Genomic DNA, 57,671 nt, shown 5'->3' with positions numbered 1-57,671 from the left:
TCTTCTTTCACTTGGAAGGCGTAGTTATAGCCTTTCATATTCACCTCTTTATTGAGGGAGATTACATCGAGCGGACACGCTACTACACATAGGTTGCACCCTTTGCAACGCTCTGTATCGACTACGATTGCTCCTTTGATTTTTGCCATATTCTTTAACTTTATTACGTTACCTTTATTTCGATTATTGATTGTACATATCTTTGTGATAGAAGTTCAGGATATCTATCGCCATCTTTCGAGCTTGTACGGCAGGACTGTCGGGGTTAAGATCGATGGCGTGTTGGTAGTTATCCAAAGCCTGTTTCCAATCTCCCTTTTTTCGGTAGGCATTTCCCAGTAAATAGTAAAGAGCGTCTTTCTTTGGTTCGACAGAAATATCTTGGAGGAGTTGATTCAATTGCTCTATTGCTTTATCCACATCTCCCCGATTAATAAGCTCTTTTAGAATATCTATTTGCTCCATTTTTTTCTTATTTCGGGATTCTGAATCGCAAAGATAGCTTTTATTTGAATAAAGATGGCAAATAAACCCGGAAATTTGCACCCTTTTGTTTTTATTGGAATAAAAATGCAGCATAAGCAAACGAATGCTTATGCTGCACAACTTAAACTATGAAATAAGAATAATGCTTATTTCAACTCTTTAATACGGATATTTCTAAATTTAACCGGAGAACCATGTCCTAAGAAACCGATATGTCCTTTTTTGTTGAATAATCCCGGATGATTCTTATGATCGGCTGTACCGTTCTTGGTGGCTTCGCGAATATTACCTTCTGTGATAACAACACCATTCACTGTTACACGAATATTGTCACCGTTTGCTACAATTTCTTCCACATTCCATTCGCCGACGGGTTTGAATATACCATGATGGTCAGGCTTTGCCGGAATAATACCATATACAGAGCCATGATGTTGTAAAGGAGTGATGTCCTTATAGATAGGATGTTCGCAATCCAGTATCTGAATTTCCATTCCCACATAAGCGGCATCTCCTTTCATTGGGGTACGTATACCGACACCATTGTTTGCACCGGGAGTCAATTGGAATTCGAAGCGGAAGACAAAGTTGTCATATTCATCCTTTGTATACAGGTTACCACCGAAGCTTTTGCTTGGATTCAGAGAAATACAATTATCTTCCAATGTATAGTCTACTGTATTTCCGGTCCATTCATGCATATTGGTACCGTCGAATAATATCTTGAAACCTTCTTTCACTTCCTCTGCGGAAAGTTTGAATGGTTCTTTACGTTCCAACTCTTTTATATAAATGTTTCGGTAATATACCTTGCTACCATGTGCTTGTAATTCAATTTGTTCTATTGGGAAAATTGGGGATTTGCGATCCCAGTAGTTTTCGAGGATTACATCGTCTACTACCTTTTCTCCATTTAGAATCACTGTTACACGATCGCCTACCATCTTAATATAGAAACTGTTCCATTCACCCAATTTATTGTCTGCAACTTTTAACGGTTTACTCTTGTTCACCTGGTTGTTATATAAGCCACCGGAACCTACTTGTGCACCTACATTCGTACGGGCGGTATCCCATATTTGTACTTGAGGAGTGCCACGCAAATAGATGCCGGCATCTGCTTCGGGACCTGCCGGATCAAGCATCCAGTCTACATACATTTCAAAGTCACCGTATTGTTTTTCCGTACACAGATTATCAAAGCCATTGCCTACAAATGCTAATAGCCCGTTTTCTACTTTCCAGTCTCTGCGCATAGCTTCATCAGCTTTTTTCTGGGCTTGTGCCAATTGTGCAGGTTTCATTTTAGCCCGGACAATTGGATTTTCTACCAATCCTTTCCAACCGGTCAGATCTTTGCCATTGAAGATAGATACGAAACCTTCGCCTTGAGGCATTTCAGCTAAATGCTTCTTGATGGCCTCTTTTTGATAACGTGCATCCGGATTGTCCAATACTTCCAATACTTTATTTAGTAAATCGCGGACATTGGTTCCTATATATTCTTTGTTACCTAAAGCGATGTTCATGACAGCATTGGCTGCTGCTTGCTGTACAGGTTTCTGGTCGAGGAATTCGCCGGCATATAGCATTCCAAGGAATGTATCAGTCTTTTCGATCTGTTGCAGAATTGCTTTTTTCTGTGCATCTGTTTGAGCAATTTCCATTGCCTTGCGTAGGCTTAACAAACGTCTTTCGCCTGTGAATGCAGGATTAGATACTAATTTTATGTAAGTGTTAAGTCCCGGTTCGAAGAATTTGGAAGATGGATTCTGCTTACAGATATTATACAATTCATCAGCTACTTGGTTGTCTTTCCAGTTCAAAAGAGCTTCAAAAGCAGCGTCCTGTTTAACTCCTGTGTTAGAGTGGAAACCTTTCACAATGGTTGCCAATACCTCCGGCTGGCCGGTAGAAGATAGTACCAGATAGTAAAGATATTGTTTACCACCAGCTTGTGACATACGGCCATTCACAATCTTAACCTGTTCCTTTGCCGGTAATGAAGAAATTGCAGAAATTACAGCACGCTGCATAGCAGGAACTGTTTGTGTATCGGCACTTTCCAACATTTTACACATGGTGTCAATGTCTTTGTTACTTACCACATCTTTCAGTGCGGCATAAGCTACTTTCTTAACTTCGGGAGAGCCGGACTGTATTTGTTCTAATACTGTGTTTAAGTTATTGCTAGCCTTACGCATAGACAATAATTCAATTCCGGCAATCTTACCAGCGTCAGTGGAAGAGGGGATAACTTCTGCTACTGCGTCATTAATATTTCCTGGGAAAGCAACTAAAGCATCTTGTCCTAATAATACAATTTGCTTGTCGTTATCCTTCAATAATGCTGCAATAGAAGGAATACTTGCAGGATCACCGATTTTAACTAATGCCCATACGACAGCTTGTTTAACATCAAAGTTTGTATTGGCTATTTGTTTCAGTAATACCTGTTGGAGAGGAAGCCCGGAACGAATTTCCAGATTCTGGATGATATCATGCTTGGATGTTTTTTTTGCTTCACGTCCTATCCAGCTCAGAATATCTACTTTCACTTCAGGCTTCGCCTTTTCCATTGCTTTTGCCAGACCGATATATAAATCCTTATCTGCGTAGTGGGAAGCGTAATTTAAAGCAGCATTCCGATAACTCCTGCTCGGACTCTTCATTGCAGTTAGAATTAACTTGGTAGCACTTGCATTGTTGCCCTGTCCTTTGGCCAATTCGGCGTGTAGGAGAGTCTGTAGTGCTGCTTCGCTTGTTTGTTCCTTTCCTGCTTTAGCTGCATCTTTTTGTAGTTTTTGGGCAGCTTTTGTTACCTCTTTCGGATGTCCTTGCTCGATCAGACGGTTCAATAATATAATATAAGCCTCGTTAGCTCCTTCTTTAGTCATTGTATATCCATCTTTGGCTGCGGCGTTTGCCAATGCATCCAATGATTTCAGACTTCCTATCTGGCTTAATGCATACAATAATTCAGTTTGTATTTCCGGGTTGGAAGTTTTTAACAATGTAAGTAGAAGATCTTCTGCCTCTGTTACCTGCACATCTCCAATTGCCTGGATAATATTCTTTTGCGTTTTTGGTGAACCGCTACGACTTTTTAAAGCAGCAGTCAGAATTGCTCCTGCTTTAGGACTGCCAATAGAAGCTAGTGCACATGCGGCAGGACTGCTTAATGATTCATCATTGAGATAAGTGGCAAGAACATCCACACATTCATCTTTTCCTAAAATTTGAAGTTGGCGAATGATGAAAGCTTTTGTCTCACGTTCACTTGCTTTATCCAAGGCTTTCAGATAAGCATTAGCGATGGTCAGACGTGCGTTTTCTTCCCCTTTTGCCATAACATAATGGCTCAAACCACTTAAGGCGTAATCCACATTCGAGTTGCTACCTTTGCCCGGCGGATTGATTCTGTCTATTAACATCAAAACGCCCTCTTCACCAGTAGAACTCAGTTCTTTAATTAGTTTATTGTACTCTGCTTGTTTAGCTGCTGGCATTTGAACCAACACATCGGCTACGGTAGTTTTTGCCGTACGATTGGCTGGCGATTGGGCCATTAGCATGCTTCCGCATAATAACAAAGTTGTTATTGATATATATACTTTCTTCATGTGTTTTCAATTTTTTGAATGAACTAAATATTCCACGGTGCTCTCGACGGTTGATCCAACAAACGGTTAGCTGCTTCGTCATCTACAAACTCAAGTTTTACAGGATCAAAGTTTAACGTTCTGTTTAAACGAAGAGCAGCAGCTCCCATATTGACTATTGTTGCTGAACGGAATCCGTTTCGTTCGTTCAATGCAAACGGCTGACGGGTTTTAACACTTTCAAGGAAAGTTGAAATCTGTGGTTCGGGTTCTGGATAATCGGCCAATTTCTTTTCCCAATCAGGTATGTCGCATACAAAATTCTTATATACATTACCTTTAGGACCTGCAATATAAGGAGTATTCGGATCACCAAAGTCTCCACCCCAAAGTACAATCTGACAGCCATCGTCATAAGTATAAGTAATAGAACGCCAAACTCCAACTGCATCCGGATGTTGTTGAGGAGCATCTACTTCTACTTTCACCGGGCTGGTGTCATCTTTACCTAATATATATTGTACAGGGTCGATATAGTGTTGTCCCATATCACCCAAACCACCACTATCATAATCCCAATATCCGCGGAAATTCTGATGAACGCGGTGAGCGTTGTAAGGCTTATAAGGAGCCGGGCCCAGCCACATGTCATAATCCAGTTCAGCTGGTATCTGTTGTGGTTCAAGATATTCTTTACCTACCCAGTAGAATTTCCAGTCAAAACCTGTATGCTTGCTGATTGTCACTTTCAATGGCCATCCTAACATGCCGCTCTGTACTAATTTCTTTAAAGGCTTCACTGGTGTTCCCAAGCCGTAGAAAGGATCTTTAAAACGGAACCAAGTATTTAGGCGGAACATACGCCCGTATTGTTCTACTGCTTCCATCACACGTTTACCTTCACCGATCGTACGTGTCATCGGTTTCTCACACCAAATATCTTTTCCGGCTTTTGCTGCTTCTACTGACATGATTCCATGCCAATGAGGTGGAGTTGCAATGTGAACAATGTCCACATTCGGATCTAAGATCAAATCACGAAAATCATGATAAGCAGCAATCTGATCTTTTACTAATTTTTTACCTAGCTCAAGATGCTTTTTATCAACATCACATACGGCAACCAAGCGTGTACCTTCATAGTTTACATGACCTCTGCCCATGCCTCCAACACCAATAATACCTTTGGTCAATTGATCACTTGGAGCAATATAACCGTGTCCCAATACGTGACGTGGCACAATTGTGAAAAGAGCTAGTCCTCCGACAGTTTTTAAGAAGTTTCTTCTGTCCATTCCCATAGTAATAAAATTTATATGATTATTTATCTAATAGTTCTTGCAAATATTTACGAGTCTTGATTACATAATCTCGATTGCTATCCCCTAACTCACACTCAATGGTTAAAGATCCCTGGAAGTTTTGTTTCTTCAATTCTTCAATTACAGCTGGAAAATTGACATCTCCTTCGGGTATGTTTACTTCTTTACCTAATACATAAGGATTATTCGGATCAGGATATTTTCCGTCTTTTGCATGAAATTCTTTAATCAAACTACCGAATAATTTTACAGCGTCAAGTGAATTTGCTTTTCCGTACATTAATAGATTAGCCAGGTCGCAATTGATAAAAAGATTTCCTGTACCTATATCTTTAATCGCACGGATCAATGTGATTGGGGTTTCCTGTCCTGTTTCAAAATAGATCATGACATTACGTTCTTTTGCGTAATTTGCCAATCCTTTCATTACTTCAATAAAACTTTTGTATTGCTCAGAAGCTAAATCTTCCGGGATAAAACCAAAATGAGAGTGCATGGCTGGTATGTCTGCCATTACGCAAAAATCAATCATTTTACGATAAACTGCTAGTTTCTCTTCACGCCCATTTTCAGGGACTAAGCCGATTGTTGAGGGACCTTCCTTGAAATTCCAAACACAATGTCCGGGAACCGAAACTACTGTTGTTACTTTTATCTGATGTTTTTTAGAGGCAGCCTTCAGTTTTTCAGCGAAGTTTTTATCCATTTTCTGGCTGTATTGGAGTTGGCAAGATCCAAATCCGGAATCATGTAGCTCTTTGAAACTTTTATCAATATCACTCCAATCATATTGAATAACACCTATAGTGATTTTATTCTCTGCTTTTATTCCGCAAAGGGGAATTAGGATGGCTAACAATAATAAGTTAAATCTTTTATTCATTGTGTAAATGTTAAAATTGGCTAACATAGGTATGATTTTAAGATTAGGATAATAATATGTGTTATCCATAATACCGACGAAGGAGTAGAATAAAGTTTTCACTCAATCCTTCTAATAGCTGCTAAAAAATTAAGGTCCTTTCTTTTTCATTGTATTAGTGTTTCGTTTCTGGTAGATATGGTTGTTTTTCTATTTTGCAAAGATATTCTTTTTTTTCTAATAGTATATAATGTTTGAGATAAAATAAATGAAAAAGTGAATGTAATATCGATTTTTTTTGAAGACATTTTTATTTCAACCTAATTTTATGTAGTGCTCGTTATAAATATGCTTTTTCGTATCTTTGATGCAAATTTATATTTTTAGTATATAAGGAAATGGAAATAAGAGAACGTATACAGTTATTATTGGTTGAAATGAACCGAGGGGTCTACGAAAAGGAAACAGAAATAAACTTGTCCTTGTTGGCTGCATTAGCTGGTGAAAGTATTTTGTTGTTGGGGCCTCCGGGAGTGGCTAAATCAATGGTAGCACGACGGTTGAAAAGAGCTTTTGTCAATGCGAAAGCTTTTGAGTATTTGATGTCTCGCTTTTCTACTCCTGATGAAATCTTTGGTCCGGTAAGTATTAGCCGGTTAAAAGAGTCGGATAAGTATGAACGTATTGTCGAAGGATATTTGCCTGTGGCTGATGTGGTATTTCTGGATGAAATATGGAAGGCCGGTCCCGCTATTCAAAATACTTTATTGACAGTAATCAATGAAAAGTTGTTTAGGAATGGAGATTCAGAATTAAAGTTGCCTTTAAAATTATTGGTTGCCGCCAGTAATGAATTACCTTCGAAAGGCGAAGGTTTGGAGGCTTTGTGGGATCGTTTTTTGCTTCGTGTGATTTGTACCTGTGTAAAGCAGGAAGATACATTTTATAAGATGTTGTTGGATGATAATGTCGGATTAGAAGATTCGGAATGTCAATGGCAGATTTCGGACGAGGAATATGCGGAGTGGCAAAGAGAAATACGGCAGATAACTGTTCCTATTGAGGTTTTGTCCTGTATTACTGAGATTCGTAAATGTTTAGGTAAAGTTGAAATAGAAGCTTCCGGAATTCACCGTAATGTGTATATAAGTGATCGTCGTTGGAAGAATATTGTTCGTTTGTTAAAGACCTCCGCTTTTATACATGGATGTTCCGAAGTTCGTACGACTGATATTTTACCTATTTATCATTGTTTGTGGAATGAGCCGGACGAGTATACAAATATCCGTCAAATTGTGATTCGTGCATTGTTTGTCCCTTATATGAAGGAACTTTCATCTATTACTTTATCTCTTAAATCAGATTTGAAGGTAAGTCGTGTACATGAAGCATTAGAGAAGGCCAGGCAAAAAGGAGATCGTCGGGATGACGATTTGTTGATCATAGATCATTTTTATTATCAGGTGGAAAATCATGGTACAGGTAATACCTATATTTTTATTGTGGATTATAAAAATATGAAAGAGTATAGTACAAAAGATACGCCAATGGTAGGAGTGATGTACACTGATCCCTTAAATCCGAAACGAACAATTATCCGTGCTTTTTCGGGTGTTCCTGATGAACAAAATGCTGAGCGGGTTTCGCTGTTCAGAGATAGTAGACATCTGTATATTAATGGCGTACGTTTTCCCATGAAGAGACTTAATAGAGGGGAGCAACAACAGTTGTGGCTGGGAAATCTGTCTGTAACAGATAGAGATTATGAAACAGAACTGGAGATCGTTAATAAAAAAATAGATAAGCAAGTGAAAGGTTTGCGGGAAAATATATTTGTGACAGAAGAAGATAAAAAAGAAATCGATCAATACATAGCCACTATCCGTAAAGAAATTGCATGGGCACGTGTGGATGTACGTAAATTGCGGTATGGAGATGAATAGATATACTTCGGCTTTTTATATCCAGGCATTGGATAAGTATATGAAAACTGGAGAGTGTGCAGAAACAGACTCGGAACCGTTGTATGCCTATTTATTGTCTGTTATGAATGATCCGATTATAAAAATACAGGTTTTGAACAATGATATCTGTGCTTGTATTTTTTATGATACAATGGTTCAATTTATTAAGTTGAATTTAGAGAAGGAGAGATATAATTTGCAGAAGAGTCAGTCGGAGCAGGAGGGAATGGAACTTGTGTTGGAGTGGTCGATAGAACGACGCAGGCATGGTTGGCAGGCACTGCTTAAACAATTAGATGATGTATATCAGGAATTTGGATTTGATCATCGTTTCTACAGAGGACAGTTTGGGCAGGAAGGAAAGTATGCTGACGACAAGATATGGGAGAAAATGGTGGATGATTGGAAAGAAGCTTTTCGTCAGAAAAATCAGAAACAAAAGGAGGAAGAAATAGAACTGCGTAAGGATAATCTGGAACAGAGGATGCGCTCTAACTTTAAAAATATTCCGGAGTATCTGGATAAGAATAAAGTAGAGAAGGATGAATTTTTTCAATCATGGGGATTGATGAATGGCATTTGGAATACAATTGATTTTGAGCGGATACGAAAGATCGTACGTATTCAGAGAGAATTTCCGGAGATACTGAAAGTAGCAAATAAAATGGGGCGTATTGCTGATGATGACGGTCAAGATCAGTTATCTGTGGCAGAAGGAGATATTTATAGAATGGAACATGCTTCTAAGTGTGATATACTGGGTATTACAATCGGAAATGATTTAAACTCATTGTTGCCTACAGAATTGGTTCATTGTGCCGATGCTGAGCTAGAAGATTTATTTGTTTATAAATACCTTACCCATAAGCTTCAAAACTTCCGTTATAAATCTGAGATTATGCAACCTGCCAGAAAATTGGAAGTGAAGCCGGCGGTATTGAAAGGACCGATGATCGTTTGCCTGGATACTTCCGGAAGTATGGTCGGGAAACCGGAAAAGATAGCTTACTCATTGATGGTGAAACTACTGGAGATAGCTGATAGACAGAAACGTGATTGTTTTCTAATTGCTTTTTCTGTGTCTATCACTCCAATTGATATTCGAAAAGAACGGGTGAGGCTGCTTGAATTCTTTTCTACTACAGCTTGTGGAGACACAGATGCAACACGAATGTTGAAAGCTATGTTTCAATTGCTTCAATCAAATAAAATATATATGAATGCAGATGTATTGTGGATCAGTGATTTTAAAATTCCCCTTTCTTCACCCGAACTGACCCGACAAATTCAAGAATACCGGAATGCTAATACACATTTTTATGGTTTGCAGATTGGCATTGCTGAGAATGAGTGGATTCCTTTTTTTGATCGTATTTATCAGATTAATTATACTCCGATAAGGCGTTATTGATATTATTTTGTTTATATAATAAATAGGAAATGAAATGATAGATGTCATTCTTATTATATTAGGTGCTGTATGTATGATTACAGGCTTGATAGGTTGCATCATTCCGATGCTTCCCGGACTTCCGATAGCTTATGTCGGTTTGTTATTACTTCATGCAACAGATAAGGTTCAATATACTACTACCCAATTGTTGGTATGGTTGTTGATTGTTGGCGTTCTGTTGGTCTTGGATTATTTCACTCCGATGCTGGGTAGTAAATATGGCGGAGGTAGTAAGTGGGGAAGTTGGGGCTGTATTATCGGAACCCTTGTTGGATTGCTTTTTCTTCCGTCGGGAATCATTATTGGACCATTTCTGGGAGCTGTGATCGGAGAATTGTTGGGAGATCGAGAATTTCACCAAGCAATAAGATCCGGTATAGGCTCGTTAATCGGTTTCCTGTTTGGAACAGTCTTGAAACTAATTGTATGCGGATATTTTTGTTATCAGTTTATTGTTGGGGTATTCCATATGTAGAGTTTTATTAAGGCATTATTCATTATTATAGCAGATAATGCCTAAATTCCTCTTTCTTATTCAATGATAAAAGCCTATGTTAGTCTTGGACTTTACAAGGATTTTCTAATGTTAAGTATCCAGGGATTTTCGTATGTCTCAATATTCTTTTTTTTGATAAGTGAAGCCATTGTTTTACCCATTAACTTGAAATCAGTGGATAGGGTTGTTATTCCACCTGCAAGAATTTCTTTCAAAGGAGTATCATTATAAGATATAATGCCAAATTCCTGACCGGGAGTTAAATCCTGCTTTTTTGCCTGCTTTAGCACGTCTACTAAATCTCTGTCATTCACAAGTATAAAAAGATCTCCATTCTTAATCTTTTTACCTGTTACATTATTCAGATATTTATGCTCGAAACCATACTCCTTGCTGAATCTTTGTAAACCGTCATACCGCTCATAAGGTTCTTTAGCTTCACTTTGCACCATAAAAATCCGCTTGTATTTCTCTATATGTTTTAATTCAAACTTTAATGCTTCGTAAGTGTCTTTCTCGAAATTTTGTGTAACAGACGAATATTTCCCTTTGAGTTCGTTATGACAATGATCCAATAGAAATACTTTTCCGGATAAAGATTGCAATAATGGATCTAATCCCTGGAATTTCCCTGGCATTAATATATAAGAAGTATATTTACCATTTGCATCATTAACGAGGGTTTCGAATACTTTCCGATTATAATTGTGGAAATAAATTTCTACGGTAGTAGTTTTATCTATGTTTTCAATAAAGGAATTATAAAGTTCTTCTTTAAACTCATTGAACTCATTGAATAAAAGTAGAATCCGATGTTTTAAAGTTAGTTTTGTACTTGCGATATAATATCCTACTCCGGGAGTAGAATCGATGATTCCTCTGGATTTTAATTCACTGATTCCGGCAAAAACAGTATCTCGTGATAAATTATATTTTTTTCTAAACTCGTTGATGGAAGGAATCCAGTCTCCTTTTCGGAAATGTCCTTCATTTATTCCTTCAATCACATAGTTTACTACTTGTTTATATTTAGATTCATTGAGTTTCATTGATTCTATAATTTGTTTCCGGCACAAAGGTAGCTTTTTTAGTAATTGACTGGTATGAACTGGTCTGTGTTTTATAACATAAATATAATCGTACCAGTTCGTACCAGTATTTGTTTTTTTATCCATATCTTTGCAGCGTCTTTCAGTAGGACAATAATCGCATCTTATGGAAATTGGAGTGAACCTATATTGTGTTATTATCTGGAAATTAGAAAGGAAAGTTATCTTACGGAAGAAGGAAATATGTAATTTGTATGGGACAATAATATAACTACTAAATAAAATATAGGATGGAAAATAAGCTTTGGTGTTTTGTTTCAATGGCATTAATTGCTGCAGGAAGTGTTACAACATCTTATGCAAAAGATGATGGTAAAACTCCTATTCAGTTTATTCCGGTTAAGGATGTGCAGATTAATGATGCGTTTTGGACTCCGAAATTTGACCGATGGAATAATGTTACAGTCTCTGATGTTTTCGATAAGTTTGAAGGAAAACATTTAAAGACTGCTGAAGAGCAAAATAATAACAATATTTTTATAGATTTCGATGAGGTTGCTGCCGGGAAAAAGGGCACAGGACATAGTGCCGGTCTTCCTTGGTTCAACGGGTTGGTTTATGAAACGATTCGAGGTGTATCTGATTTGCTGATACAACATCCTGATGAAAAGCTGGAAGAAAGAATTGATAAATATATAACCCGGATAGAAGCAGCTCAAAAGGTTGATTCCAACGGTTTTATAGATACTTATACGGACCTTGTGCAACCGGAATATAGATGGGGAGAGAATGGAGGTTTTTTGCGCTGGCAACATAATGTATATAATGCCGGTATGCTAATTGAAGCAGGTGTTCATTACTATGAAGCTACGGGAAAAGTGAAATTACTGGAAGTAGCAGTACGGCTGGCGAATTATATGTGTGATTTGATGGGACCTGCTCCAAAAAAGAACATTATTCCTTCACATTCCGGACCTGAAGAGGCCGTTATTAAATTATATTGGTTATTCAAACGAAATCCTGATATTAAGAAGCAAATTAACCTTCCGGTAGATGAGACTGCTTACTGGAAATTGGTTACTTTCTGGATGGAGAACAGAGGAAAACATTGTGGCTATCCATTGTGGGCCAAGTGGGGAAATGAGAAATCAGAGCAATGGATTCGGGAACAAAAATATAAAGATCCTCAGTTTGGGGACAATGCTCGTCCTTCATGGGGAGATTATGCTCAAGATTCTATTACTATTTTTGAACAGAAAACTATTGAGGGACATGCAGTGCGTGCTACTTTGTTAGCTACGGGGGTTGCCGCTGCTGCTTTGGAAAATCATTCTCCGAAATATATTCAGACAGCTACTGATTGGTGGGATAATATGGTAGGCCGACGTATGTTTATAACCGGTGGTGTGGGTGCTATTCATTTTGATGAGAAATTCGGAGCAGATTATTTCCTTCCTACTGATGCTTATTTGGAAACTTGTGCTGCGGTAGGAGCAGGCTTTTTCAGCCAACGGATGAATGAACTGACCGGTGAAGGAAAATATATGGATGAGTTTGAACGGGTATTATATAATAATGTATTAACGGGGATTTCTCTTTCCGGTGATAAATATACTTATCAGAATCCGTTGAATTCGCATAATCATTCTCGTTGGGAATGGCATTCTTGTCCGTGTTGTCCTCCGATGTTCTTGAAAATTGTATCGGCAATGCCCGGATTTATTTATGCAAAACAAGCTGATCAAGTGATAGTTAATCTGTTTATTAGCAGCCAAGCTACGATAGAACTGGATCATAATACGGTCCATGTTCAGCAAGAGACCGGATATCCTTGGACAGGAAAAATTAACGTAACTCTTCAGCCGGAAAAGAAAGGTAAGTTTTCTGTGAAAATAAGAGTTCCGGGATGGGCACAGGGAGTTGAGAATCCTTATGGACTTTATCAATCAAATCTGATTTCGCAGATAACTTTGGCTATCAATGGAAAATCGGAAAAGGTGAAAGTAGTCGATGGTTATGTCGAGATCAATCGTAACTGGGGGAAAGCGGACCGAATAGAATTGAATTTACCTATGCAACCCCGTATCATTACTGCCTGTGAGCAGGTTAAGCATCTTAAAGGAAAGATGGCTCTGGCTTCAGGTCCTGTGATATATTGTCTGGAGGAAATAGACAATGCAGGGTTGGATCATTTGAGAATTGATACTAATTGTTCTATGGAATTAGTACCTGAAAAAGGTCTTTTGGAAGGAGTTAATGTGATAAAAGGAGTAGCTGTTGATGATAAGAAACAGCAGATTAACTTTACTGCAATTCCTTATTATGCGATGGGAAATCGTAAACAAGGAGCTTATGAAGTTTGGATTCCTATAAATAAAGATGAACTCATTGAGGTAGATGCATCAAAAATAGAGAATACCATTCCTGCTTATCTTTATGGATCTTGTATAGAAGACGTGAATCATGAAATATACGGGGGAATTTATAACCAACGTATTTTCGGTGAAAGTTTTGAAGAACCTGCTCCCGGAGTTACTTTTGATGATTTTTCAATATATGAAGGTAATTGGACAACATCTCATGGAGAACTTCATGCAACAAAAGCAGCAGGGTCTAAATTTATCTACAATCCTATCGAATTTAAAAATGGTGTTGTAGAAGCCGAGATTAAATTCGATGGCACATCAGGAGATAATGCAGGATTAATTACGCGAGTTTCTAAAGAAGCAAAAGGCGCTGATTCTTTTAATGGATATGAAATAAGTCTTGCAGCCAACGGGAAGAAAGTGGTGATTGGAAAACATGAAAATAATTTTAGTCATATTCGTGATATAGAGGTAGATTGTAATCCTGCTGAATGGAACCGGTTGAAGGTTGTTATGAATGACGGAAGAATGGAAGTCTTTTTAAATGATAAAAGCCTTTTTGTGCATAATGAAAATAATCCTATTCTTGCTACTGGTAGAATTGGATTGCGTTCATGGAATTCTGATGTGAAATTCCGTAATCTCAGAATGAAGACTGAGGATATGGATAAGATATTGAAATTCAATACAATTCCTCAACCGGAGGTTAGTCTTCATTGGACACCTATTCAGACCGGAAATGCGAAAGCTGTCTTTATGCATGATAATAAAAATGCCTATAACACAACTTGGTCGCAGTTGATCAGTAAAAATGGTGGCTCAGGTAAAGTGGGAGTAGCCAATATGGGGCTCAATGGATGGGGGATTGCTGTAAAGGAAGGGCAGAAATTTGAGGGACGTCTTTATTTGAAAGGTTCCTATAAAGGAGTGGTGAAAGTGGCACTACAGAGTGCAGATGGAAATAAAGAGTATGCAGTTCAAGAGTTGAAAGGAGTGACAGATAAGTGGCAAAAGTTCCCATTTGAGTTAACTTCAAATGTTACAGATACCAATTCACGTCTGGCTGTTTATATAGAGAATAATGGTAAAGTCTGGATGGACCAGGTGGTCTTGATGGGTACTGGGGATGACCTGTTTCATAATTTGCCATTACGCAATGATATTGCTAAGACTATGGTTAATCAAGGTTTGACCTTCTTACGTTATGGGGGGACTATGGTCAATGCCCCTGATTACAAGTTCAAGAATATGATTGGTGACAGGGATAAACGGCCACAATATAGAGGTCATTGGTATCCTTATTCAACCAATGGATTCGGTATTGAAGAATTTCTCCAGCTTTGTGAAGCGGCAGATTTTGAGCCTTGTTTTGCGGTGAATGTAGGAGAATCTGCACAGGATATGGCGGATATGATTGAGTACTTGAACGGACCGGTAACTTCCGAATGGGGAAAGAAGCGGGCAGATGCCGGACATCCTGAACCCTACAATGTGAAGTATATAGAGGTTGGAAATGAAGAAGTGATATGGGGAGATATTCGTAAAGATTATGAGAAATATATTCAGGATTTTAATCGTATCTATGATGCTATTAAATCAAAAGACCCGAACATAGAATTTGTATCTGCAGCTTGGTGGCGTCCGGATTCACCGGAAAACATGAAAATGGTATTTGATGCACTCAATGGAAAAGCTGCTTATTGGGATTATCATCCGTGGGCTGATGATAATATTCTGGGATCTCAGGTAGAGGGAGAACTGAAGCAGATGAAAGATTATTTTCAGAAATGGGATCCGAATACCAAAATGAAATGTGCCCTGTTTGAGGAAAACGGAGTAACACATGATATGCGGCGTGCATTAGGTCATGTGACGATTCAGAATGCATCCCGTAGGATGGGGGACTTTTTATTGACGACTTGTGCTGCTAATGCACTGGAGCCTTATCTGCAAAATGATAATGGCTGGAATCAGGGACAAATCTTCTTTACCCCTTCACAGGTCTGGGGAATGCCTCCTTTTTATGCTAAGCAGATGGCTTCAAATCATCATAAACCTTTCAGAGTGTTTAGTGCAACTCAAGGAGAATTGGATGTAACCGCTGCTACTGATGAAAAGAGGGAGGAAGTAGTGGTTCATGTCTCAAATATTCATGACTATGTCATTACCGCCAATATCTGTCTGAAAGGATTTGATTCGCCTTCAAAAATTAAAGTTATCACATTGTCCGGTAGTCTCAAGGATAAAAATACACCGGAACAACCGGAAAGAATTGTTCCACAAGAGAAAGTCCTTTATTATACAAAAGACTTGAAATACGAATTTCCTGCTAGTTCGTATACGATTCTAGTATATCAGAAGTAGTTTAATAAGGGATCTATATCTATAGAAAAGGTTGCAAGTTGGATTATTTCCATTCACTTGCAACCTTTTCTTTATTTAATTTAAATTATAGGCTTTATTTTACCGGAATTTTATCGATACGTTTCTGATGGCGACCTCCTTCAAAACCAGTGGAGAAGAACTCGGTCAAAATCATATCTGCTTCTTCAGTACTGATAAAACGCCCTGGCATTACAAGTATATTGGCATCATTGTGCAGACGGGCTAAGTGCGCGATTTCTGCATTCCAGCAGAGAGCGGCACGAATACCTTGATGCTTGTTTAAAGTCATATTGATTCCGTTTCCACTTCCACAAATAGCAATTCCCGGATAACATTCTCCTGCCTCTATAGCGAGTGCCAGAGGATGTGCATAATCCGGATAATCTACACTGGTAGTTGAATTAGTTCCAAAGTCTTTGTATACCCAGCCTTTTGCTTCCAGCCATCCACGAACATATTCTTTTAATTCGTAACCGGCGTGGTCACATGCTAATCCGATTGTTTTCATTAGAGCATTGTTTTTACCTGATTATATACATTTTCGGCAGTAAATCCAAGCTTCTCATCCAATACTTTGTAAGGAGCAGAGAAACCGAATGAATCTAATCCCCAAATCTTACCGTTGTAACCTACCAAACCTTGGAGAGTCACAGGAAGCCCTGCTGTCAGACCAAAAATCTTAGCTCCTGTCGGCAGGATAGACTCCTGATATTCTTTAGGCTGACTACGGAACAATCCTTCGGATGGAGCCGAAACAATACGGACTTTTACTCCGTCTTTGCGTAGAAGTTCAGCACCTGCTACCAATGTCGAAACTTCAGAACCGGAAGCTACCAGAATAACGTCCGGATTTTCGTCTGAATCTGCAACAATATAAGCACCTTTCGCAGCTTTTGCATAATCAGTTCCAGCCGGTAAGTTTGTAATATTTTGACGGGATAAGATCAAACCTGTCGGAGTATAGATATTCTCCATTGCAAGTTTCCATGCAATAGTTGTTTCTTCTACATCTGCCGGCCGTAGTACCAACATAGAGTTATGACCTTTATGATTTTTGAGTTTCTCCATCAAACGTATTTGAGCTTCTTGTTCAACCGGTTCATGAGTTGGTCCATCTTCACCTACACGAAAGGCATCATGTGACCAGATGAATTTTACAGGTTGTTCCATCAAAGCTGCCATACGTATAGCCGGTTTCATATAATCAGAGAACACAAAGAATGTTCCACATGCAGTGATGACACCACCATGCAATGACATACCGATACAAACGCAAGCCATTGTCAATTCGGATACACCTGCCTGGAAGAATGCTCCGCTGAAATCACCTTTTTTGAAGGCATGAGTTTTCTTTAAGAAGCCATCTGTTTTATCCGAATTAGAAAGGTCGGCAGAGGCAACAATCATATTTTCAACTTGTGTAGCAAGTGCTCCTAATACAGTTGCTGAACCGACACGGGTAGCGCCACCTGCTTTTTGTTCTATAACAGTCCAATCTATTTTCGGAGCTTTCCCTGCAAAGAAAGTCTCCAATTTAGCAGCCAGTTCCGGATTTGCTTTTGCCCAAGCTGCTTTTATTGCATATTTTTCAGCTATGATTTTCTTTAATTCTGCAGTACGTTTTGTGTATAACTCGGCAACTTCCGGGAATATAACAAATGGATTAGTAGGATCACCTTCCAGGTTCTTAATCGTATTTACGTAAGCATCACCGCCAAGTGGAGCACCATGAGTAGCGCAATTAGCTTCGTAACTGCTACCATCGGCTTTACGTGCACCTTTACCCATTACTGTTTTACCAATAATCAGAGTCGGACGTTCTTTTTCAGCTTTTGCTTCTTTTAGAGCCATGCGGATTTCATCTACATCATTACCATTGATGCTAATCACTTTCCATCCCCATGCTTCGTATTTCATAGCGGTATCTTCAACAGTCACATCCTTCGTTTCGGTAGAAAGCTGAATATCGTTAGCATCGTAGAACATGATCAGATTGTCCAATCCCAATGCACCGGCGATACGTCCGGCACCTTGCGATATTTCTTCCTGTATACCACCATCAGAAATATAAGCGTAGATTGTTTGATCCATCACCTCATTAAAACGAGCTTTCAGGAATTTGGCAGCGATAGCAGCACCTACTGCAAAAGTATGTCCTTGTCCTAACGGACCTGAAGTGTTTTCCACACCGCGCATGATATCTACTTCTGGATGTCCTGGAGTAGGGCTTCCCCATTGACGAAACTCTTTCAGTTCGTCCAGTGTGTATTTACCAGTCAAAGCAAGGGTAGAATAGAGCATCGGGGACATATGGCCGGGATCAAGGAAAAAGCGGTCACGTCCTTCCCAACGGGGATTTTCAGGATCGTATACTAAAAATTCAGAGAAGAGTACGTTCACAAAATCAGCACCACCCATGGCGCCACCCGGGTGACCGGAATTGGCTTTTTCAACCATTGAAGCAGCAAGAATACGGATGTTATCCGCTGCACGATTCATAAGTTTGTTATCGTTCATATCTTTATATTTAATAAATTCCGTTTATATTTTTTGCAAAGATAACTCTTTCTCTGTAATTGGCAATGAGAAAATGCTTTCTTTTTCTTTCTTTTTCTTTCTATTTTTGATGATTTTTTCTTTCGATTATGGTGACGTTCCCCCGTAGCACTACTTGAACACTAGTGCAACTCCAATGTAACAATTGATTTGGCAGGTAGTTTTACTTTCAATACTCCTTTATTGATTTTTACCTCTTTGAATGGAGCTAATTTGACATTATTAGGATTTGCAAAAGAATTATAATCAGTTAGGTTTGGAGAAGTTAAAATCTCTCCGGTTGCTTTTGAAGCCCTTACATCCGGTAAGTTAATAGTTACTTCTTGAGCATTGTCAGCGTCTACATTGGAAAGTGAAAGATGAATGATACCGTTCTTATCTTTTGAGGAAGTGGCACTAATGGAAGGTACTACACGATTTCCACGTACATTCATTATTTCACAATTCAGCTCAAGTGGGAGATAAGTGGCGTCTTGATGAACCTTGTACATTTTGAAAACATAGTAAGTAGGAGTTAATACGATCTCTTTATCTTTGGTCAGTATCATAGATTGAAGTACATTCACTATTTGCGCTATATTTGCCATCTTCAAACGGTCGGTATATTTATGGAATACATCAAGACTTAAGGAAGCGACAAAAGCATCACGCAATGTATTTTGTTGGTATAGATGTCCTCTTGTAGTACCCGGTTCTTCGTCCCACCATGTTCCCCATTCATCAAGCATAAGTGCAATTCTTTTGTCCTTATCATATTTGTCCATGATAGCGCAGTGCTTTTTGATTACGTCTTCTACTTCAAGGCACTTACCCATGGTCCAGTAATAGTCGTCTTTATTAAACTTCGTTGCAGCTCCTTTACTGCCACTCCACCCGCTTACGGTATAATAATGTAGGGAAAGACCTTGCATTCCGTGCCCTACACGATTCATTAGAACTTCTGTCCAGTTGTAATCATAATCGCTTGCACCACTGGCGATCTTAAATAAGTAGTTACCGTCGTAATTACGGCAATAAGTGGAATAACGACGATACAGATCTGAATAATATTCCGGACGCATATTACCACCGCATCCCCAACTCTCATTTCCTACACCGAGATATTTGACTTTCCATGCCTTATCACGACCGTTTTTACGGCGAAGATTAGCCATTGGGGAATCTCCTTCTGAAGTCATGTATTCTACCCATTTGGCAAGTTCTTCCACTGTTCCGCTACCTACATTTCCACTAATATATGGTTCACAGCCCAACATCTCACAAAGATTTAGAAATTCATGTGTTCCGAAGCTATTGTCTTCAATAGTTCCTCCCCAATTGTTATTTACCATTTTCGGACGATTTTCTTTTGGACCGATACCGTCCATCCAATGATATTCATCGGCAAAGCAACCGCCCGGCCAGCGGAGAACAGGAACTGCCAAATCTTTTAACGCATTGAATACGTCTGTACGATATCCTTTGATATTGGGAATCTCTGATTTTTCGCCTACCCAAAGTCCACCATAGATACATGAACCCAGATGTTCGGCAAACTGACCATATATTTCCTTTGGGATAATTTCTTTACCTTGATCAATATGTACAGTGATGGTTGCTTCCTTTTGTGCGGATAGAGAGATAGATATAGCTAAAAAAGCTGTGCTGACTAATAATTTTATTCTCATAATAATATTCTTAAAGTTTAAATTTAGGATCTTTATGGTATGCTCTGCTATTAAACCTATGCAAAGCAGTACCATATTTAGAAACTGTTTTATCTATTTTATCAGTTTTTTCTATCGTTACTATTGAAGTTATCTTGTTTCATTGATGGAAATTCTCCAATGACGATTATTTCTCTACGGAGAACTTATAAATACATTCACTGTTATAGGTCTGTCCCGGTTTCAAAACAACGGAGGGCCAATCTTTTTTGTTAGGACTGTCAGGATAATGTTGTGTTTCCAAGCATACTGCGGTACGTTGATTATAAATAATGCCTTTTTTCCCTGCTACAGTTCCGTTTAGAAAGTTACCGGTGTATATTTGGATACCGGGTTCATTTGTATATACTTCCAAACTGATTCCAGACTCTGGAGAAGTAAGCTTCGCAGCTATTTGGTTAATATCCCCCTTGGTATTTAAAACCCAGTTATGGTCATATCCGTTTCCGTTCTTTAGTTGGACAAAATCATTATTTATGTCTTGCCCGACTACTTTGGGAATAGTAAAGTCCATTGGAGTATCTTTTACAGAAATAATCTCACCTGTAGTCATGGACGTACTGTCAATCGGAGTAAAATAATCTGCGTTTATATATAAAATGTCATTAGTAGAAACTTTTGATGGATCGCCGGAAAGGTTGAAGAATGAATGATTCGTCATATTGATAACTGTTTTTTTATCTGTAGTTGCTTTATAGTTGATGTGAATGGCATTGTCATTTGTTAGTTGGTAGATTACTTTTGCTGTAACATTACCGGGAAAATTTTCGTCGCCATCTGGTGAGAAGTAAGTTAATTCCAATGTAGTCGGATCTATCTGTTTGGCATCGTATACTTGACATTGCCATCCTTTCGGGCCTCCATGCAAGCAATGCCCGTGTTTGTTTTGCGGTAATTGTATGGTGTCTCCGTCCAAAACAAAACGTCCTTGGGCGATACGGTTGGCATAACGCCCGATAGAAGCGCCAAAGTTGTTGGGAATATTGATATAATCATCAATGTTATCAAGACCTAAGGCTACATCCTGCATTTTTCCATTTTTATCAGGTACCATAATAGATACGATACGTCCACCAAAATTGGTAATACATACTTCCATGCCAGTCTTATTCTTTAAAATATAAAGGGCAGTTTGTGCATTATTTACTTCTGTTTGAAATTTTGTCGGATCAAGACCGGATAAAGTTAGGTTGGTGACTGACTTATTATCGCATCCAAATAGTATCGATAGAATAACTACTGAAAAAATAAAATGTGTTTTCATGGTACTGCCTTTTAAATGTAAATGAGATACTTATCTTGTTTTTGGTGTGAAAGTAACACTTTTGTTTAGTGTATCATATACACTTATGTATGTTATATAGCATAAAGTCAAAAAAATAGTTGAATATCAAAATAATAGAATTAGCGATGAAAATAGATGGCATAGTTGTGTTTTTCATTTAAAAGAAGTAATATTGCATAGAAAAGAATGAATACCAATAGATGGAATGAAACGAAGTATCAAACATTTGCCTGACTCGACACAAGAAGAACTCAACTTTTTAGTCGAATCTATAACTCGCCATATACCAAGGTGCGTAATGATTATTTTGTATGGAAGCTATGCTCGTGGAGAATATGTGTTGTGGGACGAGAAGATAGAATTTGGTATACATACCTCCTATCAAAGTGATTTGGATATTCTGGTCGTAACTTATGGGGCCAATGCACGTATTACTGAGTGGCAATTGGAAGAAAAGGTGGTGGAAAGTTATCATAAAGTATTTGCTTTCAGGCGCCATGCCGCACCTCAATTTATTGTGGAAGATATCAATAGTTTCAATAAGGCTCTTGATCAGAAGCGTTATTTTTATACAGATATAGTGAAGGAAGGTATTAAACTCTATGATAATAAGAAGTTTAAACTAACAAAACCTCATGAACTTTCTTATAAAGAGATCAAAGACATTGCTACTGAGGAATTCAATAAATGTTATCCGTTTGCTATTGGATTCATGAAGTATGCTTATATTGCTTTAGAAGATGGGATGAATGAATTAGGAGCTTTCCAGCTTCATCAGGCTTGCGAGAGGTTATATTATTCTATAGAACTTGTTTTTGTGAATTATCGTCCTAAAAGTCATAAACTGAAAGACCTTGAAAGTAAGTGTAAGAAATATTCTCATTCTATAGCTAGTGTGTTTCTTCATCATACAGATTTTGAGAAACACTGTTATGACTTACTGTGTCGTGCTTATATTGAGTCACGATATAATAAGGATTATGTAGTTACAAAAGAAGAACTGACATATATGCTACAAAGAGTGGAGCTTCTGAAGGAGCTTACCTATACTATTTGTTCCGCGCAACTACTTTTTTATGATTCATAAAAAGGTGCTGAGAATAGAAAGTCTACAAAAACTTATCAAACTGTAAAGAAGAAGGATGTACCTGCTATAGCAGCTGATGATTTACGGAAGTATTTGGAGAATGATTCTAAAGAAAAAGCTCCTGAAGAAAAAGTTTCCGAAGATGAAGAAGGTTGTATCATATAAATAGTAGGGGCGGCTTTATTTAAAAACCGCCCCTTAAAACATCTAGATTGATATTTATTATTCCAGTCTACGAGAACCGTCTCCGATTACTACATCATAAACTTTCGGACTTCTGCCGAATTTAGCTTTGAAAGCTTCTTTTGTTTTTTCAATGAAGTTATCGTATAATTCTTCTTTCACCAAGTTGATGGTACAACCTCCGAAGCCACCACCCATAACACGAGAACCTGTTACGCCATATTCTTTAGCACAGTCGTTTAAGAAATCGAGTTCTTCACAGCTTACTTCGTATAACTTACTCATACCGTGGTGAGTTTCATACATCTTCTGACCTACAGTCTCGTAATCATCTTTTTCCAAAGCATCACATACATCAAGTACACGTTGGATTTCTTCGATCACATATTCTGCACGCATATAGTCTTCTTCACTGATTTCAGCTTTTGCTTCCTGCAACATTTCCATTGTACAGTCGCGTAAGAATTCTACATGAGGATGTTTTTTCTGGATAGCAGCAACTGCAGCTTCACAACTTTGGCGACGCTTGTTATATGCAGAAGAAGCTAATTCATGTTTAACAACTGAATCCAGCAAAACGAGGCGATAACCAGTCGGATGGAATGGGAAATATTGATATTCCAAAGAACGGCAATCCAAACGAATCAAGCTACCGGCTTTACCGAATACGGAAGCAAACTGGTCCATGATCCCGCAGTTTACACCACAGTAGTTATGTTCTGTAGCTTGTCCTACTTTTGCCAATTCAAATTTATCAATTTTGTTTTCGCCAAACAATTCGTTCAAAGCAAAGGCATAAGTGCTTTCTAAAGCAGCAGAAGAAGACATACCGGCACCCAGAGGGACATCACCGGCAAAAGCTGTATTAAATCCTTTTACGTTTACACCTCTTTTGATCATTTCACGGCATACACCGAAAATATATCTTGCCCAGCTGGCACGAGGAGCATCTTCTTCGTTCAGACCGAATTCAACATAATCTTTAAGATCAATAGAGTAAGCTCTTACTTTGTCAGTACCATTTGGTTTGATTTCAGCGATCATACCTTTATCTATAGCTCCCGGGAATACAAACCCACCATTGTAATCAGTGTGTTCGCCAATTAAGTTAATACGACCAGGAGAGGCATATACAAATCCTGTGGTTCCGTCAAAATGCTTGATGAAACGACTTCTTACGTGTTCTATATCCATGATAAAATCTTTTTATAAGTTCGTTAATAATCGATTTATTATTCAACAGGAATATTTTTGTTCACATTCTTGCAACCAATCAATGCATAATACAGTATATAGGCCACACCTGCGAAGATTACCCAGAAACTTGCCATATAACTACTTGTAGCATCTGCTACACCACCTTGGATCAATGGAAGGATACCACCACCGCAAACCATTACCATAAAGATACCGGATGCCATTGCAGTATACTTGCCAAGACCTTCTACTGCAAGATTGAAGATACCACCCCACATAATAGAAGTACAAAGTCCGCAAAGGATGAAGAACATAACACCTACGGGTACAACAGCCATCCCAAAACTAATGTCTGATTTGAATACAGGCATATTAACTGTTGCTTCAGTAGGAGCAAACATACCGATGAGCAAGAAAGCTAATGCGAACAGACAAACAGTTGTGATTTGAGCTTTACTGGAGAATTTAGCACCAAGAGCACCACCGCAAAGACGACCAATCATCATCAGGAACCAATATGTACCTACGATAGATCCTGCGATTGCAGTATCAATACCTAATCCTTGAGCACCTTCCGCACTTTGTGAAGTAGTTAGGAACAAGTTTACAAAGTTAGGAATACCTACTTCTACTCCCACATATACAAAAATAGCTATTGTTCCAAGTACGAAGTGACGGAAAGACATCGGACTATAAGCATCTTTCACCTTGTGGTCAGCAGTATGTTCCATATGAGGTTCAGGAATGCTCATTGAAGCTAATACAACGAATACTACAGCGAAAATACCCATAGCGATAAATAAAGCCGGATTAGCGTCACTAATTCTGGTATCCTGACTGATGGTACCGATCAAATAACCTCCTAATACAGGAACGATTGTTGCAGAAATAGAATTTAAAGAACCACCGAATTGAATTAATTGGTTACCTTTCTTACCGCCACCGCCTAATGTATTTAACATCGGGTTTACTACTGCATTTAACATACACATAGAGAAACCGGAAACGAAAGCTCCTGTCAGGTACACCCAGAATGGTCCGAATTCACCTGGTTGGAATGGCATTTGTCCTGAAAGGAATTGGATACCTACACCAACGAAACCTACTGCAACTGCAATTAATGCTGTCTTTTTATAACCAATTCTTTTCAGCATAATACCAGCCGGAAGTCCCATAAATGCATAAGCTATGAAATTGGCTGCATTTCCTAACTGGGTCATCCAGTTGGGAGCATTAAACTGTTCTTTTACAATAAGTCCGAGAGGATTAGTAAATCCTGTAACGAATGAAATCATAGCGAAGAGGGCGAACATCATTGCTATTGGCAATAGATAACTCTTTTTTTCTTGTGTCATGGTTTTAAATAAATATTAGTTTATAAATTTGATTAGTTATTCTTCTATTAAATTATTCTTCTACGTCAAACTTGTATACAGTTATTTGCTGATATTCATCACCTGGTAGTAATGTCGCTGATGGGAAGTGAGTAATGTTTGGAGTATCCGGGAAACATTGTGCCTCAAAGCATATTGCACTTCTGGCAGGGAATGTTGCACCATGTGCACCTTCGAATCCATTTAACCAATTACCCGTATAAAGTTGTACTCCATTTTCTGTTGTGTATACTTCCATGATTCGTCCGCTTTTGGGATCTTTGCAGACAGCAGCCAGATCGAGCGAACCGTTTTCATTCTTGTTCAACACATAACAATGGTCATATCCTGCACCGAAAATAAGCTGTTGGAATTTATCGTTGATGCGTTCGCCTACAGTGTGTGGCGTACGGAAGTCCATCGGCGTACCTTCTACTTTAAGAATTTCTCCCGTTGGGATGGATACTTCGTCGATAGGCGTATAGAAATCAGCATTAATAGTGACAAGGTGATCATTTATAGTAGGAGTAGGATTGGAAATGCCGGCAAGGTTGAAGAATCCGTGACTGGTTAAGTTTACTATTGTTGCTTTATCGGTAGTTGCACGATATTCAATAGTCAATGCATTTACTTCTTCCTCCAATCGATAGGTCATTTCTACTTCCAGATTACCAGGGAACCCTTCTTCACCATCCGCAGAAAGATAATTGAATTGTACGGTACACTCATTAATTTGAGTGGCATCCCATACACGTGCATGAAAGCCTGTAGGTCCGCCGTGCAAAGAGTTAGGTCCGTTGTTGATAGTCAGTTCATGTTCTTCGCCAAATAAGGTGAATTTCCCTTTAGCTATACGATTACCGTAGCGTCCGATAGTAGTACTGAGGAATGGTTCCGGGCTGTTGATGACGTGGTCGATACTGTCGTGTCCTAAAATAACGTTTGCATATTTTCCGTTTTTATCCGGTACCATAATTGAAAGAATGGCGCATCCGTAATTCGTTACGGCTACTTCCATTCCCTTCTTATTTTTAAGGATAAATAAGTCTGTTTTCTTACCGTTTATATCCTTTTGGAAATCTTCGCGGCTGAGCCCAGATAGATTTCCCTCTGTTGGGAATGTGTTATTCATGTTTGGTATTAATTAAAATTTCTTGCAAATAAAGGGAAATTCTTTGTTACTCACAAATTATTCGGTCTAAATCTAAAGTAGCTTTTAGGAAAGTTTAGCGTAATTATCTGTCTCTTCTTTAGTAGACAAGAAAATTTTCATTTGGGTCTCGTTGATAATCTGGATTTTGATTGAATTTAAATTTCATCTTTTATTTAAATTTGAACTATTTTTCGTATGTTTGTCCCCGGATTGTTACAATCCAGACGAATTTAATCTAAGTTTATAACAAGAAAAACTAAAATGTATCCATTAAAATTCGAACCTATTCTGAAGCAGACGCTTTGGGGGGGCGACAAGATTATTCCATTTAAGCATTTGAATTCAGACTTGAAAGGAGTAGGAGAAAGCTGGGAGATTTCCGGCGTAGAAAATAATGAATCTGTTGTGGCCAATGGCCCGGACAAAGGTTTAACTTTAACCGATATGGTGAAAAGGTATCGCGAAGAGCTGGTAGGCGAAGCGAATTATGCCCGTTTCGGTAACAAGTTTCCTTTGTTGATCAAGTTTATTGATGCCAAACAGGATCTATCTATTCAGGTACACCCGTCAGACGATTTGGCAAAGAAACGCCATAACTCAATGGGTAAAACAGAAATGTGGTATGTGGTAGATGCGGATAAGGGAGCTAAATTACGTTCAGGTTTTTCTGAGCAAATTACTCCTAAAGAATATAAAGAACGTGTGTTCAATAACACGATTACTGATGTGTTGCAGGAATATGAAATTCATCCGGGGGATGTGTTTTTCCTTCCGGCAGGACGTGTTCACAGCATCGGTGCCGGTTCGTTTATAGCTGAAATTCAGCAAACTTCTGATATCACATATCGTATTTATGATTTCAATCGTAAGGATGCTAACGGAAAGACTCGTGAACTTCATACTGATCTGGCACGCGAAGCTATCGATTACGATGTACTGGATGACTACCGTACAAAATACGATGCAGTGAAAGACGAACCAGTGGAATTGGTTGCATGTCCTTACTTTACAACATCTGTGTATGATCTGACAGAAGAAATAAATTGTGATTATTCTGAGCTTGATTCTTTTGTGATTTTTATTTGTATGGAAGGATCTTGTAAATTAAGAGATAATGAAGGTAATGAATTGACGGTGAATGCAGGTGAATCTGTTTTGTTTCCTGCTACTACACAAGATGTAACGATTACTCCGGTAGGAGGAAATGTGAAATTGCTGGAAACATACGTATAAGCGAATAGTAAATATACATAATTAAGAGGTTGTGTTCATCTTTGTGAAGTGAATACAACCTCTTTCAATATACTTCTGTTATTTATTAAGTTATTTAGATCGTTAATGTTTGCTTCCCAATATGGAAATGATATACTTTCCAGGTGCTCCTATCTTACTCCAGTTGGTATTGGCGAATATTTTCCAAACTTGCGTTCCCTTCTTTCCGTAGTCTGATAACATTAAGATAGTTTCTCTTTCTTTCTGGACAGTTATTTTATAGCGTTCCATGCTTTCCAATAGCCCCGATAAGTTGTGTGTGGCTTGATTATATGCATATCCCGGAATTTCCACCGAAATGTTGGTTAATTCTTCTTCCTCTATAGGTGTTTTAGTTTTGTTTAGTTTAGTTTGTTCGAAATTGTTTGCATTTTCCGAAATCAATCCAACTTGAACAGAAGAATTGTCAGCATTTTCGTTGTTCATTTCTTCTTTTTGTTTACAATTTTTGGAACTAGCATATGGATTTGATAATAGGTAAGGCAATTTAGAGAAATCACGTTTACGTCGTACAGTAGCTTCTAACCAAACCCTCTGTATCTGTTCTGAAGTTAGGATTCCATACTTTTCGTAGCTTGCTTTATCGAAAAATTCTTTTTCCAATAATATTTGAATAATCTTATCCATTGTCTTTTCTTGTATTTCTCCTCCAATTTTACGGATGAAAATAAGGCTTTGTTCCTGTCCCCAAGAGATATAATATCCTTCTTTATAAATTTTGCATAGTAACCTCATGACGATGTAAGATGCCCGGATCCCATATTGAGCTTCTAACAATTCAATGACTTCTTCTTCAAAGAAAGTAGCGTATATTGGGAAATAGGGGATTCCTTTATGATCAATACTCATAGTTTATTTATTTTATTAAAAGTTAAACAACAGGTTTCCATTCCAGCAAGTTGCCGATCATAAATCTTCTCCATGCTTGTTGTTCTTCACTCCAATAGATTATTGATTCCTGTTTTGCCGTAAGAATAAACTTTCGATGAAAGAATTTTTCATATCCAATAAGGGTGCCTTGCTCCATACAGAATGTCCCGTCTTGTTTATAGAATGCTATCATTGCGTGTCCGTAAAGCATGCGTTCTGTTACTTCTATACTCTTTATGACAATTTTTTCTGCTTCTTTCTCTGAAAATCCTTTTTCAGCTATAATACGTCTTTTCCATACTAACTTAAAAAATCTAATTGTACTTTTGTCTAATTTCTTATTCATAATTCTTTGTTTTGTAAATCTTTACTGATATTAATTATTGGATAACATATCCTTAAAAGATAGTGACACTATTTTATTGATATAGTGTAGCCATTTCTTTATTATAGTGACACTATCGCATCTTGATAGTGTCACTATTTTTAGGGATATCATTTCAGATCTTCAGCCGGTTGAAAACGGCGACAAAAGTATGATTCCCCATTCATTTACGCAATTATTTTTTTACGTTTCCTGTTTTTGTACTTTTGGGTGTTCATTCTACTCTCTTCTTTTTGTTCTTTCAATAACTTTTGCTCAGATTTGCTTAGGGTAGAAAGTTCTGTTAGTATACTGCTGTATTCCATTAGTTTAAATCCATTGTGTTTTGAATAATACAATTTCTTTTCACGATAGATGTATAGAGCTAAATCACTCAAAGTTTTGAGATGATGATAATAGAGATGTTTTTCGAAGAACTTTTTTAAATGCAGATTCAAATATTCAACTTTATTTCCTATAATTCCTCCTCTATTTTCCAGTTCTTCTTCACTGATGATTTCATCGTTGTAATGTCTCTGAATACGCTTTTTACTCATTTTTTCAATCATTTTCGTTTGTCTTTTTGCCCCTTTGGGAGACGAGTTTTTACTTACCATAATTTGCTAATTTTTAACAATGTTAATTAATTTTAAAATAATTCTATTTGGTGAATGCTTGTCAAACATAAAAAAGTACTCTTCTTTGTTTCCGCCAAATATTGTATATATAAAATAATTAGTGATGCAAATGAAGACCAGAAATGGATTTAGTCGATGTGCTCAACAGTACATCGATCGATTGCAGGAAGAAGGACGTTTTTCGACTGCGCATGTCTATAAGCATGCTCTGTATTCTTTCTGTAAGTTTTGTGATACATCTTGGATATCTTTTAGTCAGATAACCCGGGAACGGTTGCGTTGTTATGGGCAATATCTTTATGAATGCGGGTTGAAGCCTAATACGATTTCTACCTACATGAGGATGCTACGTAGTATTTATAATCGGGGAGTAGAGTCGGGAAGTGCTCCCTATGTTCCCCGCTTGTTTCATGATGTTTATACAGGAGTTGATGTTCGACAGAAAAAGGCTTTACCTGTCTCTGAGTTACATAAATTGCTTTATAAAGATCCGGGTTCAGAACGTTTACGTCGTACCCAGACTATAGCTGCCTTGATGTTTCAGTTTTGTGGAATGTCTTTTGCAGACTTTGCCCATCTTGAGAAAACGGCATTGGAGCAAAATATTCTGCATTATAACCGTATCAAGACTAAAACTCCTATGTGTGTAGAAGTATTGGATACAGCCAAGAATATGATTGACCGGCTTCGTAATCGTATGCCTCCCTGCCCAGGGTGTCCGGATTATCTTTTTGAAATACTTCGCGGTGACAAAAGACGGAAAGATCAAAGAGCTTATCGTGAGTATCAGTCGGCTCTTCGGAATTTTAATAATTGCTTGAAAAGCTTGGCTCGTACATTACAGTTGCGTTCTCCTGTTACTTCCTATACACTTCGTCATTCTTGGGCTACTACAGCAAAATATCGAGGAGTCCCGATTGAAATGATAAGTGAGTCATTGGGGCATACCTCTATCAAAACCACTCAGATTTATCTTAAAGGTTTTGAACTTCAAGAACGTACAGAAGTTAATAGGAAGAATTTATTTTACGTGAAAAATTATTTTGTGACTAAGTGAATTTGTGTAAATTGTTGATTTATAGTAATGAATTATGTGCGTTACTTCTTAGGTAACGGATGTGAATTCAGCGCAAAGATAGACAAAATTATATATAGACAGCAAATAAAAATCTCTTTTTCTTCTCAATATATGGCAAATAAATATCTGAACATGAAATGGTCCAATCTTCATGTTCAGAAGTTATATGTCTTGTTTTCAAAAGAATACCCTCGATCACTAAAGATTAATACTCTTTTATAGCTACCCCATATTCATCCGTTACCTAAGAAGTAACGGATGAATATGGGGTAAAAAATATGATTTCATTAGAAAAAAAATCAGTAATTGCTGGGCCTATTTATGGGACAGGGGAAGGCGTAGCACACCCAAAACGTTGGTACGTTGCAATGGTTCGTATGCACCACGAGAAGAAAGTCGCCGAGCGTTTGGGCAAAATGGGGATTGACAGTTTTATTCCTGTTCAGCAGGAAATCCATCAATGGAGTGACCGTCGTAAAAAAGTAGAAGCTGTTCTTCTTCCTATGATGGTCTTTGTTCATGCCACTCCCAAAGAACGCATGGAAGTCTTGACCCTCTCAACAGTCAGCCGCTATATGGTGATGCGCGGTGAAAGTACTCCTACGGTCATTCCAGATGACCAGATGGCCCGTTTCCGTTTTATGCTTGATTATTCAGAAAAAGCCGTTCACATGAACAGCACTCCTTTGGCTCGCGGTGAAGAAGTTCGTGTGATCAAAGGTCCTTTGGCCGGTCTTGTTGGTGAGCTGGTGACTATGGATGGCAAAAGTAAAATTGCCGTTCGCCTGGATATGCTGGGTTGCGCCTGTGTCGATATGCCTATCGGTTATGTGGAATCAGTCAAAGCCCCTGCCGTTTAAAAAGATGGATGCTGTCGTTTTACAGGAGAAAATAGATCACCTGTTACGTTCTGTGCGGCGGTTACTTCCTGTTGGGAGTGACGTGTGTTACTTATATTCCGATGATGTTTCTCAACTACACCAAAGCATTCATAATCAGCTTAATGAATTATATCCCTTGCGGGGTGAGACAATGGAGCAGGATGCTTCTCTATGTTTAGCTTTATTGTTGGGATACAGTGTTTCTATGTATGCCAATCCGGAAGAAGAGTCGAAGAAATATAATACTCTTGTTCGTTCCCGGCATATCCTCCAAACGCTTTCCACTTCTTCTTTAAAAGAACAACTATTGACCGTCTACCATGAATTGACCGAATCGTTTGAACCAATTGAAAATTTCTAAATAATAAATGAAAATACAAAATTTATTTCGCCTATTTCTATTTTCTTTACTGCTGTGTAGTAGCCCTTCTCTGATGGCTCAGACTATGAGCGACGAGCAAGTCCTTGAATATGTCAAAGAGGGTATCAAACAAGGCAAGGAACAGAAACAAATGGCCGCAGAATTAGCCCGTAAAGGTGTAACCAAGGAACAAGCCATTCGAGTAAAAGAATTATACGAGAAACAGAATAATGTAAACACCTCCAATGCTACCGGTACAGATATAAATGAATCTCGCCTTCGCGAAGAGATGAAGGAAAACACTTCCGACATGTTGGAAGACCATCCCAGTACTCAAGATTTATCCCGCGAAGATCAAGTATTCGGACGCAATATCTTTAATACTAGAAATCTGACATTTGAACCAAGTTCCAATCTTGCTACTCCGCCTAACTATCGCTTGGGCCCCGGCGATGAAGTCATTATTGATATCTGGGGCGCCAGCCAGAATACCATCCGTCAAGCTATCTCTCCTGACGGAACGATTAATATCCAGAAGATCGGTCCTGTCTATCTGAGTGGTCTGACCGTTTCTGAAGCCAATGATTATCTGAAGAAATCGTTGAATAAAATCTATAACGGCCTTAATAACGCTACCGATCCGAGTTCCGATATTCGCCTGACCCTGGGCAATATCCGTACCATCCAGATAAATATCATGGGAGAAGTCGTTCAACCCGGTACCTACGCCCTTTCCGCTTTCTCCACAGTCTTCCACGCCCTCTATCGTGCAGGCGGTGTGAGTGATATCGGTAGTCTGCGCAACGTCCAACTAGTGCGCAATGGCAAGAAACTTACCACCATCGACGTCTACGAATTCATCATGAAAGGCAACGCCCAAGATGACATCCGTCTTCAGGAAGGCGATGTTGTCATCGTTCCTGCCTATGACGTTCTGGTAAAGCTAAGCGGTAAAGTAAAACGCCCGATGCGTTTTGAAATGAAGCCAGACGAACCCCTTTCCACCTTAATCAAATACGCCGGTGGCTTTGATGCCGACGCCTATACCCGTTCTTTGCGTGTTGTACGCCAGAATGGTGAGGAATACGAAGTAAATACAGTCAAAGATATCGATTATAGCATCTATAAGATGCGTAACGGTGATGTAGTAACCGCCGAAGCCATCCTGAACCGCTTCACCAACAAGCTTGAAGTTCGCGGTGCAGTTTATCGTCCCGGTATCTACCAGCTGAGCGGTACCCTGAATACCATTCGTGAACTGGTGAATGAAGCCCAAGGTCTGACCGGTGATGCTTTCCTGAACCGTTCAGTTTTATACCGTCAGCATGATGATTTAACCACCGAAGTATTACCCATCGATATCAAGTCCATCATGGACGGCACTTCTCCTAATATCGCCTTGCAAAAGAACGATATCCTATATATCCCCAGCATTCATGATTTGTCCGACCGAGGAAATATCACCGTTCATGGTGAAGTCGCCAACCCCGATTCCTATCCTTATGCCGATAACATGACCTTAGAGGACCTGATCATTCAAGCAGGTGGTTTACGCGAGGCCGCTTCAACCGTTCGCGTTGATGTAACCAGACGCATCAAGAATCCCCGTAGTACGGCCGATAACGACACCATTGGCCAAATGTTCTCTTTTTCCTTGAAAGACGGTTTTGTCATCGACGGTCAGCCCGGTTTTGTTCTTCAGCCCTATGATGAAGTCTATGTCCGTCGCAGTCCGGGTTACCAGGCACAACAAAACGTAGGTATAGAAGGTGAGATATTGTTTGGTGGTACTTATGCCTTGACTAGCCGCGAAGAACGTCTCTCTGATTTGGTGAATAAGGCCGGCGGTGCTACAAATTACGCTTACTTACGTGGTGCCAAACTGACTCGAGTAGCTAATGCCGATGAAAAAAAACGTATGGGAGATGTAATTCGTCTGATGCGTCGCCAGTTAGGAGAGGAGATGATGGATTCTCTGGGAATAGATGTTGATAGTACTTTTACCGTAGGTATTGATTTGGAGAAAGCCCTTCGTAATCCTCAAAGCAGTTCCAATATTGTTTTACGAGAAGGCGATGTCATTTCCATTCCGAAGAATACCAATACAGTCACTATTAATGGTGCTGTGATGGTTCCTAATACCGTTTCTTATTTGGAAGGAAAAATATTGATTATTATTTGAATCAAGCTGGCGGCTATTCGGATAATGCTAAGAAAAGTAAGAAGTTCATTGTCTACATGAACGGAGAGGTGACCCGGGTAAAGGGTAATGCTAAGAAACAGATCGAGCCCGGCTGTGAGATCATAGTTCCGAGTAAATCGAAGAAACGTACTAATGTAGGAGAAATACTGGGTTATGCCACTTCGTTCAGTTCTCTGGGTATGATGATTGCTTCGATTGCTAACCTGATAAAGAAATAACAGATATCTACCATGACAGAACAGAAACTAGCCAAAGACCTCCCATCTGTATCTAACGCCTCGAAAACTGATGAGATGGAAATTGATTTGATGGATATCTTGCGCAAACTAATATGTATCCGTAAAACTTTGTACAAAACTGCGGGAATAGGCTTGGTTATAGGTATAATAGTTGCTTTGAGTATTCCCAGACAATATACTGTCAAAGTAACTTTATCCCCCGAAATGGGTAATTCCAAAGGAAACAATGGTCTTGCCGGTCTTGCCGCTTCTTTTTTAGGCAGTGGAGCCACAGTTGGCGATGGTACAGATGCATTGAATGCCTCTCTTTCGTCTGACATTGTATCTTCTACTCCTTTTTTGTTGGAACTATTTGAGATTAACGTTCCTGCTGTGGATAAGGGTGAGGATATAACTTTAACTTCTTATTTGGATACCCAGTCTTCTCCTTGGTGGGATTACATTTTAGGTATCCCCGGCAAAGTGATAAGTGGTGTGAAATCATTGTTTATATCTGACAATGAAGAAACCGCTACTGATAAACAGAAATCGGGAACAATCACATTAACCAAAGAGGAAAAAAGAAAAATAGATGCTTTGAAGAAAAACATATCGGCTACAGTAGACAAGAAGACAGCTATCACCAGCATATCTGTTACTTTGCAGGACCCTAAGGTTGCTGCATCTGTTGCCGATTCTGTTGTTCATAAATTGCAGGAATGTATAATCGGCTATCGCACTTCTAAAGCTAAAGAAGATTGTATTTATCTGGAAAAACTGTTTAAGGAACGTCAGGATGAATACTATACCGCCCAAAAGAAATATGCGGAATATGTGGATACCCATGACAATCTGATCCTTCAAAGTGTTCGTGCCGAACAGGAACGTTTGCAAAACGATATGAGTCTGGCCTATCAAGTCTACAGCCAGGTTGCTACCCAATTACAGGTAGCGCGTGCTAAAGTTCAGGAAGAAAAACCTGTCTTTGCTATAGTCGAGCCTGCCGTCGTTCCACAACAACCTTCCGGTACTGGAAAGAAAATGTATGTGATTCTTTTTGTGTTTTTGTCTGTAGCTATCATATCTGTATGGAAACTATGGGTAAAAGATATTTTGAATAAGCTGAAAAAAGAGCTTGCATAATGTTTAATGGGGAATAAATATAAAATATTATCATGAAGAAATCATTAGAAAAGTTCCTTCAATATACCAGTCGGAATTTTTTTAGTTGCTGGCTGATTTTAGGGGTAGATACAGTCATAGCCAGCTTATGCACATTGTTTACTTTTATCGGTATTCATTATATAACAGGTATAGAATGGAATACTATTCAATTGATTCAGGTGATCGCTGTTGCTTTACTGTCCAGCATAATCGGAGATCTGATATTCAATACCTTCCGCAATACGATTCGCTATTCCGAGATAAAGGACCTATGGCGGGTCACATGTAGTGTCCTGTTTAAAACAGCATGCATGGCAATATTTGTATTCTTCTTTTTCAAGGAAGACAAACTTTTTGGTAGTCAGAATTTGGTATTTGTCATTTCTGACGGAATGCTTACCTTGATCACTCTGATCGGTCTTCGGGTACTAGTTATTGTCACCTATGAATCCCTGATTGGCATTGTCCGTAAAACAGATACCAAGATTCTTATTTATGGAACCGATGACAAAAGTGTCGCTCTAAAAACCCGTTTACGTAACAGTTCTCACTATAAGATAGCCGGTTTTTGTATCTATAGTCGTGACCATAGCCGTAGAATACTTGTAGACTCTCGGGTTTATTCTTTTAGTAATAAAGAGAGTTTTGATCTTTTAATAAAAAAGCATCATATTCAAGGCATTCTGTTTGCTCGAAATGAATCCATCAAAGAGGAAGAGAACCGTCTTCTTGAGTATTGTAAAAGTAGTGGTGTAAAGACTTTAATCGCTCCTTCAATCAGTGAAGCTGATGCGAACGGACTTTTTCATCAATTTGTCCGTCCTATCAGAATAGAAGATCTGTTAGGACGTGAAGAAATCAAAATCAATATGGATGAGATTGCTTCCGAATATTGTAATAAGACAATATTGGTGACAGGAGCTGCCGGAAGTATCGGTAGCGAGTTATGCAGGCAGTTGGCCCAAATAGGGGTTCGTAAATTGATCTTGTTTGATTCTGCCGAAACCCCTCTTCATAATGTCCGTTTGGAGTTTGAGAAGAAATATCCGAACATCGATTTTGTTCCGGTTATAGGTGATGTTCGTGTCAAGCAACGTATACGTATGGTTTTTGAACTGTATCATCCACAAATTGTATTCCATGCAGCCGCTTATAAACATGTTCCTCTGATGGAGGAGAATCCCTGCGAAGCTGTCTATGTTAATGTGATCGGTTCCCGTCAAGTTGCTGAAATAGCAGTCGAATATGAAGCAGAGAAAATGATCATGATTTCTACGGATAAAGCTGTCAATCCAACGAATGTGATGGGAGCTTCCAAACGTCTGGCTGAAATTTATGTTCAAAGCTTGGGAACCGCTATCAAAGAAGGTAAAGTAGAAGGTAAGACCAAATTTATCACAACTCGTTTTGGAAATGTCTTAGGTAGTAATGGTTCTGTGATCCCCCGTTTCAAGGAACAGATAGAAAATGGCGGTCCTGTAACTGTAACTCATCCTGATATTATTCGTTATTTTATGACTATTCCCGAGGCTTGTCGTTTGGTGATGGAAGCCGGTATGATGGGTGAAGGTAATGAAATTTTTGTTTTTGAGATGGGTGAGCCTGTTAAGATTGTAGATTTGGCAACGCGTATGATTGAGTTGGCAGGCTATCGTCTAGATGAAGACATAAAGATTGAGTTTACAGGCTTACGTCCAGGTGAAAAGTTGTATGAAGAGTTATTGAGTACTGAAGAGAACACTCTTCCAACCTCCAATAAGAAGATCAAGATCGCTAAAGTTCGTCGTTATGAGTATGATGATGTTTTGGAGGCTTATGCTGATTTTGAGAATCTTGCTCGTAATGTTGAGATCATGAATACGGTTGCTTTGATGAAAAAGATCGTACCTGAATTTATATCTAAGAATTCTCGATTTGAAGTATTGGATTAGAGTCGAAGCAATTCCTTTATAAGGCTTGTTTTATTTTCTAGTTATGAGTTATTATCTGTATATTTTGTTTGGAACATAGTCAAAAGTATTTATTATTTTTTATGAAAGGTATTGTTTTAGCAGGTGGCTCTGGTACTCGATTGTATCCCATCACTAAAGGAGTGAGTAAACAGCTTTTGCCGGTTTTTGATAAGCCGATGATTTATTATCCAATTTCTGTACTCATGTTAGCAGGGATTCGTGAAATACTAATAATCTCTACTCCGTATGACTTGCCTGGATTCCAACGTCTTTTAGGTGATGGATCTGACTATGGAGTACATTTTGAATATGCTGAGCAGCCATCACCTGATGGCTTGGCTCAAGCTTTCATTATTGGAGAAAAATTTATAGGAGGGAATTCTGTATGTTTGGTTTTAGGAGATAATATCTTTTATGGTCAGGGTTTTACGCGTACACTGCAAGAGTCAGTTCGTTTGGTTGAAGAAGAACAAAAAGCAACAGTGTTTGGCTATTGGGTGAGTGATCCTGAAAGATATGGTGTCGTGGAATTCGATAAAGAAGGTAATGTACTGAGTCTTGAAGAGAAGCCATTATATCCTAAAAGTAATTATGCAGTAGTGGGACTTTATTTTTATCCCAATAAAGTCGTAGAAGTTGTAAAAAATATAAAACCTTCTGCTCGTGGAGAACTGGAAATAACAACAGTTAATGATTGGTTTCTACATAATGATGAATTGAAAGTACAGTTATTGGGGCGTGGTTTTGCGTGGTTGGATACCGGTACGCATGATTCCCTTTCAGAAGCAAGTACTTTTATTGAAGTTATCGAAAAACGTCAAGGATTGAAGGTGGCTTGTCTTGAAAGTATTGCACTACGTCAAGGTTGGATAACTTCTGATAAGATACAAGAATTAGCAAAGCCGATGTTAAAAAATCAATATGGCCAGTATTTGCTGAGAGTTATTGACGAAGTGGCTAATAGTTGATAATTTGAATCTATTATGAATATTATAGAAACGTCTATAGATGGTTTAGTTATTATTGGGAATAGATAATTATGGCTATTTTAATATGTGAGGTCACATTCTGGTAAGCATTATTTTACGATTCTTGAAGTGTTTTTTCCATTTATTAAAACAATCATCTGCTATTCATAGATTTATGAACTATATAAAATGTCTACTCCATAAATTAATAGAGGTAGATATTATAAAATTCTTCTCCTTAAATGCTATCTCTACTTTTGTAAGGATGCTGGCAGGTATAGTTAGTGTGAAAGTTGTAGCTGCAATCATTGGACCGGCAGGTGTAGCTTTATTGGGACAATTGAATAACGTAAGTAGTATCTTGTTAGGTCTCGCTAATGGTGGAATTAATAGTGGTATAACAAAATATGTATCTGAATATAAGGAAGATAAATTTGCTATCTCTAGGCTATTGTCCAATGCATTACGTATAACGCTCTTCTTTACTGTCATTGTGGCTTTAGTTTTGATACTTTTGCACAATCAGTTAAGTCGATGGATTATGCTGTCTGATGATTTTGGGTATGTATTTGTCTTTTTTGGTTTTACGATTATTTTCTATACGCTGAATGCGTTTCTGCTTTCAATACTCAATGGTTATAAAGAGTTTAAAAAGTATGTAGTAGTCAATATTTGCGGTACAATAATTGGGCTGATTTTTTCTGTAACTTTGGTTCTTTTATTTGGACTTACTGGGGCTATGATTAATGCTGTAACTTTCCAAAGTGTAATGTTTTTTGTGACATTATGGATGTGTCGTAAATGTGTGTGGCTGAAACTTGAAAATTTCAGAGGAAAGTTTGATTCGGAAATTACTCGCAAATACCTTCGTTATTCATTGATGACATTGACATCCTTGGCGATTACTCCTGTAAGTCAGATATTACTTCGTGGCTATGTCATTTCTGAAATCTCGATTACTGAGGCTGGTTGGTGGGAAGGAATGAATCGTATATCCAATATGTATTTAAGTATTATCACCAGTTCCTTTTCAGTTTACTATTTGCCTCGTTTGTCAGAAATAAAAGATAATATGGAATTGCGTTATGAGATATTTAAATGCTATAAAGTCATTGTGCCGATACTATTGACAGCGACTATTGCTATATACATATTGCGACATTTTATTATTTGGTTACTTTTTTCTCCAGAATTTTATCCTATGGAGAATTTCTTTATTTGGCAGATGCTTGGTGATTTTTTTAAGATTTGTAGTTGGCTTCTTTCTTTTGTAATGGTCGCTAAAGCTATGACCAAAGCATTTATTACAACTGAAATATTTTTTTCTTTATCATTTATAGTTTTAGGGTATTTATGTATGCAATTTAATGGCACAATAGGGCTAACACAAGCATACTTGGCAAATTATATCCTTTATTTACTGTGTATGATTATTGTGTTTAAAAAAATAATATTTGTCTCAAATAAATAATTATTAATATGGATCAGCCTATTATCATTAATCTTCCCAAGATTCTCGATGCAAGAGGAAATCTCTCTTATGCAGAGCAGTTCAGGCATGTACCGTTCAAAATAGAACGCAGTTATTGGATATATGACGTACCAGGTGGTGAAGCTCGTGGTGGACATGCCTATCGAGAAAATCAGGAGTTCATTATTGCCCTTTCTGGTAGTTTTGATGTGGTGCTGGACGATGGTAAGCAGAGACAGACTTTCTCGCTCAACCGTTCTTACTACGGACTTTATGTGCCCAAGGGAATGTGGCGTGAAATGAATAATTTCTCTACTAACAGCTTGGCTCTAGTGCTTTCTTCTACACTTTACAATGCGAATGACTATATCCGCGATTATGTACAGTTTAAATCTTATATCCATGAATAAAAATACTGTTTACGATTGTACCATTATTAAATTAGACAAGCATCACAGTGATCGTAAAGGTAATATCACGGTGGTTGAAAACAATAAAGATATACCTTTTGAGGTGCGTCGTACCTATTATCTCTATGATGTTCCTAGTGGTGAAAGCCGAGGCTCACATGCACATAAAGAATTGAGTCAGCTTATTATAGCGGCTAGTGGCAGCTTTACAGTAACTCTTGATGATGGTAATGTGAAGCGCACGTTTTTGCTAAATCGTCCCAATCAAGGACTTTATGTATTACCTGGTATTTGGCGCGATTTGGATGATTTTTCCTCTGGTTCTGTCTGCTTGGTACTGGCTTCGCATGAATATGACGAAGTAGATTATATTAGAGATTATGATAGTTTTTTAAAATTTAAACAAAAATGATTCATTCGTTAGCTGACGTTCAGAGCTCTAAGATCGGATTTGATACTCGAATCTGGCAGTTTTGTGTTGTTTTGAAAAATGCAGTAATTGGCAATCAGTGTAATATTTGCGCTAATGTGTTTATTGAGAATGATGTTATCATTGGTAATCAAGTAACCGTAAAATCTGGTGTACAGATATGGGACGGTGCCCGTATTGAAGATAATGTATTTATAGGTCCTAATGTTACTTTTACTAATGACTTGCATCCACGTTCTGGTAATATAGATTATGAATGTAAAGGTATAATACTTCGGAAAGGATGTACTATTGGTGCCAATACAACACTTTTGGCAGGTATTGAAGTGGGAGAATATGCTATGATTGGGGCTGGTAGCGTAGTTACAAAGAATGTTCCTGCTCATTCGTTGTGGTTTGGTAATCCTGCTGTATGTAAAGGTTATGTGACAATTTCAGGTGAAATTCTTGATTTTAATTTTAAAGATAAAAACGGTTTAAAACATAAAATATAATATGATTTCATTTCTATCATTAAAAGATGTTACTGCCCTTCACGGAGCAGAAATTAATGAAGCGGTGAGCCGGGTGGTTAATAGCGGCTGGTATCTGCAGGGTAAAGAAAACGAAAAGTTTGAAGCGGAATACGCTAAGTTTATTGGTACAAGATATACTGTGGGGTGTGCCAATGGTCTCGATGCGTTGATATGGATATTTCGTGCATACATCGAGATGGGCGTGATGCAACCGGGTGATGAAGTTATAGTCCCAGCTAATACATACATTGCTACCATTTTGGCTATTACCGAGAACGGTTTGAAGCCGGTGTTTGTAGAGCCTAAACTTAATACATTGCAGATTGATGAAGATAAGATAGAAGAAGCTATCACATCTCGTACAAAAGCGATCATCATAGTCCATTTGTATGGTCGTTTGGCTTGGAACGAAAAAGTAGCCAGTATTTGTAAGAATCATAATCTGAAATTGGTAGAAGATAATGCGCAGGCACATGGTTGTTTGACTTCTGATGGTCAGAAGACCGGATCACTGGGGGATGCAGCAGGACACAGTTTCTATCCCGGTAAGAATATGGGTGCGTTAGGCGATGGTGGTGCTATTACTACTAACGATAAAGAATTGGCAGATGTGGTGCGTACTTTGGCCAACTATGGTTCACAGAAAAAATATGTTTTCAAATATGCTGGTCGTAATAGTCGTCTCGACGAAATTCAGGCAGCTGTTCTTAGAGTGAAGCTGAAATACTTAGTGAAGGACAATGAATGTCGCAAAGTAGTGGCTCGTTATTACATCGAACATCTCAACCATCCGCAAGTTTCTCTGCCGGAAACACTCCCTTATGAAAGTAATGCATTCCATCTCTTTCCTATTTTCTGTGAAAAACGTGATGAGTTGCATGACTATTTGGAACAGAACGGGGTGGGGACGGTGATTCACTATCCGATTGCTCCGCATAAGCAAGAGTGTTACAAGGAGTGGAATAATATTTCGTTGCCTATTACTGAGTACATTGCTGCTCACGAACTGAGTTTACCCATTGGTCCGGCTATTACTATGGATGAGGTGAAAACAGTAGTGAAGGTAATAAATGAATGGCGGGGATAACTATTCTGTGTATAGGTGCAGAAAAATATTTAAGATGAATTAGTAATTAAACAATATGGATATAGCTATTGTAGGCACAGGCTATGTAGGGTTGGTATCGGGTGCTTGTTTTTCCGAGATGGGCGTAAACGTGACTTGTGTGGATGTTAATCAAGAGAAGATTGACAAATTGTTGAACGGACAGATTCCTATTTATGAGCCTGGTCTCGAAGAAATGGTAATGCGTAATTGTCGTGAAGGTCGTTTGAACTTCACGACAGATTTGACCTCTGTTCTCGATGATGTGGATATTGTGTTCTCTGCTGTGGGGACTCCTCCTGACGAGGACGGTTCAGCCGATCTTAAATATGTGCTTGCTGTGGCTCGTCAGTTTGGCCAAAACATAAAGAAATATACCGTACTGGTAACGAAGAGTACTGTGCCTGTTGGTACAGCTACTATGGTAAAAACCGCTATTCAAGAGGAATTGGATAAAAGAGGTGAACAAATAGAATTTGATGTAGCATCTAACCCTGAATTTTTGAAGGAAGGTGTTGCCATTAAAGACTTTATGTCTCCTGATCGTGTGGTAGTAGGTGTGGAAAGTGAAAAAGCTAAAGAGTTAATGACTAAACTTTATCGCCCTTTTTTATTAAATAACTTTCGTGTTATCTTTATGGATATTCCTTCAGCTGAGATGACCAAGTATGCTGCTAACTCAATGCTGGCTACTCGCATATCGTTTATGAACGATATTGCTAATCTTTGTGAGCGGGTAGGTGCTAATGTGAATATGGTGCGAAAGGGGATAGGTGCAGATAGCCGCATTGGTTCCAAATTTCTTTATCCAGGTTGTGGTTATGGCGGTAGTTGCTTTCCAAAAGATGTTAAAGCTTTAATCAGGACTGCTGAGAAGAGTGGTTACAAGATGCATGTGCTTAATGCTGTAGAGGATGTGAACGAGTATCAAAAAAAGATTGTTTTTCAAAAGCTAAGTAAACATTATGGAGGGGCGTTACAGGGTAAGATTATTTCCATTTGGGGGTTAGCTTTCAAGCCTGAAACGGATGATATGCGCGAGTCTACCGCCCTTATTATTATTAAGTTGCTAAAAGAAGCTGGTTGCCAAGTGCGTGTTTACGATCCTGTAGCTATGAACGAATGCTATCGTCGCATTGGTGACATGGTAGATTATGCTGCCGACATGTATGCTGCTGTATTGGGAGCTGATGCTTTATTGCTCCTTACTGAGTGGAAGCAGTTTCGACTGCCTGATTGGGGTATAATTATAAAATCGATGAATCATCCTGTTATTATCGATGGTCGTAACATCTATGATGCGCGGGAAATGGAGAACTTAGGATTTGAGTATAGCTGTATAGGTAAAAACTAAGCAGAAAAAATTATTTTATACAGAAGTTGATATCATTAATACTTGAAGTTCATTAGAATTCAATAATGATGAAGTATGTTTCAAAGCAATATGTTGATTAATGATTTTTCAAAGTGTGGTTTATAATTCAACTGTATTTATATGGATAATGAAGTATGTGATATAAATAGTATTCCGGAAGTTACTGTCTTAATAATTATATATAATCAAGGTCAATATATAAAGCAAACAATAGATTCTATTTTATCTCAAAAAACAGATTTTTCGTTTGAAATAGTAGTTGCTGATGATTGTAGTACTGATTGTACTCGACAGATTTGTGAGTTGTACCAGAATAATTATCCGTATTTAATAAATTATGTACGTCGAGAAAAAAATTTGGGACTTATAGGGAATTTGTTTACAGCTTTTTTTAATGAATGTAGAGGTAGATACATAGCTACGTGTGCAGGTGATGATTATTGGATTGATGAGTATAAGTTACAAAAACAGTATGTTATACTTAATTCACGTCCGGATATATCTGTTGTACTAACTGGTTATCGTAAGTTTTTTGAAGAGTCAGGAACTTTTCTGGATATCAATAAATGGGAAAGTCCATTACTGCGTACGAAGGGAAAAAAAATGATAAAGTCAGTATTATATGAGAATTTCTCATTTTTCCCGGTGGTGAGTAGCATATTGTTTAGAAACAAAGAAACTATTCAGATGCTAAAAAAATGCAAATCATTGTATTCTGGTGAACGTGTTCCAGGCGAAGCAATGATTCTATTATCTATTTTTGCTTTGAATGGTAAATATGCATTTTTAGAAGATTTAACTACGGTTTATAGAATAAGGAAAGGTTCTCTATCTCACACGGATTCAATCAAACATAAAATAGATTTTGCTATTAGATATTCTATTCAAAAGATGGACGTAGCAGAGTATTTTAATTTGGCTGCAACTGTAAAATATAAGCTTGTAATAAAGTTTGTATTTCAATATTTGTATATATATCAAGACGGGTTCTCTTCTGAATTCATAGAAATACTGAACAAGTACTCAAATGAGAAGAGATCTGTATGTTTAAAAAGAGCTATTACTACAATATTGTTATTGAGTAAATCTAAAGTTTTACGAGATCTCTTTTTAATAATCTTAAATTTTAAAAATAGATAACATGATTTTGCCTCACAGCATTAAAAAACATTTAGTGAAGATATATGCAAAATATCTTAGGATTTCATCAGTTATTTACATTAGTTTTTATCATTTCATTCGTTCATATAAATATGTATCATCTACTAATACTTTGAATGGATGGAAGGCTTCGCTAAGGGTCAGATGTCATATTTTAGAAAAAGGATTGACAATGCCCAATATGCGGTTAGGGTTTGGCCAGTCAAGAATCAATGATTTAATTGATTTTTTGAATACCTCTAAATGTTATGAGAAACAAGAAGAATATGTGTATGCGATAGGTTTATTAAAAGAATATATTAGTTTGCATGAAAGAGAAAACTTTCAATTGCCGGATTCTTTTAATTCTAAATTAAAAGAATTTGTTCTTAATTATTCTGATATAGAATCGTTTAAGCAAATTAAGATGTCGGATTCTGAATATTTTATTCATTTTAATGCCTCTTTTCCTATTTTTGCTAAATCAAGACACTCAGTTAGAGATTTTGCAGGTCCGGCAGATATTAGTAATATAATAAAATCGGTTGAATTGGCAAAAAATGCTCCTTCTGCATGTAATAGACAAGCTGTAAAGTGTCATTTCTTTTCTGATTATAAGATTGTCCAGAAAATTTTAGCGGTACATACGGGCAATAATGGTTTTGGTCACTTAGTATCACAATTATTTATTCTTAGTGTAGATATCCGTATGATAGGAGTAAAGGAATATAACGATGCATTTACAAATACCGGGATTTTTACAATGAATTTATGCTATTCTTTGCATTATTATAAGATAGCCTCTTGCATATTAAATTGGAGTGTTTTGCCTAAAGATGATAGAAAATTACGGAAAATAGTCAATATTCCAGAAGAGGAAACGATTGTTTTGATCGTAGTTGTAGGAGAACCATCTAAGCACTTTGATATTGCTGTATCAAAACGACAGAATATAGAAGATTTTTTCACCATTCATTGAAGCGATTATAATATATGAAAATTGGGATTTTTACTTTTCATCGAGCATCGAACTACGGGGCTGTTTTGCAAGCTTATGCTTTACAAGAATATTTAAGTTCACAAGGTTATGAAACCTGTGTGGTTGATTATGTTCCTCCTGTAATGGGGAAATTGTTCTGTTCAATGAAAGTTAAGGGGATATATAGTAAGCTAAAGCGATTAGCAGTTAATATTATTTATTTACCTCATATATTATTGAGGATAAAAAGAAGAAATCTTTTTAGAAGATTTGCTGATACTTACTTGAATTTATCTCGTAAAATATTATCTGATAATGATATACTTGATTTTGATTTATTTATCATAGGCAGTGATCAAGTGTGGAATGTTATATTTACAGGTGGTGTTGATAGATATTACTGGGGTGATTTTTCTACTAAAAAAGGGGCTAAGAAAATTTCGTATGCGGCATCAGCATCAGAAAACATGAATGAAACTTTTGGTAGTTCTTCTAATATAGAGCTATTGAATAATTTTGATGCTATTAGTGTTAGAGAAGAAGAACTGCAATCCTTATTGTTAGAAAGGATGCAAGATAAACGGATTGAAAAAGTTCTTGATCCCACATTGATGGCAGGGAGAGAATATTTTGACAATATCAAATCTAAAGGATTTGAAGTGGCGAAGAATTATATTTTAGTATATCAGGTGATTATGTCTCAAAATAAGGCGATACAAAAATTTGTGGCTGATATAGCAAAAAGAAATGATTGGGAAATAATAGAATTGCCATCATCTATTAACTTTTCAAAAATGCTTTTTCGTCCTAACAAGTATATGCAATGGGCTAGTCCTATAGACTTTGTTACTTTGTTTAGGAATGCTAAATTTGTAGTAACTACTTCTTTTCATGGTACAGCTTTTTCATTATTGTATAATGTTCCCTTTTATGTCATTTCAATATCTAAAAGTGTAGATTCCAGAGCTGCCGATTTATTATCTCAATTGGGGTTGTCAAGGCGACTAATCAAACTTCCTCAAGAGGAAATTGACTATGACATTGACTGGGAAAGTGTAAATTCAAAGTTAGATAAATTAAGATTGGATTCAAGAAAATTTCTCAATGATTCGATTTCTAAGTAAAATGTTAAGGAAATTATTGTATATATATAGAGTATGTATTTATTCAATTTTTGGGAAACCTACAGATTGTATTGTTAAAAAACTAAATAAGTGCGAAGTTTTAAATGGTAATAAACTTATCTGCAATGGTGATGTGGTGCATCCCTGTGTGAGAAAATCACTTGGTTTTAGAGGTAAAGAATGGTGGCTGACATATACCCCATATTATGCTGCAGATGAGAATGTTGAAAACCCTTATTTATGTTATTCTATAGGTGATTTAGATAGCTGGCAGGTCTTTGAGCAAGTAAAGGGGGCACATGTTGAAGGATATAATTCCGATCCAAGTCTTTTATTTGACAATGATAATTGTTATATTTTTTGGAGAGAAAATCATACGAGGACAGTTCTGGAAAGAGGGTTTCAGAGAGGAATTTTTGTAAAAAAGTACACCTCTGATACAAGTGTTGAGATGCATCAACCTATTATTGAATCAAAAGATCTTTATATTGATCCGGCTGTTTCTCCTTGTTTTATAAAGATAGGAGATTCTTATAGATGTTATGCAATGCATTTAAGATTTAAGAATGAGAAGTTTATATTCAAAAATAGATTTTTAAATAAATTTTCAAATGTATTTTTAGCATTTTCTTCTGCTTTGCATATTTATAATCAGACTATTAGTTACGGTATATCTATTTATGAATCAAAGAATGTAGATGGAAATTATAAATATTGGGGTACTTATAAAATTAGTAATATTAATTGTTTTTATACACCTTGGCATTGTGATTTCTTTGAGTGGAAGAATAATTTATATGCTGTTATTCAAACGAGCCAATGTAATGCTGATATAATTTTAGCTGAAAGTACAGACTATATTCATTTTAAAGCCTTTCAAAAACCCCTGATTACAAACTCTGAGATGCAGAAATGTGGATTGACTGGATTTTATAAACCAACAGCCGTAGTTGATAAGGGTATTTTTTACTTATATGTTAGTGCGCAATCATGCAATAACCGTAAATTAAATCAATTATATTCTTGCAGTTATAATTTTGATGAATTATTGAATAAATTGAGAGGAGAATGAATATAGTTTTTTTTCATGGTAATGAGATATTACCAGAAAGTGGTGGTATGCCTCGTATTACATATACATTGGGTGAATTATTTCAAAAGAGTGGACATAATGTTTGGTATTTGGGTGCAAAACATAAAAATCAAGCTAAATATTTAGATAATCAAGTGTTTTTACCTGATGAAAAAACGTTGATTACTAAGAATAATGTAGAATTCTTATGTATATTCTTAAATCAGAATAAAATAGATATAGTTGTTAATCAAGTAGGAAATATAAGGGACTATACTTTGCTTCTTGTAAAGAGTAGGGAAAAGTCATCTCTGAGTTTTAAAATAGTTTCTTGCTTTCATAATTGTATCCTAAATCAGATTTATAATTTTGCTTATTATAAAGAATATCTTTTGAAGAAGAGAAAAATCGATATAATATTTAAAATACTATCATATAAGGCAATTAATAAGTTGTTAGTCAAATGTTATATATTAAGAAATAGAAATACAATACGATATATATACAAGAATAATGATGCAATTGTTTTACTGGATGAAGGTCATTTGCAAGAATTTAAAATTATGTCTGGTTTGAAGAATGTAGATAAATTATCTTGTATTCCTAATTGTATTGAAGTAGAGCAGAATGAGGAATTACCTAAAAAAGAAAATTTAGTTATATGGGCGGGTAACTTTGATTATTATATTAAAAGGCCTGATTATATGCTAAAAATTTGGTCTTTGTTGCAAAATGAGCACAAAAACTGGCGTTTGTTTATGTTAGGTGACGGTCCATCATTTGAAGATATAAAGGAGGAAGCTGATCAGTTAAAATTAGAGAGGGTTGAGTTTAAAGGTAGAATAAATCCATATCCGTATTATAAAATGGGAAAAATAATATGTGTTACTTCGATCTTTGAATCTTTTTCTTTAGTAACATTAGAAGGAATGGCTAATTATTCTGTTCCATTTGCGTTTAATAGTTTTTCAATGGCCTCAACTTTAATTGAAGATGGTGTAAATGGCTATTTAGTTGATCCTTTTAGTATACAAACATATGCAAATAAACTTGGTTATTTAATGGAAAATGAAGATCTCAGGAATAAAATGAGTGCTATTGCATGTGAGAAATCTAAAAAATATGATTCTAAAAATATTTATTTAATGTGGAATACTTTATTCAAAAATCTTTTTGTTTAATATGTTCGGAAAGAATCTGATTGAGATTAATTCAAAGGAAGATTATTGGGATAAACGTATTTCATATGCTTGTTTTTCATATTTTCTTTTATCTGTAGCTAACTCTACATTAAAGGTTATATGTATTGATGCATCATCACAAGCAGGTAGAATCTTAAGTGCAATTTTTGGATTGCTAATTGTTTTTTCCTTTCTTTCATGTATTAAGGAGGTCATAAAAAGGGCAAAATCTCTTCTTATCAAGTCATATTCTGTATTTTTTTTACTTTATGTGTTTTCTTTTTTAAGTTCAATACTAAGGGGAGAGCCTACTAATCTTATTATTAATCAAACGGCTTTCTTGACTTTTGCATGGTGGATTCCTGTAGGTGTATTTGCATATTCTGTTAATAAATACGAAATTTTATATAAAACTTTCCATTATGGTTCGTACCTGTTATGGGTATTACTGATTTTGATGTTTGTTTTTCATCCATTAACAATTTATGGTACTACAGGGTATAATATGTTTTTCGGATTTAATTTTGTAATTCCTACATTATTTCATTTGAATGAGTTTTTTCAAAAGAAGAATTTAGGTTATTTTATATTGATAGTGATTGATTTACTGTTGATAATTGTGTATGCTAATAGAGGTGCTCTACTTCCTGTGTTCTTTTTTATTGTATACAAATACTTTTTTGACAGCAAGTTTACTTTAAGTAAGGTGGGGTTATCAATTTTATTTTGCTTATCTATTGTCACTTTTGTATTTTTAGGTGATTTATTTCTAAATAGTGTAGCACTTGTTTTAGATGATTTAGGAATACAAAGTCGAACTCTTTTAATGATGCTAAATGGGTCGGTTACCGATTCCACTGGTAGAAATGACATTTGGAATGAATGCTTTAATATGATTGCAGAGAAACCTTTTTGGGGATGGGGAATGGGTGGTGAATATTATAGATTGGCTGCATCAGCAGAAAATGTTGATGTAATAGATAATTCATATCATCCTCATAACTCCCTGATTCAACATTTTGTTTATTTTGGGGTTATAGGAGGTTTATTGGTGAATTTGATATTTATTTATCCTTTCTTCAAATTTAAAAGTATTTCAGATAAGTATAGAAGGAATTTAGTGATAATATTTGCAGCTGTTGCAATTATACCAAGCTTTATTTCTGCTTCTAATATGTTTATTAAACCGGCAGTTGCTATTTTTTTATATTTATTTTACAAAGAATATAGAATAAAATATTAATTTCCTATGCGTAATATTCTATTACTTTCCACTATATATCCGCTTCCCTCAAGTGCTAACAAAGGTACTAAAGTATGCCATTATTTTGCAACTGAATGGATAAAAATGGGATATAATGTGCGTGTAGTTCATATACAAGCTGTCTATCCTGATATTTTTTTATTGGATTGCAAAAAGAATTAGGAAACTAATAGTTGCTAGGACTGCTGCTGTGGTTTATACAGAAAAAGACAAGGAGATTTCTAGGTATATAATGGATAATGTACCAATTATGCGAATACCTGCCTTTAAAGCTATTCCACATGGTAAACATTCTGCTAAGGCTATAGTGACAGCTATTGATGCAATTCTAACAGAAAATGAAAAAGTTGATTTTGTACCTGATATAATAGTAGGTCATTTTCCCAACCCTCAATTAGAATTGGTTTCTAAGTTGAAAAAGTGTTATCAAAATGCTAAAACTTGTATTGTAATGCATGGTGATAATGCATCATTGAAACGTATATATAGGGACAAATTACATAAATATATGGAATCTATAGATATGTGGGGATTTCGTTCAGAAGCTATTAAATGTGACTTTGAGAAGTTAATCCATCCTGTTGAAAGAAAGTTCATTTGCTATTCCGGAATCCCTGAAGATTATATTACATCATCTAATATTCATTCTTTTAGTAAGCCTTTAAATAAGTTCATTTATGTGGGAGAGATGATTAAAAGAAAGTATCCGACAAGTATTCTTTATGCTTTACAGAAGGTGTATCCTTCTACATCATTTTCTCTTACTTATGTCGGTGAAGGTAAAGAAATTGATAGGATAAAAAAAATATCAAAAGAGTTAGGTATTGATGGAAATGTCAAAATACTAGGTAAGATTCCACGAAATGATATTAAGAAATGTTATGATGAAGCAGAGTGCATGATAATGATCAGTAAGTGGGAAGCCTACGGATTGGTATATTTAGAAGCAATGTCTAGGGGATGTATTACTATAGCATCACGTAATGAAGGTATGGATGGTGTTATTATAGATGGATTTAATGGTTTTCTTTGTGAAGCAGGAAATTGTGAAGAATTAGAACTAATTATCAAGAGAATAAATTCTTTATCTTCAGCCGAAAGACAAATAATATCAAACAATGCTATAGAAACAGCTAAGAAGCTAACAGATTTTAAGGTTGCGAAAATGTATATAGATGATTTACTTACATATAGTGTGGAGGAATATGTCACAAAAGAGAATTGAAACGATTTGGTTGGTTAATAAATATGCAATGCCACCGCAATATGAGTCAAGGTTAAGGACGATAAAATTTGCCCATTATTTAACTCAAGCTGGTTATAAGGTTTACGTTTTTGGATCGAGCGTAATGCATAATATGGGTATAAATTTAATAGAAGATGGTAAATCTTATATCAAAAAAAAATATGGTGATATAAATTTTGTACATATTAAAACACTGAATTATTATAAATCATCTGGAATAGCGCGTATTCTGAGTGATTTGCAATTTCACTATAAATTATGTAGTATTGCAAATCATTTTGAAAAGCCAGATTTGATAGTGGCTTCTACATATCCATATTTTTGTAATCCATTAATGGATTATGCAAAAAAAAATAGAATTAAATATATCACTGAATCTCTAGATGTATATCCGGATAACTTTGTTGACTTTGGATTAATTAATCCGTTAAATCCTTTAATGAAACGAATGTACAGGATTGCAAAACGTAACTATGCGGAATCCGATTTTTCTGTTATCTCTTGGCCTGGATGTTACCAATATATGATTAACAAGAAATGGGATAAAGATAGTGGTGGACCTGTAGATTTAAAGAAGATTTTTTATATAAATAATGGTGTTGATTTGAACGATTTTAATAAATGGAAAGAGGAAAACACACTCGATGATATTGATTTGAAATCTGATAAAAAAAGGATTACCTATTTAGGTTCTGTTCGTTTGGTTAATAATGTTATGCAGTTTATAAAAGCAGCGGAATTATTTGCTGATAGAGATGATTTGCTTTTTCTGATTTTTGGTGATGGTCCTGATAGAATTTTGTTAGAGGATTACTGTAAAAAGCACAATTTGCGCAATATAAAATTTAAGGATAAATGGATTGACCCGAAGTTGGTTCCTTATGTGGTTTCGCAAAGCTATATTAATATTCTTAATTATGTTTCTTCTGATTTTGCCAAGTATGGTATAAGTTCTAGTAAGATGTTTCAATATTTTGCAGCTGGTAAACCTATTTTGTGTAATATCAATATTTTATATTGCCCTATTACAGCCAATAATATTGGTATTGCTCGTGAATTAACGACTCCCGAATCATATGCAGCGGCTATAGATTGTTTATTGAGTCTTTCATCTGATGAATACAATGCAATGTGTGAACGGGTTTATAATACAGCCAAAGAATATGATTATGAATATCTCACAAATAAGTTTATTGGCATAATTAAAAAATTAGAACAGTGATTGTAATATAGAAAAAGATTAAAGTGTTACCGTTGTTTTATCGGATAATGATAAACCTCAATTATTAGTATGAACCAATTTTGATTTTTTTGTAATTTTAAAATTCTCACATATTTTGTGAGGTTATAAATAATATGAGTTTAAAGCACAAATTATACTTTTCACCTTTAGGTTATGTTTTACATTATGTTCAGTGTACTTTAAAGTGGATTCACAAACCATTTATGGTATATGGTTATAAATCTAAATATAATGGTAGATATTTTAAGGAAGTTAGAATTTCATCTTCTGCGATAATAGAGAATGTAGAGAAATTAATATTAAGTGATAATGTATGGATTGGGCATTATGTGTGGATTGAATCGTCGGGGTGGGTGGAGATTGGAGAAGGCTCGCAAATCTCTAATGGCTCTATGATTCTTTCTCATAGTAGTCATAATGCTATACGCTTAAATGGTTTTGCTTATATGAAGTTGGACATTGCAGATAGAGTGGGATATATTCATAAGAAAATAACTATTGGTGAATATGTTTTTGTAGGAGTGGGTGCCATCATTATGCCAGGTGTAACGATAGGAAAAGGGGCTATAGTGGGTGCTGGTGCTGTAGTTACTAAGGATGTTCCTCAATATGGGATTGTAGTAGGATGTCCTGCAAAACTGGTCGGTAGTACAAAAGATATTGACGAAAAATACATGAATAATCCTGTCGTGGAAAAATATTATTATGATAATTTTAATTCCGAAACATTGTAATGGTATAAAAATAAAACGATCTAAATATATGAGTCTTACTATGTTTTATTTTCCCTTTGCAGCAAACTAAGAGACATGAAGATATGTGAATTTTGTTGTGAACTTTTATCTTGTTATCAACTAGATGTTTTTTTAGAAAGTTTCTATCAATTGAGAATGTTGTCTTCTGCCATATAATAAATATAAAACTGAAAAATTATTTGTAGAATGATTAGTAATAAAAGGACTATATTTTTTATACGTCCTTAGGTTATACAATCGGATCTAGACGATTAAAATACATTTGTGTAATAAAGTATTATTAAAAATCAGAATATTGATTATGAAAATTCCATTTTCACCACCTTATATTGACGAGGCGGTCATTAACGAAGTCGTTGATTCTTTGCGTTCCGGTTGGATTACATCCGGGCCTAAAGTAAAATCTTTAGAGGAAGAAATCAAAACTTTTTCAGGAGCAAAAGAGGTCCTTTGTGTAAATTCTTGGACATCAGGAGCTATTATGATGCTCCGGTGGTTGGGAGTAAAAGAGGGCGATGAAGTAATTGTTCCGGCATATACTTATAGTGCTACTGCTTTGGCTGTACTTCATGCTGGTGCAAAACCAGTAATGGTAGATTCGGGTAAGAACTTTAATATCTCTGTTGAAGCAATTCGTAATGCAATTACTCCAAGGACAAAAGCTATTATTCCTGTTGATATTGCGGGATTTCCTTGTGACTACGATCAAATCATGTCTATGGTACAGGAACCTAAGATTCGTGGGTTATTTCAAGTAACCTCTGCAGTTCAAAAGAAGCTAGGGCGTATTTTGGTGATGAATGATGCTGCTCATTCACTGGGGGCTTTTTATAGTAAGAAACAGCGTACTGGTTGCGAAACAGATATTGCCATTTTCTCTCTTCATGCAGTGAAGAATGTGACTACTGCGGAAGGTGGTGCTATCTGTTTGAATTTACCTGAACCTTTTAATAATGAAGATTTATACAAAGAATTGCGTATGACAAGTCTAAATTGTCAAACTAAAGACGCTTTTTCTAAATCGAAAGCTGGGGGATGGCGTTATGATATCGTAGGTATGGGGATGAAGATTAATATGGCTGATGTAAATGCAGCTATTGGATTGGCTCAGATACGTGAATATCCTTCATTATTGAAAGAACGGAAGCGCGTGTTCGAGACTTATGACAAAGCTTTTACTGCATGCGACTGGGCAATAACACCACCTTCAATCGATGGTGAGAAAGAGAGTTCATATCATATTTATGCACTTCGTATCAAAGACTTTACTGAGGAATTACGTGACCGGATGATTGATGAGATTGCTAAAAGTGAGGTTGCGGTTAATGTACATTTTATTCCGATGCCGATGCTTTCATTCTTTAAGTCCTTAGGATATGATATAAAAAATTATCCTCAGGCATATGAAAATTTTAAAGGAGAGATTTCATTGCCGATTTATCCTCAATTGAATAATGAACAGTTGGATTTTATTATTCGAACAGTGAAATCTGCATATAATACGATAGCTCGTGATTCGATTTTTTGATATATTATTTTCTCTTTTAGGTCTTTTTTTTCTTTTCCCAGTTTTCCTCCTTTTATATTTAGCTATTCGTTTAGAAAGTAAGGGTAGTGGCTTCTATAAGCAACTACGTGTAGGACGTGGTAGTCGAGATTTTTACGTATACAAATTTCGATCGATGCGCGTAGGGGCTGATAAGAGAGGGCTTATTACTGTGGGAGGGCGTGATCCTAGAATAACGCGTATTGGGTATTTTATTCGAAAATATAAATTGGATGAATTACCTCAATTGTTTAATGTTCTTAAAGGGGATATGAGTATAGTTGGTCCACGCCCAGAGGTTCGAAAGTATGTAGATCTATATACTGAAGAGCAACAAAGGGTGTTGTCGGTTCGTCCGGGTATTACGGATTATGCTTCAATAGAGTATGTTGATGAAAATTTAATCTTAGGTAAAGCAGAAGAGCCGGATAAAGCATATGTAGAATTGATCATGCCGGATAAAATAAGGTATAATATGAAATATATCAATAACCAAAGTTTAAAGGAATATTTCAAGATTATATTTTTAACATTTTGGAGTATTATTCGATAGGAAAAAACAAATAAAATAGATGCTCTTGTTTTTATTTTTCGAATGAGAAACAAACTTATGTTTAAATGATGATTAATAAAATTGAAAGGGACCTATAAGGCCCCCACCTTATAAATCCCTTTATCAATCCTATCTAACAACCCCTCAAATTCATTCACACAATTAAAGCATGGACACTCCTTCATCGGATTCAGATCATGACGTCCTACTATCAACGTCTTCGGAAATCTTCTCTGTAATTCTCGAAGTAAAGCCAGTAGCGAACCTCGTTGCTCCAGCGTGCGTGTATCTTTAGGTACTCCGTTCATACCTAATCCTCCTTTATAGCAAATTCCGATAGAGTGCGCGTTGTGATTCATACAATGCGCTCCGACTTTTTCCAAAGGACGTCCCCGGTGGATCTCCCCATCGCGTGTGATGTAAAATTGATAGCCGATGTCACGAAAACCCCGATGACAGATGTGAGCTTGTCGGCAAGTCTCCACCGGGAGGGATTTCCCTTCCGGGTGTGGCACTGCAATGAATGATGAACAGCGTGGTGGTCCGCATAAACCTACATACAGCTCTGTACGCCTATCAATTCCCTGATAGTGGTAGCGATAGTGATGATAACTTTAACAATAAAACTCCATTTGGAGCGAGGTGACGATGAACTACTCATATACTTTGATTTTTAAGTTGATAAAATTTTAATTAGAAGAATTAGAGAGTTGGATCAGGAGATTCACCCTCATCCGGCTTAGGATTCGGAGTATTACCAGAGCCTTCTCCTCCGGCAGTAGTCGGTTTCTGATACTTAGCTTGCTGTCTCAACTGGCTGTCAAGTTTCAAATTGGTAGTTGATAGATTGTCGGTAGCTCTGGCTTTGAGTCGCATACCCGTAATGTTTTTCTCCAGTGAAAAATCATCCAGCGTTTCGGCCGCTTTACTGCGGATCCCTACACCGAAAATAGTCAGGTCGTCAATTTTCACATTCTTACCATCGAGCAACAATTCCTTGATACAGCCTACCATATCTGTGAGCACCCCTTTGATAACACCACCGGAATACGGAGTGTTGTGTTTAGACATGTGTTCGGCTAGCTTCGCTAAGTCAGACGTTTCATCGACAACCGAATAGGCGAACCACTTACCTGCGTTCACTTCTTTCTTTTGTTGGTTTTGATAAATTTTGTAACGAATCATAAAACAATAAAATTTAATGGTTAAATATCTTATCGCGGAGATTTCTCCCTTTTGACGATACAAAGATAACTCACTGAAATTCGCGAATGTCGGTTATGCTCAGTTGTGAACACTTATAGTCACTTATAGTCGATTATTATCCCTTATTCCCGGTGAATAATGTTGTAAATGTGGATATATTTTGCTACATTGCTGTCTCATTAAAATCTAAAATAGTTCTTTGAAATATTTGAAATTTGGTTACATAGCTTTTAGAAAGAACGACGATTTCAATTTATACCTTTGTAGCCCAATAAAAGCCTGCAATGAATAAAGAGAAATATGTGTTTTCCCAATTAATCTCATTCTTAAACGAGGATAAGTTTCGACGCATTGTTGACAAGTATCACGGGAATCGTTATATAGAACATTTTATTTGCTGGAATCAATTACTTACTTTGATGTTCGGCCAACTTTCTAATCGTGAAAGTTTGAGAGATCTGATTGTTGCCCTTGAAGCTCATCGTTCTAAGTGTTCATTTTAGGAATAGGTAAAAACGTATTAAAGTCACCGTTGGCAAGAGCCAATCAAAATAAAGACTAT

The 57,671-nt window shown here is 36.9% G+C and carries 50 protein-coding genes and 3 pseudogenes (2 of these 53 running past the window's edge); 33 read left to right on the top strand and 20 right to left on the bottom strand.

Translation table 11 applies throughout. The features are described 5' to 3' along the window. From EJF25_RS08680 to EJF25_RS08660, 5 genes are all read right to left on the bottom strand, one after another. On the bottom strand, nucleotides 1-149 hold the 5' portion of the coding sequence (locus EJF25_RS08680) for a 4Fe-4S dicluster domain-containing protein (RefSeq protein WP_077154623.1). The gene continues 79 nt to the left of window position 1, outside the view; 149 of the gene's 228 nt are visible here — the first part of the coding sequence; it begins with the start codon at nucleotides 147-149; the stop codon falls past the left edge of the window. Nucleotides 150-183: 34 nt separating this feature from the next. Next, nucleotides 184-465: a tetratricopeptide repeat protein gene (locus EJF25_RS08675; protein WP_125040903.1), complete on the bottom strand. Its 282-nt coding sequence runs from the start codon at nucleotides 463-465 to the stop codon at nucleotides 184-186. A gap of 167 nt (nucleotides 466-632) precedes the next feature. Beyond that, entirely contained in the window at nucleotides 633-4,109 is a 3,477-nt protein-coding gene (locus EJF25_RS08670; protein WP_125040902.1) for a DUF1080 domain-containing protein, read from the bottom strand. A 23-nt stretch (nucleotides 4,110-4,132) separates the two neighbouring features. Continuing rightward, on the bottom strand, nucleotides 4,133-5,389 hold the full coding sequence (locus EJF25_RS08665) for a Gfo/Idh/MocA family oxidoreductase (protein WP_125040901.1): 1,257 nt from the start codon (nucleotides 5,387-5,389) through the stop codon (nucleotides 4,133-4,135). A gap of 19 nt (nucleotides 5,390-5,408) precedes the next feature. Then, nucleotides 5,409-6,293, bottom strand: a complete 885-nt coding sequence (locus EJF25_RS08660) for a sugar phosphate isomerase/epimerase family protein (protein ID WP_125040900.1) — start codon at nucleotides 6,291-6,293, stop codon at nucleotides 5,409-5,411. A 377-nt stretch (nucleotides 6,294-6,670) separates the two neighbouring features. Between EJF25_RS08660 and EJF25_RS08655 the strand changes: the two genes are divergently transcribed. The 3 genes from EJF25_RS08655 to EJF25_RS08645 are packed head-to-tail and all read left to right on the top strand — an operon-like array spanning nucleotide 6,671 to nucleotide 10,164. Then, nucleotides 6,671-8,215 (top strand): AAA family ATPase, encoded by a 1,545-nt coding sequence (locus EJF25_RS08655; RefSeq protein ID WP_125040899.1) that lies wholly within the window; start codon nucleotides 6,671-6,673, stop codon nucleotides 8,213-8,215. Further along, entirely contained in the window at nucleotides 8,208-9,647 is a 1,440-nt protein-coding gene (locus EJF25_RS08650; RefSeq protein WP_370685710.1) for a vWA domain-containing protein, read from the top strand. The genes EJF25_RS08655 and EJF25_RS08650 overlap by 8 nt, the downstream gene beginning before the upstream one ends. A gap of 34 nt (nucleotides 9,648-9,681) precedes the next feature. Continuing rightward, the gene (locus tag EJF25_RS08645; protein WP_125040897.1) at nucleotides 9,682-10,164 is read left to right on the top strand and encodes a DUF456 domain-containing protein; all 483 of its coding nucleotides are present in this window, start codon (nucleotides 9,682-9,684) and stop codon (nucleotides 10,162-10,164) included. A gap of 92 nt (nucleotides 10,165-10,256) precedes the next feature. Here the strand turns inward: EJF25_RS08645 and EJF25_RS08640 are convergent, their stop codons facing one another. Then, the gene (locus EJF25_RS08640) at nucleotides 10,257-11,234 is read right to left on the bottom strand and encodes a GntR family transcriptional regulator (RefSeq protein ID WP_125040896.1); all 978 of its coding nucleotides are present in this window, start codon (nucleotides 11,232-11,234) and stop codon (nucleotides 10,257-10,259) included. A gap of 290 nt (nucleotides 11,235-11,524) precedes the next feature. Here EJF25_RS08640 and EJF25_RS26310 point away from each other — a divergent pair, with 290 nt between their 5' ends. Further along, a complete protein-coding gene (locus tag EJF25_RS26310) occupies nucleotides 11,525-15,964 on the top strand; it encodes a beta-L-arabinofuranosidase domain-containing protein (RefSeq protein WP_125040895.1) in 4,440 nt (1,479 codons plus the stop codon). A gap of 94 nt (nucleotides 15,965-16,058) precedes the next feature. Here the strand turns inward: EJF25_RS26310 and rpiB are convergent, their stop codons facing one another. The 5 genes and pseudogenes from rpiB to EJF25_RS08610 form a co-directional block, all read right to left on the bottom strand. Beyond that, nucleotides 16,059-16,493 carry a ribose 5-phosphate isomerase B gene (gene rpiB / locus EJF25_RS08630; RefSeq protein WP_125040894.1) on the bottom strand — a complete coding sequence of 145 codons (435 nt, stop codon included), beginning with the start codon at nucleotides 16,491-16,493 and terminating at the stop codon, nucleotides 16,059-16,061. Continuing rightward, nucleotides 16,493-18,502, bottom strand: coding sequence for a transketolase family protein (locus EJF25_RS08625; RefSeq protein WP_125040893.1), 2,010 nt, complete (start codon nucleotides 18,500-18,502; stop codon nucleotides 16,493-16,495). Before EJF25_RS08625 ends, rpiB begins: the two co-directional genes overlap by 1 nt. A 161-nt stretch (nucleotides 18,503-18,663) precedes the next feature. Next, a complete protein-coding gene (locus EJF25_RS08620; RefSeq protein WP_125040892.1) occupies nucleotides 18,664-20,208 on the bottom strand; it encodes an alpha-N-arabinofuranosidase in 1,545 nt (514 codons plus the stop codon). A gap of 10 nt (nucleotides 20,209-20,218) precedes the next feature. Further along, nucleotides 20,219-20,326 (bottom strand): annotated as a pseudogene (locus tag EJF25_RS25560) (DNA mismatch repair protein MutT); the annotation flags it as partial. Between the two features lie 48 nt (nucleotides 20,327-20,374). Further along, complete coding sequence (locus EJF25_RS08610; protein WP_125040891.1) at nucleotides 20,375-21,511, bottom strand: aldose epimerase family protein; 1,137 nt, start codon at nucleotides 21,509-21,511, stop codon at nucleotides 20,375-20,377. 226 nt (nucleotides 21,512-21,737) lie between these two features. Here EJF25_RS08610 and EJF25_RS08605 point away from each other — a divergent pair, with 226 nt between their 5' ends. Next, a complete protein-coding gene (locus EJF25_RS08605; protein WP_125040890.1) occupies nucleotides 21,738-22,619 on the top strand; it encodes a HEPN domain-containing protein in 882 nt (293 codons plus the stop codon). Nucleotides 22,620-22,841: 222 nt separating this feature from the next. On the opposite strand, the gene galK is transcribed toward EJF25_RS08605, so the two are convergent. From galK to EJF25_RS08590, 3 genes are read right to left on the bottom strand one after another with little or no spacing between them, the layout of a single operon-like run. Further along, nucleotides 22,842-23,996 carry a galactokinase gene (gene galK, locus EJF25_RS08600; RefSeq protein WP_025074575.1) on the bottom strand — a complete coding sequence of 385 codons (1,155 nt, stop codon included), beginning with the start codon at nucleotides 23,994-23,996 and terminating at the stop codon, nucleotides 22,842-22,844. Nucleotides 23,997-24,034: 38 nt separating this feature from the next. Continuing rightward, nucleotides 24,035-25,354 (bottom strand): MFS transporter, encoded by a 1,320-nt coding sequence (locus tag EJF25_RS08595; RefSeq protein WP_125040889.1) that lies wholly within the window; start codon nucleotides 25,352-25,354, stop codon nucleotides 24,035-24,037. A 52-nt stretch (nucleotides 25,355-25,406) separates the two neighbouring features. Beyond that, the gene (locus EJF25_RS08590; protein ID WP_125040888.1) at nucleotides 25,407-26,504 is read right to left on the bottom strand and encodes an aldose epimerase family protein; all 1,098 of its coding nucleotides are present in this window, start codon (nucleotides 26,502-26,504) and stop codon (nucleotides 25,407-25,409) included. Between the two features lie 282 nt (nucleotides 26,505-26,786). On the opposite strand from EJF25_RS08590, the gene EJF25_RS08585 reads away from it, so the two are divergent. Further along, nucleotides 26,787-27,758, top strand: a complete 972-nt coding sequence (locus EJF25_RS08585; RefSeq protein WP_125040887.1) for a type I phosphomannose isomerase catalytic subunit — start codon at nucleotides 26,787-26,789, stop codon at nucleotides 27,756-27,758. A gap of 102 nt (nucleotides 27,759-27,860) precedes the next feature. On the opposite strand, the gene EJF25_RS08580 is transcribed toward EJF25_RS08585, so the two are convergent. The 3 genes from EJF25_RS08580 to EJF25_RS08570 form a co-directional block, all read right to left on the bottom strand. Then, a complete protein-coding gene (locus EJF25_RS08580; RefSeq protein ID WP_125040886.1) occupies nucleotides 27,861-28,646 on the bottom strand; it encodes a DUF4373 domain-containing protein in 786 nt (261 codons plus the stop codon). Nucleotides 28,647-28,668: 22 nt separating this feature from the next. Beyond that, nucleotides 28,669-29,013 (bottom strand): SH3 beta-barrel fold-containing protein, encoded by a 345-nt coding sequence (locus EJF25_RS08575; protein ID WP_125040885.1) that lies wholly within the window; start codon nucleotides 29,011-29,013, stop codon nucleotides 28,669-28,671. A gap of 206 nt (nucleotides 29,014-29,219) precedes the next feature. Beyond that, the gene (locus tag EJF25_RS08570; RefSeq protein WP_125040884.1) at nucleotides 29,220-29,648 is read right to left on the bottom strand and encodes a DUF4119 family protein; all 429 of its coding nucleotides are present in this window, start codon (nucleotides 29,646-29,648) and stop codon (nucleotides 29,220-29,222) included. 124 nt (nucleotides 29,649-29,772) lie between these two features. Between EJF25_RS08570 and EJF25_RS08565 the strand changes: the two genes are divergently transcribed. The 25 genes and pseudogenes from EJF25_RS08565 (at nucleotide 29,773) to EJF25_RS08450 (ending at nucleotide 55,903) form a co-directional block, all read left to right on the top strand. Continuing rightward, nucleotides 29,773-30,726 carry a tyrosine-type DNA invertase cluster 3b gene (locus EJF25_RS08565; RefSeq protein WP_125040883.1) on the top strand — a complete coding sequence of 318 codons (954 nt, stop codon included), beginning with the start codon at nucleotides 29,773-29,775 and terminating at the stop codon, nucleotides 30,724-30,726. Nucleotides 30,727-31,025: 299 nt separating this feature from the next. Further along, the gene (locus tag EJF25_RS08560) at nucleotides 31,026-31,607 is read left to right on the top strand and encodes a UpxY family transcription antiterminator (RefSeq protein ID WP_125040882.1); all 582 of its coding nucleotides are present in this window, start codon (nucleotides 31,026-31,028) and stop codon (nucleotides 31,605-31,607) included. Next, nucleotides 31,576-31,989 carry a UpxZ family transcription anti-terminator antagonist gene (locus EJF25_RS08555; RefSeq protein ID WP_235016758.1) on the top strand — a complete coding sequence of 138 codons (414 nt, stop codon included), beginning with the start codon at nucleotides 31,576-31,578 and terminating at the stop codon, nucleotides 31,987-31,989. The genes EJF25_RS08560 and EJF25_RS08555 overlap by 32 nt, the downstream gene beginning before the upstream one ends. Before the next feature lie 7 nt (nucleotides 31,990-31,996). Next, nucleotides 31,997-34,410, top strand: a pseudogene (locus EJF25_RS08550) (SLBB domain-containing protein). Nucleotides 34,411-34,422: 12 nt separating this feature from the next. After that, nucleotides 34,423-35,553 (top strand): chain-length determining protein, encoded by a 1,131-nt coding sequence (locus tag EJF25_RS08545; protein ID WP_125040881.1) that lies wholly within the window; start codon nucleotides 34,423-34,425, stop codon nucleotides 35,551-35,553. A gap of 32 nt (nucleotides 35,554-35,585) precedes the next feature. Continuing rightward, nucleotides 35,586-37,505 carry a polysaccharide biosynthesis protein gene (locus EJF25_RS08540; protein ID WP_125040880.1) on the top strand — a complete coding sequence of 640 codons (1,920 nt, stop codon included), beginning with the start codon at nucleotides 35,586-35,588 and terminating at the stop codon, nucleotides 37,503-37,505. Between the two features lie 101 nt (nucleotides 37,506-37,606). Beyond that, the gene (rfbA, locus tag EJF25_RS08535) at nucleotides 37,607-38,494 is read left to right on the top strand and encodes a glucose-1-phosphate thymidylyltransferase RfbA (protein ID WP_125040879.1); all 888 of its coding nucleotides are present in this window, start codon (nucleotides 37,607-37,609) and stop codon (nucleotides 38,492-38,494) included. 175 nt (nucleotides 38,495-38,669) lie between these two features. Further along, nucleotides 38,670-39,965: an O-antigen translocase gene (locus tag EJF25_RS08530; protein ID WP_125040878.1), complete on the top strand. Its 1,296-nt coding sequence runs from the start codon at nucleotides 38,670-38,672 to the stop codon at nucleotides 39,963-39,965. 8 nt (nucleotides 39,966-39,973) lie between these two features. Further along, complete coding sequence (locus EJF25_RS08525; RefSeq protein ID WP_125040877.1) at nucleotides 39,974-40,375, top strand: sugar 3,4-ketoisomerase; 402 nt, start codon at nucleotides 39,974-39,976, stop codon at nucleotides 40,373-40,375. Beyond that, nucleotides 40,368-40,787 (top strand): sugar 3,4-ketoisomerase, encoded by a 420-nt coding sequence (locus tag EJF25_RS08520; protein WP_125040876.1) that lies wholly within the window; start codon nucleotides 40,368-40,370, stop codon nucleotides 40,785-40,787. Before EJF25_RS08525 ends, EJF25_RS08520 begins: the two co-directional genes overlap by 8 nt. After that, nucleotides 40,784-41,299 carry an acyltransferase gene (locus EJF25_RS08515; protein ID WP_125040875.1) on the top strand — a complete coding sequence of 172 codons (516 nt, stop codon included), beginning with the start codon at nucleotides 40,784-40,786 and terminating at the stop codon, nucleotides 41,297-41,299. Before EJF25_RS08520 ends, EJF25_RS08515 begins: the two co-directional genes overlap by 4 nt. A gap of 1 nt (nucleotide 41,300) precedes the next feature. Then, the gene (locus EJF25_RS08510) at nucleotides 41,301-42,407 is read left to right on the top strand and encodes a DegT/DnrJ/EryC1/StrS family aminotransferase (RefSeq protein WP_125040874.1); all 1,107 of its coding nucleotides are present in this window, start codon (nucleotides 41,301-41,303) and stop codon (nucleotides 42,405-42,407) included. Between the two features lie 55 nt (nucleotides 42,408-42,462). Beyond that, nucleotides 42,463-43,779, top strand: a complete 1,317-nt coding sequence (locus EJF25_RS08505) for a UDP-glucose dehydrogenase family protein (protein WP_125040873.1) — start codon at nucleotides 42,463-42,465, stop codon at nucleotides 43,777-43,779. A gap of 141 nt (nucleotides 43,780-43,920) precedes the next feature. Then, a complete protein-coding gene (locus tag EJF25_RS08500) occupies nucleotides 43,921-44,940 on the top strand; it encodes a glycosyltransferase family 2 protein (RefSeq protein WP_125040872.1) in 1,020 nt (339 codons plus the stop codon). A 1-nt stretch (nucleotide 44,941) separates the two neighbouring features. Beyond that, nucleotides 44,942-45,919: a nitroreductase family protein gene (locus tag EJF25_RS08495; RefSeq protein WP_125040871.1), complete on the top strand. Its 978-nt coding sequence runs from the start codon at nucleotides 44,942-44,944 to the stop codon at nucleotides 45,917-45,919. 14 nt (nucleotides 45,920-45,933) lie between these two features. Then, complete coding sequence (locus tag EJF25_RS08490) at nucleotides 45,934-47,043, top strand: polysaccharide pyruvyl transferase family protein (protein ID WP_125040870.1); 1,110 nt, start codon at nucleotides 45,934-45,936, stop codon at nucleotides 47,041-47,043. Continuing rightward, nucleotides 47,024-48,115: a hypothetical protein gene (locus tag EJF25_RS08485; RefSeq protein ID WP_125040869.1), complete on the top strand. Its 1,092-nt coding sequence runs from the start codon at nucleotides 47,024-47,026 to the stop codon at nucleotides 48,113-48,115. Before EJF25_RS08490 ends, EJF25_RS08485 begins: the two co-directional genes overlap by 20 nt. After that, nucleotides 48,112-49,296, top strand: a complete 1,185-nt coding sequence (locus EJF25_RS08480) for a glycosyltransferase (protein WP_125040868.1) — start codon at nucleotides 48,112-48,114, stop codon at nucleotides 49,294-49,296. Before EJF25_RS08485 ends, EJF25_RS08480 begins: the two co-directional genes overlap by 4 nt. A gap of 1 nt (nucleotide 49,297) precedes the next feature. Further along, nucleotides 49,298-50,539, top strand: coding sequence for an O-antigen ligase family protein (locus EJF25_RS08475; RefSeq protein WP_125040867.1), 1,242 nt, complete (start codon nucleotides 49,298-49,300; stop codon nucleotides 50,537-50,539). 6 nt (nucleotides 50,540-50,545) lie between these two features. Then, a complete protein-coding gene (locus EJF25_RS24695) occupies nucleotides 50,546-50,722 on the top strand; it encodes a glycosyltransferase family 4 protein (RefSeq protein ID WP_148098090.1) in 177 nt (58 codons plus the stop codon). An 88-nt stretch (nucleotides 50,723-50,810) separates the two neighbouring features. Then, entirely contained in the window at nucleotides 50,811-51,785 is a 975-nt protein-coding gene (locus EJF25_RS08470; RefSeq protein ID WP_160119392.1) for a glycosyltransferase, read from the top strand. Further along, complete coding sequence (locus EJF25_RS08465; protein WP_125040865.1) at nucleotides 51,766-53,028, top strand: glycosyltransferase family 4 protein; 1,263 nt, start codon at nucleotides 51,766-51,768, stop codon at nucleotides 53,026-53,028. Before EJF25_RS08470 ends, EJF25_RS08465 begins: the two co-directional genes overlap by 20 nt. A gap of 134 nt (nucleotides 53,029-53,162) precedes the next feature. Continuing rightward, nucleotides 53,163-53,783 (top strand): acyltransferase, encoded by a 621-nt coding sequence (locus EJF25_RS08460; RefSeq protein WP_125040864.1) that lies wholly within the window; start codon nucleotides 53,163-53,165, stop codon nucleotides 53,781-53,783. A 322-nt stretch (nucleotides 53,784-54,105) separates the two neighbouring features. Beyond that, nucleotides 54,106-55,332 carry a DegT/DnrJ/EryC1/StrS family aminotransferase gene (locus tag EJF25_RS08455; RefSeq protein WP_125040863.1) on the top strand — a complete coding sequence of 409 codons (1,227 nt, stop codon included), beginning with the start codon at nucleotides 54,106-54,108 and terminating at the stop codon, nucleotides 55,330-55,332. Then, nucleotides 55,316-55,903, top strand: coding sequence for a sugar transferase (locus tag EJF25_RS08450; RefSeq protein ID WP_125040862.1), 588 nt, complete (start codon nucleotides 55,316-55,318; stop codon nucleotides 55,901-55,903). Before EJF25_RS08455 ends, EJF25_RS08450 begins: the two co-directional genes overlap by 17 nt. Before the next feature lie 92 nt (nucleotides 55,904-55,995). Here the strand turns inward: EJF25_RS08450 and EJF25_RS08445 are convergent. The 3 genes and pseudogenes from EJF25_RS08445 to EJF25_RS08440 all read right to left on the bottom strand — a co-directional run bounded on the left by EJF25_RS08445 (nucleotide 55,996) and on the right by EJF25_RS08440 (nucleotide 57,088). Then, nucleotides 55,996-56,452, bottom strand: a pseudogene (locus tag EJF25_RS08445) (N-acetylmuramoyl-L-alanine amidase). A gap of 4 nt (nucleotides 56,453-56,456) precedes the next feature. Continuing rightward, the gene (locus EJF25_RS24865; RefSeq protein ID WP_160119391.1) at nucleotides 56,457-56,564 is read right to left on the bottom strand and encodes a smalltalk protein; all 108 of its coding nucleotides are present in this window, start codon (nucleotides 56,562-56,564) and stop codon (nucleotides 56,457-56,459) included. Nucleotides 56,565-56,605: 41 nt separating this feature from the next. Next, entirely contained in the window at nucleotides 56,606-57,088 is a 483-nt protein-coding gene (locus EJF25_RS08440; RefSeq protein WP_125040861.1) for an HU family DNA-binding protein, read from the bottom strand. Between the two features lie 305 nt (nucleotides 57,089-57,393). Between EJF25_RS08440 and EJF25_RS08435 the strand changes: the two genes are divergently transcribed. After that, a complete protein-coding gene (locus EJF25_RS08435; protein ID WP_125040860.1) occupies nucleotides 57,394-57,612 on the top strand; it encodes a DUF4372 domain-containing protein in 219 nt (72 codons plus the stop codon). 29 nt (nucleotides 57,613-57,641) lie between these two features. Beyond that, on the top strand, nucleotides 57,642-57,671 hold the 5' portion of the coding sequence (locus EJF25_RS26125) for a transposase (RefSeq protein WP_262707196.1). Its footprint extends 444 nt past the window's final position; 30 of the gene's 474 nt are visible here — the first part of the coding sequence; its start codon is at nucleotides 57,642-57,644; the stop codon falls past the right edge of the window.

Source organism: Bacteroides faecalis (assembly GCF_003865075.1).
Classification (GTDB): Bacteria; Bacteroidota; Bacteroidia; order Bacteroidales; family Bacteroidaceae; genus Bacteroides; species Bacteroides faecalis.
Note: the sequence above shows the minus strand (reverse complement) of the source record. Positions and strands in the feature narration are given on the sequence as shown.

Excerpts from the sequence above, each read along its gene's own strand:
- EJF25_RS26310 (WP_125040895.1), top strand. The coding sequence starts at position 11,525 with ATGGAAAATAAGCTTTGGTGTTTTGTTTCAATGGCATTAATTGCTGCA.
- EJF25_RS08480 (WP_125040868.1), top strand. The coding sequence starts at position 48,112 with ATGAATATAGTTTTTTTTCATGGTAATGAGATATTACCAGAAAGTGGT.
- EJF25_RS08565 (WP_125040883.1), top strand. The coding sequence starts at position 29,773 with ATGCAAATGAAGACCAGAAATGGATTTAGTCGATGTGCTCAACAGTAC.
- EJF25_RS08495 (WP_125040871.1), top strand. The coding sequence starts at position 44,942 with ATGATTTTGCCTCACAGCATTAAAAAACATTTAGTGAAGATATATGCA.
- EJF25_RS08610 (WP_125040891.1), bottom strand. The coding sequence starts at position 21,511 with ATGAAAACACATTTTATTTTTTCAGTAGTTATTCTATCGATACTATTT.
- EJF25_RS08670 (WP_125040902.1), bottom strand. The coding sequence starts at position 4,109 with ATGAAGAAAGTATATATATCAATAACAACTTTGTTATTATGCGGAAGC.
- EJF25_RS08515 (WP_125040875.1), top strand. The coding sequence starts at position 40,784 with ATGATTCATTCGTTAGCTGACGTTCAGAGCTCTAAGATCGGATTTGAT.
- EJF25_RS08505 (WP_125040873.1), top strand. The coding sequence starts at position 42,463 with ATGGATATAGCTATTGTAGGCACAGGCTATGTAGGGTTGGTATCGGGT.
- EJF25_RS08465 (WP_125040865.1), top strand. The coding sequence starts at position 51,766 with ATGTCACAAAAGAGAATTGAAACGATTTGGTTGGTTAATAAATATGCA.
- EJF25_RS08475 (WP_125040867.1), top strand. The coding sequence starts at position 49,298 with ATGTTCGGAAAGAATCTGATTGAGATTAATTCAAAGGAAGATTATTGG.
- EJF25_RS08640 (WP_125040896.1), bottom strand. The coding sequence starts at position 11,234 with ATGAAACTCAATGAATCTAAATATAAACAAGTAGTAAACTATGTGATT.
- EJF25_RS08590 (WP_125040888.1), bottom strand. The coding sequence starts at position 26,504 with ATGAATAACACATTCCCAACAGAGGGAAATCTATCTGGGCTCAGCCGC.
- EJF25_RS08620 (WP_125040892.1), bottom strand. The coding sequence starts at position 20,208 with ATGAGAATAAAATTATTAGTCAGCACAGCTTTTTTAGCTATATCTATC.
- EJF25_RS08595 (WP_125040889.1), bottom strand. The coding sequence starts at position 25,354 with ATGACACAAGAAAAAAAGAGTTATCTATTGCCAATAGCAATGATGTTC.
- EJF25_RS08510 (WP_125040874.1), top strand. The coding sequence starts at position 41,301 with ATGATTTCATTTCTATCATTAAAAGATGTTACTGCCCTTCACGGAGCA.
- EJF25_RS08540 (WP_125040880.1), top strand. The coding sequence starts at position 35,586 with ATGAAGAAATCATTAGAAAAGTTCCTTCAATATACCAGTCGGAATTTT.
- rfbA (WP_125040879.1), top strand. The coding sequence starts at position 37,607 with ATGAAAGGTATTGTTTTAGCAGGTGGCTCTGGTACTCGATTGTATCCC.
- EJF25_RS08675 (WP_125040903.1), bottom strand. The coding sequence starts at position 465 with ATGGAGCAAATAGATATTCTAAAAGAGCTTATTAATCGGGGAGATGTG.
- EJF25_RS08645 (WP_125040897.1), top strand. The coding sequence starts at position 9,682 with ATGATAGATGTCATTCTTATTATATTAGGTGCTGTATGTATGATTACA.
- EJF25_RS08440 (WP_125040861.1), bottom strand. The coding sequence starts at position 57,088 with ATGATTCGTTACAAAATTTATCAAAACCAACAAAAGAAAGAAGTGAAC.
- EJF25_RS08570 (WP_125040884.1), bottom strand. The coding sequence starts at position 29,648 with ATGGTAAGTAAAAACTCGTCTCCCAAAGGGGCAAAAAGACAAACGAAA.
- EJF25_RS08650 (WP_370685710.1), top strand. The coding sequence starts at position 8,208 with ATGAATAGATATACTTCGGCTTTTTATATCCAGGCATTGGATAAGTAT.
- EJF25_RS08455 (WP_125040863.1), top strand. The coding sequence starts at position 54,106 with ATGAAAATTCCATTTTCACCACCTTATATTGACGAGGCGGTCATTAAC.
- EJF25_RS08470 (WP_160119392.1), top strand. The coding sequence starts at position 50,811 with ATGCGAATACCTGCCTTTAAAGCTATTCCACATGGTAAACATTCTGCT.
- EJF25_RS08575 (WP_125040885.1), bottom strand. The coding sequence starts at position 29,013 with ATGAATAAGAAATTAGACAAAAGTACAATTAGATTTTTTAAGTTAGTA.
- EJF25_RS08605 (WP_125040890.1), top strand. The coding sequence starts at position 21,738 with ATGAAACGAAGTATCAAACATTTGCCTGACTCGACACAAGAAGAACTC.
- EJF25_RS08555 (WP_235016758.1), top strand. The coding sequence starts at position 31,576 with ATGTGGAATCAGTCAAAGCCCCTGCCGTTTAAAAAGATGGATGCTGTC.
- EJF25_RS24695 (WP_148098090.1), top strand. The coding sequence starts at position 50,546 with ATGCGTAATATTCTATTACTTTCCACTATATATCCGCTTCCCTCAAGT.
- EJF25_RS08530 (WP_125040878.1), top strand. The coding sequence starts at position 38,670 with ATGAACTATATAAAATGTCTACTCCATAAATTAATAGAGGTAGATATT.
- EJF25_RS08660 (WP_125040900.1), bottom strand. The coding sequence starts at position 6,293 with ATGAATAAAAGATTTAACTTATTATTGTTAGCCATCCTAATTCCCCTT.
- galK (WP_025074575.1), bottom strand. The coding sequence starts at position 23,996 with ATGGATATAGAACACGTAAGAAGTCGTTTCATCAAGCATTTTGACGGA.
- EJF25_RS08545 (WP_125040881.1), top strand. The coding sequence starts at position 34,423 with ATGACAGAACAGAAACTAGCCAAAGACCTCCCATCTGTATCTAACGCC.
- EJF25_RS08520 (WP_125040876.1), top strand. The coding sequence starts at position 40,368 with ATGAATAAAAATACTGTTTACGATTGTACCATTATTAAATTAGACAAG.
- EJF25_RS08500 (WP_125040872.1), top strand. The coding sequence starts at position 43,921 with ATGGATAATGAAGTATGTGATATAAATAGTATTCCGGAAGTTACTGTC.
- EJF25_RS08490 (WP_125040870.1), top strand. The coding sequence starts at position 45,934 with ATGAAAATTGGGATTTTTACTTTTCATCGAGCATCGAACTACGGGGCT.
- EJF25_RS08435 (WP_125040860.1), top strand. The coding sequence starts at position 57,394 with ATGAATAAAGAGAAATATGTGTTTTCCCAATTAATCTCATTCTTAAAC.
- EJF25_RS08665 (WP_125040901.1), bottom strand. The coding sequence starts at position 5,389 with ATGGGAATGGACAGAAGAAACTTCTTAAAAACTGTCGGAGGACTAGCT.
- EJF25_RS08460 (WP_125040864.1), top strand. The coding sequence starts at position 53,163 with ATGAGTTTAAAGCACAAATTATACTTTTCACCTTTAGGTTATGTTTTA.
- EJF25_RS08580 (WP_125040886.1), bottom strand. The coding sequence starts at position 28,646 with ATGAGTATTGATCATAAAGGAATCCCCTATTTCCCAATATACGCTACT.
- EJF25_RS08585 (WP_125040887.1), top strand. The coding sequence starts at position 26,787 with ATGTATCCATTAAAATTCGAACCTATTCTGAAGCAGACGCTTTGGGGG.
- EJF25_RS24865 (WP_160119391.1), bottom strand. The coding sequence starts at position 56,564 with ATGAGTAGTTCATCGTCACCTCGCTCCAAATGGAGTTTTATTGTTAAA.
- rpiB (WP_125040894.1), bottom strand. The coding sequence starts at position 16,493 with ATGAAAACAATCGGATTAGCATGTGACCACGCCGGTTACGAATTAAAA.
- EJF25_RS08625 (WP_125040893.1), bottom strand. The coding sequence starts at position 18,502 with ATGAACGATAACAAACTTATGAATCGTGCAGCGGATAACATCCGTATT.
- EJF25_RS08525 (WP_125040877.1), top strand. The coding sequence starts at position 39,974 with ATGGATCAGCCTATTATCATTAATCTTCCCAAGATTCTCGATGCAAGA.
- EJF25_RS08485 (WP_125040869.1), top strand. The coding sequence starts at position 47,024 with ATGATTCGATTTCTAAGTAAAATGTTAAGGAAATTATTGTATATATAT.
- EJF25_RS08560 (WP_125040882.1), top strand. The coding sequence starts at position 31,026 with ATGATTTCATTAGAAAAAAAATCAGTAATTGCTGGGCCTATTTATGGG.
- EJF25_RS08655 (WP_125040899.1), top strand. The coding sequence starts at position 6,671 with ATGGAAATAAGAGAACGTATACAGTTATTATTGGTTGAAATGAACCGA.